Genomic DNA, 57671 nt, shown 5'->3' on the forward strand with positions numbered 1-57671 from the left:
GGCGATGGCTGTTCCGGTGGATGGCTTCGGCGATGAGTTCCTTGCCCGTACCGCTATCGCCTTCAATGAGCACCGAGGCGTCTGTGGCACTGATTTGGCCGATGTTGCGGAGCACCTGCAACAGGCCGGGGTCTTCGCCCACTAGCATGGAGAAATCGTACTGCTCATCCAGCTGCTTGCGGGTTAATTTTCCGGAAGGAACCTCGGCTATGGGCTGTGCCAGTTCCAACGCGGTTTTGATGGATTGCAGCAGATGCTCGTTGTTCCAGGGTTTGGTGATAAAATCGGCCGCGCCGCCTTTTAAGCCTTCCACTGCCAGGTTAATGGAACCCCAGCCCGTGATGAGAATAACCGGAAGGGCCGGGTACAGTTGCTTCAGTTTGCCTAGTAGTTGCAGGCCGTCTTCTCCGGTGGTTTCCATGGAGAAGTTCATGTCCATGAGGGCCAATTGGGGCATCTGCTTGGCGGCAAGTTGCAAGGCTTCCACGGGGCCGACCGCTTGGGCCGTGGCGTACCCGGCTTGTTTGAGCAACAAACTTAAAGAAGCCCGTACGGCTACGTCATCGTCAATAATCAGGATCATGGGTTTGGGAGCGGATAGGTGAAGGTAGCGTTTTTAAGCCGTTTTTGAAAAAACAGCCACTAAACGATATGGACAGAGAGATTGGGAGGAAACTGCGCGCGACAAGATATTGGCGTTTCGGAACCGTTTTTCAGAAAACGGCCCCGAAACGCCGAAACGCAAATTACTCCTCGTGCAGGGCCACCGCCGGATGTATTTTAGCCGCTTGCCAGCTGGGGTACACTGCGCAGACAATGACCAGCAGGAAGATAAGGAGGGCAGCTGCGCCGATGCCTTGCCAGTAAATCTCTGCCGAAAGCTGAAACACGTGCAGCAGCGGGAACTGCGCCGCCAGCAGAAGCCCCAGCAGCAGCCCGAAGGTGGCCATCACCAGCACCTCGCCCACAAACTGGTTCCGGATTTGTCTGGTGGTAGCACCCAGCGCCCGGCGCAGGCCAATCTCTGAGTAGCGGCGGTTGATATTGTACCAGAGCACCCCAAATAATCCCAGGGCCACGTTGAAAATCAAAAAACCGCACACCACGGCCATGGCCATCATGGGCACCCACGTCAACTTGGCTTTGCTTTGGCGCATTTTCTCCAAGGTGGTCACCTCAATAGTCCAGTCTTTGGCGATGCGCGAGAGGTCTTTCACCATCTTCTCCTCAAAAACCACGTCGGCGCCCGGTTTCACCTTGATGAGCAAGCTGGCATACAGCTGATCGGGCTTGGCTTTCTCCAGATTGATGCGCCGGAAAAGCGCGGGTTCCTCCACGGCAAACTCGCTGTCGGCGCGGTAATGGGGCATCACGCCCACCACGGTATAACTGGTAGAATCATCCCCCTTGATTTGTTTGCCCAGCGCTTCTTCCTCGCCAAAAAGCTGGTCTTTCAACACCTGGTTGATGACTACGGAGGCATGGAGCGCAGCGGCATCCTGCGGCCCGAACCACCGCCCCTGGTCTACCGACAACTGGAAGACGTCTTTGTAGGCATCCTGCACCTCGTAATTGTTGGTTTCCACAGATTCTTTGTTCCCGTAAGAAACATCTATGCTCCAGCTGCTAAACGCAAAGGGCACGTTGTTGTGGGCCAGAGAAGCCGCCTCCACCTCAGGGAAAGATTTAAGGCGTTGTATCATCTGCTCCTGTATGGCCTTGGCCTGCCCCACTGAATCTGCATTGGGCCGGAAGGATAGCTGCCATACGTTCTGGTGGTTAAGGCCCAGCGGTTTCTTATAGTTATGGTAGTTGTAGAGCACAAAGCTGATGACCGCAAACAGCACCATGAACGAAAAGAACATTTCAGTGATGAGCAGGAAGTTGCTTTTCTTCCGGTTCCAGATCAGTTTAAATAAATGGCGTATCATTTGGAGCCTCCTCTCAATGCCTCAACGGCGTGTAAACGTGACATTTTAAAAGCGGGGTACACCCCAGAAATCAACCCGAACACCAGGCACAGGAACAGCCCCCAGGCAAACACCCGCAGATTCAACCCCAGTTGCGCGTAGATGATAATGCCGCTGTCATTGATCAGCGCCAGCACCCCCGCCGAGAGTAGAAAGCCCAGCAAGCCCCCTAAGAGCGTCAGGAAAACGTTCTCCACCACAAACTGCCCGATGATGGTATTGGACGAGGCCCCAAACGCCTTGCGCACGCCAATTTCAGAAGCCCGTTCCATGATGCGGCTAATGTTGATGTTCACCAAGTTGATGGTAGGCAAAAGCATGAACAGAAAGGCCGCCAGCGCTAACATGGTGTACAGAAAACCTACTTTGTCTTCTTTGCCGCTGCCTAAGAAGTTACGGGCGAAACTTTCCAGGATGGTATCTGGGTAGGAGTGCACCTGCTTCTTTTCTTTGGGGTTCAGTTGGCTCACCTGCTGGATGATGCGGGCGTATTCTTCCTTTATCTTAGGAATGTCTGCCGCTTGCCGGGCTTTGATGGTGGCAAAATAACCGCCTCGCAGCCCGGTGTCTTTAAAATCCTGGCTTTTGAGGGTGATGGGTACCCAGACATCGGCGTACGATTGTATTCTCAGTACCGGCACGTCTTCCACCACGCCTATGACCCGGTATTTCACCTGGTCTACCTCAATGGTCTGCCCCAGGGCCGGGCCCGTCCCGAAGTAGTTCTTGCGGGTAGTTTGGTTGATCACGGCCACCCGGCTGGCGTTCTTCACCTCCAGCGCCCCAAAAGGGTTCCCCTCCAGAAAATGGAAGTCTAGAATCTCCCAGAACTGCTGGTCTGTGTGCTTAATGTCCAGCGCCAGCTTTTTGTTATGGATGTAGCTGTTCACCGGATTGAACACTGAATTGATGGAGACTTTCTCGGGCGTTTGCATGCGCCGCACATACCGGTCCAGGAAATAATAGCTGGGCGGGCCGCTGCTGGAGTAGCCTTCGCCCTGTTCTTCGCGAAGATTGTTCACAAACAGCAACCGGTCGGTTCCCCGCTCCGGCATCTGCGGCCCGAACACGTGATCAAAAAGCGAAGTCACCACCATGAGCACCATCAAGGTGAAACTGATGCCGAAGAGGCTGATAAAGGTGAAGAACTTGCGGCGTTGCAGCACCGCCCAGGCTATTTTGAAGTAATTTTTTAACATGGCCGTACCGGTTAAATCTGTGCTTCCAATACCAATGAATCTGCCACCTGCTGGCCGTCAAAGAACCGGATGAGCCGGTTGGTCTTGTGGGCCATGTGCTCATCATGCGTCACCATCACAATAGTGGTGCCTTCCTCGCGGTTCAGGCGCAGCAGAATCTCCATGATTTCCTCGCCCATCACGCTGTCCAGGTTCCCGGTAGGCTCATCCGCTAAGATAATCTCCGGGGCACCGGCCAAGGCCCGGGCAATGGCCACCCGCTGCCGCTGTCCACCCGATAACTGACTCGGAAAATGCCGCGTGCGGGTACTCAGACCCACTTTCTCCAGCGCCGCCAGAGCCCGCTTGCGCCGCTCCCCGCCCGATATGTTGCGGTACAGCAAAGGCAGCTCCACGTTGTCCACTACAGACAAATCATGAATCAAATGGTAACTCTGGAACACAAACCCAATCTTCTCATTGCGCAGTTTGGCCAGTTGCTTGTCTGAATGCGTTTTCACCGGCTGCCCGTCTATGGACACCACCCCGGAAGTAGGTTCATCCAGCAGGCCCATGATGTTGAGCAGCGTAGATTTCCCGCAGCCCGAGGGGCCCATGATGGACACAAACTCGCCGCGCTCTACGTGCAGATTCACGCGGTTGAGGGCTACCGTTTCAATGGTCTTGGTGCGGTAGACTTTTTCAATGTCTTGTAACTGTATCATAGTTATAATGTGCTGATGTTTTAAGATGCTGATTTCTTTTTCCGTTTAGCGCCCGTTTTTCCAAAAACAAGCCTAAACTAGGTTTGATCTAAGGTACTCCTTCGTCCCCCTTTGAAGGGGGACGGAATGCGTGCTCTCCGATATTTAGGTTTTAAGCCTGTTTCCCTCAAAACAGCCCCGAAACGCATTTCTCATTTCTCCGCCAGCAGCGGCACGCCGCGTTCAAAGTCATATAAAGTAAGGGCCCGGAGGCGGTAATAGGCTATCCAGAAATCCTGCAGGGCGGCAATATAGGCGCGGCGGGCCTGGTCTTTTTCCTGGAGCGCGATGTTCAGGTCGGTGATGCTGATGCGGCCTACCAGGAAGGTAGCCTTGGTGATGTCATAGCGTTCTTGGGCAATGGAATCGGCGGAGGCGGTAATCTGGAGGCGCGTTTTGAGGAGGTCTATCTGGTTTACCTGCGTGAACACGCTCTGCTCAAAGGCGGTCTGCTCCTGCTCCACGGTGTACTGCGTCAATTGCAGCTGCGCCTGGGCTGTTTTCACGCTCGCCTTCTGCCGGCCCCAATCCACGATAGGCACGTTGAAGCCTAACATGACTTGCTGCTGGTTTTCGGGTTGGGCGTAGCTTTCAGAGAAGTTGCTGGCGCTTTTCGTGAGCCCGAAGGTGGCGTACAAATCGGCGTTGAAGCCGCCTTTGCCACGGGCTTGGGCTACTTCCTGCTGGGCCTGCAGCACTTTTCGCTCGTACAGGAAACGTTCTTTTCGGTTCATACGGGCCTGCTCCAGGGCGGCTTGTTCGTTCACTTCCAAAGCCGGAACATGGTTGGGCGCCAGCACCGCTACTTTTTCGCCCTGCGGCAAGCCCACATAAGCGGCGAACTGCAGGACTACGGTTTTCAGCTCCGTAGAAGCTTGCGCCTGGGCTAGTTGCGCGTTCATCAGGCTGAGTTGCAGTTGCAGGAGTTCGTTTTTGGATAATCGGCCCAGCCGAAACTTTTCTTCGGCCACCTTGAACAGGGCCTGGTTGTTTTCCACGTTTTTGGAGGCAATCTCATAATTCACCTGTTGCAGCAGCACGTCAAAGAACCGTTGCGTAGCGGTGGTCGCCAGCGTTTCGCGGTCTTCCAGGTACTGCCGCTCCGATTCCTGAAAGCGCAAGGGCTCTACTTTCTTGTTCCAGGCCAGGGCATTGTAGCCGAAGATGGGTTGCTTGAACCCGATGACGGCCGGGAAAGAATTGTAGCGCCGAACGCCTTGGTTGAAATCATCGAACCGCTGGCTTTGCGAGGAGATGAACACCTGTCCGCCCGTAAGCCCCACCGCCTGGCTTACCGACAAAGCCAAATCAGAATTACTGATAGACACGGCCCTGAAATCGGTGGTGCCATCGGGCTGAATCACGGGTACAATGCTGCGGGAGAAATCTGGCAAAGTGCCGCTGAGCGTAAGGTGCGGCCGGTAATCTGCTTTGAACGTGCGGTACTCCCAATAGCGGCTGGTTTTGTTCGTGCTGGCCTGCTTGGCGGCTATAGAGGAAGAAAGCGCGAGGTCAATGGTTTCCTGCAGCGTTAGTTGGCGGGCAAATTGGGAGTTGGAGGAGTTGGTTTGGGCCTGCGCCAGAGGTGCGCTGAACAAACTCACCCACACTATATATAATAGAGTCTTTTTCATGGTCAGCGCGGGTTAGTCTTCAGACAAGTGAATTTCCTTCAGTTGCGCGTACTCCTTGGTGTTGGAGAGGATAATCTGCTCGCCCGCGGCGATGTCGCCCTGCAGTTCCACGAAGTCGAGGTTGGAGGCTCCAGTTTTCAAGGTTCGGCGGATAGCCTTGTCACCCTGCACCACAAACACCGCCTGCTCTGGGGCTCCGGTAAAGAAAGGGCCGTTTTTCACACGCCGCACGTTGGGCTTGAAATCAGTGAGCACGAACACTTCTACCCGCAGGTTGGAGCGCAAGGCTTGGTGATTTTTCTCCTGCAGGCGCACATAGAAGGTGATGATGCCGTTCTCCACTTTGGGCTGCACGTTGGCTACTTCGCCGCGCAAATCAACGTCATTCACCCGCACCGTAACGGGGCCACCTACTTTCACTTGCTCGGCGTAGGTGTCTGCGATGGTGGCTTTGATTTTGAAGCTGCTCAGGTCGGCTACGCGAGCCAGCGGGTCACCGGCGTTCACGGTGGCGCCCACTTCTTCGTTCACCCACGTGACTACGCCTTTGCGCACGGCTTTGACATCGGCCTGGGCCAGTTGCCGCTCTAGTTGCCCGATGTCGCGGCGTTGCATTTCCAGCTCAAAGCCTACCTCTCTTCGGCCAATCTGGGCGGCGGCTTGTTCATCTTTGATTTGGCGTTGCAGTTGGGCCAGTTCCAGGGTGGCTACTTTCAAGTCCAGTTCGGCTTTTTTCACGTTTTCCTGGGTGCCGCCGCCAATGGAGAGCAGGTATTGTTCGTCGGCGAGCGCCGCCTGCAGGCTTTTCACGCGCACTTCCTGCACGGCATAGCGGGAGCGGAGTTGGTTCACGTTCTTTTGGAGGTCGTTTTCCAGCTTGGCCGTTTTGTTTTGCTTCAACTGCTGCTCATCGCGGAGTTTCTCAAATGCCGTCTGGGAAGTCTGCTTGTCCAGCAACAACAGCGGCTCACCGGCGGCCACATGGTCGCCGGGGGTGTGCAGCACGCGCTCAATCTGCGCCTGGATGGGGCTGGCGATGACCTCTTCGTTTTCTGGCACCACGGTTCCCGTCGCCGTCAGCGAAGCTTCTACCGCTCCCACTTCCACCGTCGCGAACCGCAGCTCAGATTTGGACACCCGGGTCTCCAGCACCGACCGGAACGCCAGCACGCTCAGCAGCACCGCTACGGCAACCATGCCACCTTGTATCCAGCGGCGGCGCTCGGCTTTCTGTACTACGGCTTGGGATAATTCTCTGTCCATTTTCTTACACGTTTGACAGCAGAGGTTATCCAAGCGACGTGCCAATATGTAATAAATTGATTTACAAGTGTTTACACACAAGAATCACAATCAAAACTGTCCAGTTGTGGACACCTATTCCAGTTGTGGTCAGATTTCATCGGCTTTGATTCAATAGGTTTGGAAAAGGTGTTTTGGGCCTGATTTTGCAGAAACTGCCTTGAAAGGAACCCGGTACTGCTATCTTTGCCTCGGTCTTTGGCAGCTACATTTTGCGGAGGCACAGCAGTATGGCGCGAAACAAGGCACAGTATGAAGGGTACTTCGGGATTGGGATTATGGAACCGAAGACCGAGGAAAACGTGGGCACGCTCTGGCGGTCGGCTTCTATCCTGGGGGCCAGTTTCCTGTTCACCATAGGCCGGCGGTATAAAAAACAGGCCTCAGACACGGGCCGAAGTTGGAAGGAGATTCCGCTGTTCCACTACACAGACTTTGCCGATTTCTACCGGCATTTGCCTTACAGTTGCCAGCTGGTAGGCGTTGAGTTAGACGCGAAATCCGTCTCCGTAGAGCAGTTCCAGCACCCGGAGCGGTGCATTTACCTGTTGGGTTCTGAAGACCACGGCCTTTCCAATGCGGTGCGGGCGCGGTGTCACCACCTGGTGCAATTGCCCGGCACCAACTCTATGAACGTAGCCTCAGCGGGTTCCATCATGCTGTATGACCGCCACCTCAAAATCTATCAGCAGCAGGGGAATCCTCTGTCCATTTAACTGCAGCTTTTATCCTAGCTAGGATATTCAGCCGGTAGTCTCTATCTTGGGGAAGGCAGACCAGCTCTGTTTTATGTCTTACGCTTTGAATCTTCTTCCCTAGTTTGTTCCAGTTCCTGAACCCGGCGTGGTGGTGGGCCGCCGCCAGCGTGGCAGTGCCCATTGCCATTCACTTGTGGAATAAAAGGCCGCCCCGTACGGTTCTGGTAGGCAGCATCCGGTGGCTCCAACCTTCAGAGAGCCGGAAACTGAGCAGGCTGCGCCTTACCCAACCTTGGCTTTTGCTCCTGCGCTGCCTGCTTCTGGTTTTGCTTGCCGTGGTGTTAGCCAGTCCTTTTTGGAAGCACCAAGTTCCCGCCGTTCCGGGGAAACACGCCTACCTGCACCCCGAGCTGCTGCACTCCCGCTACCTCCCAGACATTGCCGCCACCGTAGATTCTTTAGCCCTGAAAGGCTGGCAAGTCCACCGTTTACAGCCTGGTTTCCCAAAACTGCCTCTAAACGTAGAAACCTCTATCCAAAACTTTCAAGCCGATAGGCTGCCTGCTGACACCACCAACGCCTGGGCCATGCTGCGCGTGCTTAACCGCAGCCTACCCGCCAACGCCCAAGCCTGGCTTTTCACCACCAATCTGCTCCGGCACCACCGCGGTGAACTTCCTACCATGCGCCCCGGCATCACCTGGGTTCCCGTAAGCGTACCCCAAACCAATACCTGGCTACAGGAAGCTTATTACACTACCTCGGGACAACTGCTGCTGCGTTTCGGGCAGAGCGATGGTCAAAACGTCACGTTTTCGGAAAGAAGAGTCCCCAAACCCGTCGCCGGACAAACCATTTCAGTGCCTGATGCACCCGCCGTCCGGTTTACTTCCCACGCCGCTGCGGATTCCCTGACCTTGCTAGACGGTGCCCGAAATTCTCTTCCGCTGGACAAACAGCCGCTGCGAGTGCTGGTACGTTTCTCAAAATTACGGCAAGCCGATGTCCGGTACCTGCGGGCTGCTTTGCAAACGGCTCTGGACTACAAAGGCATCGCGTATAAACTGATCTCTTCCGCTGAAACCCAGCCGCTCCCGGCCTCGGCCCCGAGTTGGGTTTTCTGGCTAACCGATGAACTGCTCGCTCCCTTTTTGGCCCGTTTTCCGGAAAAGAGGCTGAAAACCCTGCAAGATGCCCCCACCGGTGACCGTATCCAGAAAACAGAAAGCTGGCTGCAAATTCCCGGCATTTCACAGCCCGTGCCGCTGCACCAAAGGACTTCCGCCCCAGAGAAAGTCACCGCAGACATTCTCTGGCAAGACGGCGTCGGGAACCCCATGCTCACCCAGGAGCAGGACTCCCTTCAAACCCATTACCGTTTCTACAGCCGCTTTCACCCCACCTGGAACGACTTGTCCAACAATGGACACTTCCCAGAACTGCTCCTGCGTCTGCTCTTCCCGGAAGAAACCTTCTGGCGCACGCGTTTTGACACCCGTACGCTGTTGCAAGAGATGGAACAGCCTCGGGCGTTTACCGGCTCCATTTCAGAAAACAGCCCTAAAACAGAGGAGATGCTGGATTTGAAGCCGTGGCTGGTGGCATTGTTGGCGTTTTTGCTGGGATTGGAACGGTGGTTGGCGGGAAGAAGAGCAAGGATTAATGCTTGAAACCCAAAGAATGAAAATATCATGTCATCCTGAAAGGATCTTGTGAGCGAACGGCAATGACTTTTATTGCGAGGCTTTTCTAGCTCGCCCACAAGGTCTTTCAAAAATGACAAATGAGAGAATGACATTACGTTTCAACTAGACTTATTCTGTACATTTAACTCTATTCATTAACCAATTCAACTAAAACTTTTGCCCCACCTCACCTCCCATATCACCCCATCTACTACCGTCTTGTCACAGGTACAGGCGCAGTACCTTCGCCGGAAGGCGGGAATATTAGCGCTACAGGAACTAGGCATGGTAGTACCCTTGCTGGTCTGGATGTACCGCGACTGGGGCGGAATTGGGGGCGGAACTGCGGCTGTCCTTTTAATTTTGCTTACCCTTGGGTTACAGGCCATGCGGTGGCGGGAACTCCAAAAGAGAACCGACCTGCCTAAAATAGCGCGGCACCTGAACCGGAAGTACCCGCAACTGGAAGAAAGCGCGGAGTTACTACTACAGCCCGAGGAACAATTAGGCTTGTTGCCGCAACTGCAACGACAACGGACAGCCTCGGCATTAGAACAGATTTCGCCAAAGGAGGCTTCTTCAGTCAGTTTCAAGAGGGGCTGGATAATGTTGTTTGCCGGAATAACTTTAGCTGCAGGCCTCTGGTTTCTGCCCGATTTCACCCAAACCCAAGCAAAAACCGCTACCACCAGGCCCGGTACCTCGGCCAACGTGAACGAACCGGTGGCGCAACCTAAAGCCATTCTACCGGCCATTGAGCAAATGCACCTGCGCATTTCGCCGCCAAGCTACACGCGCAAAGCCCCTTACGCGGTGACTACGCCCTCCTTCAAAGTAGAGGCGGGCGCGCAGGTCACCTGGACGGTGCAGACAAACCAAGCCGTGGCTTCTTTGCAGCTGTTGCTGAGTAATCAGAAACCCATTCCGTTGCGGCAAGTGCCGAGGCAGAAGAACACCTACACGGCTTCCCTCACCGTAACGCAAGCTACCCTGTATCATTTGCGCCTGAACGGGCAGGCCTCTGACTTTTATTCCATTGAGGTCATCCCAGACGAGGCGCCGGCCATTACGGTACAGAAACCGAAACAGTACACTGAGATTCTGTTTGGGGAGCCGCAGCGGGTAACGGTGCAAGCCAGCCTTCGGGATGATTACGGACTTCAATCTGCGGAACTGATTGCCACGGTAGCCAAAGGTGAAGGGGAGGCCGTGAAGTTCCGGGAGCAGCGCATTCCGCTGAACCTTTCCTTTAGCGGGCAGCCCCGGCAAGTACAGCTGAACCAGACGTTGAACTTGCAACAATTGGGCATGACCTACAGCGATGAACTGTATTTTTACCTTCAGGCCCAGGACAATCATCGGGGCTACACCCGCACCGAGGCGTTTCTGGTAGAGATTGAAGACACTACGGTGGTGGAAACCATGGATGATATGTCGCTAGGCGTGAACCCCAACCCCGAGTATTTCCGGAGCCAGCGCCAGATTATCATTGACACCGAGAAACTGATTCAGGAGCAGAAAGGCCTCACCCAAACGGTTTTTCAGGAGCGATCTAACAACATCGGGGTAGACCAGAAATTATTGCGCCTGCGCTACGGCAAGTTCCTGGGCGAAGAGTTTGAATCCACCATCGGCGCCGCCGCCCTACCCCCAGAGTTAACCGAAGGCCACACCGTAGATGACGGTCATGACCATTCCCCCAAAAAAGGAGCCTCTGAGCACGAGGCGAAGATGGGCGAACTGCTAGACCCGTACCTGCACAAACACGACCAGGAAGAGGCCGCCACGTTTTTTGAACCCGCCATCAAAGCCCAGCTCAAAGGCGCGTTGGCCCAGATGTGGGAAGCCGAACTTCGGCTACGCACTGGGCGGCCTAAAGAAGCCCTGCCGTTTGAGTACAAAGCCCTGCGCATGCTCAAAGATGTGCAGCAGAAATCACGGGTGTACGTAAAGAAAAGCGGCTTTGAGCCTCCGCCCCTAAAAGAACCCGAGAAACGCCTTACCGGCGATCTAAGCAAAGTGCAGACCTATCAGGCTCAGCGCAAAGAAAAACCTATAGAAACCGCCACGGCCGCCCGGCAAGCTTTGCAGCGCGTGGCGCAGCTAAGACAAGGTACTAAACCCAGTTCTATGGACGCGGCGTTGCTGGAGCGCGCCGGGCAGGAGTTGGGGAAAGCGGCCGTGCGGGAACCCGGTACTTACCTGCGGGCCCTGCAAGATGTACGGCAACTCACCCAAGACATCAGGGCCCAACGAGATCTTTGCGTTGATTGCCTCACGCGGGTAGAAGCCGCCCTGCACCGTTTTCTGCCTGTTTCTGCAAAAACGGTGCAAAAACCGGTTTCCGCTGGGGCACCTAAGAAACTGGCGCAGGACTACTTTAACCGGCTGAACTAACCATGCATCTTCCGTTTCCGCTTCTTCTAGGTGTAGCCGTTTTGCTGGGTGCGTGGTTCTCCTGGCTGGCCGTGCGCCGTCCAGACCGTAAACGGCTCCTTTGGCGAATTCTGGCTTCCTGGGTTGCCGTGGCGTGTCTGGTGTTGCTTCTGGCGCCGCCCAAAGTCACCCGCTCCTACAATGCCTCAGAAGTCATTCTCCTCACCGAAGGCTACAATCCAGACACCCTTCAAGTACTCGTAAACCGCCTCCGGCCGAAGCCTCAGGTGTATGCTTTTGGAACGGAAGCCAATAAAGCTGAAACGATCACCGATTTAGCCACTTTCCAACAAGAGCATCCCGCGGTAAAGACAGTGCACGTGCTGGGCTATGGCCTTCCGGCCGAGGAACTATCTGCATTGAGTTTAATGCGCTTAGTGCCGCATTTCTCAGAATTACCGGCAGGCGTACTAGAAGCTTCCTGGCCGCGGGAAATCACCCTGGGCGAAGAAGTGCACGTGCAGGGCAGGTTTCATGGGTCAGCAGCGCAAAATATAATGATCTATTTGCAGGCGGCGGGATTGCCCCGAGACTCCGTGGAAATTAAGCAAGGGGCAGACCAAGCCTTTTTTCTGAAATTCACCCCTAAAACGGCGGGGCAGTTTGTGTATGCGGCACGCTGGAAAGATGAAGAGGACTCTGTTCACCAGGAAGATCTTCCGGTGACGGTAAAGGCTCCGCGCCCGCTGAAGGTGTTGCTGCTATCCTCGGCACCGTCTTTTGAGGGCAAATTCCTGAAGAACGCTCTGGCAGCACAAGGGCACCGCGTGGCCGTCCGGAACCAGGTGAGCAAAGGCATGTACGCCACCGAATGGGTGAACCAACCTGCTCTCCACCTGAACCGGCTCACGCCCGCGTTGCTCCAGAAGTTTGATGTGGTGCTGCTTGATGACGTCGCCTTGCAGAGCCTGGGAGCCGCAGAGAAACAAGCTTTGCAACGGGCCGTGCGCCAGCAGGGGCTGGGGATTTTGACCTCTATTTCGCAAAAGGCCCCTAAACCCATCAACTTCTTCACCGAAGGCGTTTTCAGAACGGTTTCAGAAAAACAGGCCAGAAACGCAGCCGTACAATGGCCCAAGCAAACAGGTGCCAATGCGGTGCTTTCACTACCTAATTCAGTTATACAACCCCAGGAAGGCCAGCAACCCTTGATTTGGGAACAGAACCCAACGCAGGCCCAGGTGCTGCGGTACCGGAAAGGAATGGGACAAGTGGGCGTCAGTCTGGTGCCTGAAACCTTTCCGCTGGCCTTGGAAGGAAAAGAAACCCTGTACCGGCAGTACTGGGCCACAGTCCTGACCGCCCTGGCAAAGCCCGAAGAAGAAGCGCTGGCGGTTGCGCCCCATCAGCATCAAGTGTTTCTCCAGGTTCTTCAACCCGTCACTTTCTCGGCTACTTCTTCCGGTGCCGGCCAGAAAACACTGACGGATGCTTCGGGAGCGGCCATGGGAGCGTATTCTCACGTTTCTTCGCTCTTGCCTTCGCACCAGCTGTTCACTTTCTGGCCGAAAACCAAAGGGTGGTACGCCTTGCAGGAAAACGCCGGGGCGAAAGCTGGTTTTTACGTGCATTCAGAAACCGCCTGGCGTACGCAAAGGCTGCACCAGCGGCAACAAGCCTTGCAGAAAGCAGCTTTGGTCTCGGCTGCGCCGATGCGTGCTGCCCGGTTCACGAAGGAAGAACCTATGCCTTTGTGGATTTTGGGGTTGGGCCTGTTGTTTTCGCTGGGATTTTTATGGCTAGAGGAGAAGATTTGATTTTATACCATCCTAGTCACCATCTCCTGTCCGTAGCCTCTGCTTGGGATTAGCTTGTTTCGAGTTATTGGCAGGTGCATGCAGTTTGCTGTTCCCCTGGCTTTTCTGCTTTTCTCGTGGGTGCAAGTACTGTATTGTTTCATAGTTTCCGCTAAGCGCTCACGGCCGCGGGGCCCCGTCTTCCCCTCTCGCACTGCCCTTTCGGCCTGGGAAGTCCTTTGCTCTTAGTTTTGCCTATCTATGGCCAAAAGCGAGGCGCGCTCAGGAAAGACTGGAATTGAGAAAGTAGCAAAAGTGGTGATCATAGAACCCGTAGAGACCAGGCACCGCCTTGTCTCTCACGCATATTCCTTTCTTCTTACAAAGGCGTATTCCCCTCCTCAGAGGGGTAGGGGTGGATTTTGGCTTTCCACCATCTTTTTCTTAGACACACCAATCGTTCAACCGTTTAAGCCCTTACCAGAGTAAAAAATCTGGCAAGAAGCCTTAGAAGGTTTTCACCTGGCTCAAACGTGCTTCCCAAACAGAAAAGGGGGCAGCCGTTTTCGGGTTGATTATCAGAAATCAGCTTAAAAACGACCGTATTACTTTGTAAATGGCTTTAGCAGTTACTTGATAATCTTGAACTCGGTGCGGCGGTTGAGTTGGTGTTCTTCTTCAGGGCAGGGCACGCCGTCTTTGCAGCGGTTCAGCAATTTGGTTTCGCCGTAGCCTTTGTCTACCACGCGTTTAGCGTCAATGCCCTGCGAGAGAATGTACTTCACGGCGCTGGCGGCCCGCAACTGGGACAGCATGAGGTTGTACTTGTGGCTTTCACGGCTGTCGGTGTGGGAACTCAGCTCAATCTTAATGGTGGGGTTGTCCCGCAGCATGCCCACTACTTTATCCAGTTCGGCAATGGCCTCCGGCCGAAGGTTGTGCTTGTCCAGGTCATAATAGAGGTTCTCCAGCACAATGGGTTGGTTGGGTGTGTCGCGGTCCAGCACCATCTCAATCTGCACGGTGTCGGTGATGATGCGGCAGTCGGGCATCACGTGGAACGTGCGGGTGAGGTAGCCTTTCTTGCTGCCTCTAATGGTGTAGGTCTGGTTCGCGTTCACCGCGAATAGGAACCGCCCGTCTTTATCGGTTTCCAACTGAAAGGAACTGGTGGCCTCACCGTTCACCATCACCTCCAGTTTCACATCGCCCACGGGCACTTGCCGGGCACGCCCGTTCCGGTTGGGGATGCGGGCGTAGGTCACGCCCGCCAGCTTACACGGAATATCAGTGGGCTTGAACCGGTAGATGTTGTCTGAGCCTTTATCGCCTTCGCGGTTGGAAGACAGGTAGCCGCTTTTGCCGTCTTTTTCGTAAATCAGCCCGAAATCATCGCGCGGCGAGTTGAACGGATAGTACAGGTTCTCCACGTTGCGCCAGGTGGCCCGGCTGCCTTCGGCCGAAAAGATGTCTAGCCCGCCCATGCCCATGTGCCCGTCTGAAGAGAAATACAGGGTGCCGTCGGCGTGTACCACCGGAAAAACCTCTTTGCCGCTGGTATTGACGGTAGGCCCCGCATTGACCGGCGTAGACCAACTGCCGTCTTTCTGGCGCTCGCTGAAGTAAATATCAGACTGGCCGTGGCCGCCCGGCATGTCTGACACGAAGTACAACACCTGCCCATCGGGCGAAAGGGCCGGATGCCCCATCGAATATTTCTCTCCTTGGTTAAACGGAAACGCTTTTACGTCCTGCCATTTTCCTTTGGCAAAGGTGGCGCTGTAAATTTCCAGCCGGTTAATGAATTCGTCTTTTTTGGAGTAACGCTGCCAGTTGTTTTCGGTGACCAGTTCATCGGGTAACACCCGGTTTTTGACCTGCTTGGTGCGGGTAAAAAACACCTCGGTGAAATCTGGCGAGAACGTGGCAATGGCGTTATGGAACTGCGTGTTGATGGATTTCTCCAGCGGTTTTATTTCGCCCCAGGCGTTAGGGCCTTTACGTTGCGCGTGGTACAGTTGCAGGTAGGGCGCACCCGTCCAGCCGTAGACTTTCTGCTCGGCTCCGTTCTGGCTGCGCCCTCTGTCAGAGGAAAACACCAGCCCGTCTTGGTAAAAAACGGGGCTGAAATCGGCGAAGGAGGAGTTGAGCAGGCTGTCGGCCACCACGTCTATTCCCAACGGCCGGGCAATCCAACTTAAAGCCAGGTCACAGGCGTTGGCCAGGGTAAGGGCTTCCTGCCGCCGACTGGGTTCTTTTTCAGCAAAAAGCAGGTAATGTTTTTTTGCGATGGTGTACTCACCATTCTGGCGGCAGGCATTGGCGTAATACAAAAGATTGACCGCCGCCGTGCCCGGAAAACCCAGCGCCTGCTTATACCAGAACTCCGCGGCACTGGGCTGGTTGATGAGTCGGTAGCAATGGGCAATACGCTCGGTGATGTGCAGCGTGGGCTGTTCTTTTTCCAGCTGCTTTTGGTATTCCTCCAGCGCCAGGGCGTAATCAAAATTAGTGTAGTGCTTATCTGCTTTGGATTGGGTCGCCTGCGCCTGAGCAACGGCAGGCGTTACCCAGAGGCTGATACAAAGCAGTGATACGAGGTAAAAAATCTTCACAATTCCAGTTCTTGCACCAGTTGGTAAATAGAGTAGGCTGCTTTGGGCTTGTTTTCAGGAAAACGGGCTTAAAACAGGTTGATACGTAATATCAAAAGTACCGCGGCGTGAGCATACGGCCATACTTCTTCTGCAGGAAATTATAGCCCAAAGAAATCTCATGGCTAGAGTAGCTGCGCAGTTGGTTCAACGAGAAATCATAGGAATACCCAATCCGCATGAGCGGCGAAGGATGCAGTTCCAGCAAAACCGCCAGTGCGTTGCCTAGACGGGTAGCCGTGGCGAATTCACGGTTATTAAAGATATTCAGCGTGGTCCGGAAGGAGGTGCCCAGCCAGATTTGCTCATGAAACAGCAAAAACGTGTTCAAATCCAGCGCGGCCGGACCTTTGAAATCTTCTTTGAGCAAAATGCTGGGCCTGAACTTGACCGTTCGGCTTAAATCAAAGACCCCGCCCGAAGTCAGGAATAAGTGCGGCTTAGGGTCGGTGGGCAACCCATCCTGGAAGAAGACCACATTCCCCACAGAAAGGCCGGTGTAAAACCGGTTGCTGTACAGGTAAGCACCCACGCGCGCGCTAGGCTTCACGGCCCGTTCAATCCCCATAGGGATGGCCACATCGTCCCGTTCAGCGGGGTCTAGCTTGGTACCGTCTAAGGTTTGCTGGGTTGCGCCCAAGGAAATGCCCACCGCCAACTTGGTGCGGGGGCTCAAGGTAATCCGCACCGCGGAATTGAAAGAAACCTCGGTAAACCGCTGGGCACCCAGCCGGTCATTGGTGATGAGAAACCCGGCGGCTAGTTTGCGGTTCAGGTTTCCGTCAAAGCTGAGCGTCTGGCTCACGGGCGCCCCCTCCAGACCCGTCCACTGACTTCGGTGCGACCCGCTGACGCTGGAAAAGCCTTTACTTCCGGCATACGCCGGATTCAGCAACAGGCCGTTGAACATGTACTGCGTGAACTGCGGGTCTTGCTGCCCAAACCCCACCAGCGGAAAGCCCAGCAAAGTTACCAGCACCAAAACAGCTTTCATCGCGTTTTTCATTCTCCTCATTTCCGTTTAGCGCATGATGGTTACGTAGCCCTTCTTGGTTTCTTCCTGGCCTTCGCAGAGACGCACCCGCAGCACATAATAGTAAGTGCCTTCGGCCAGGCCGCCGCCGTTCCAGTTGTTGCGGTATTTTTTCATGCGGTACACCTCGCTGCCCCACCGGTTCATGATCACGACCTCGTTTTCTGGGTATTCCAGCAGATTCGCGACTACCCACACATCGTTCTTTCCGTCATTGTTAGGGGAGAAGACATTGGGCACATGCAGTTGCGGGGCCAGGAACTTAGGCACCATCTCCAGCATAGCCGAGGTGGTGGCACAAGTTCCGTTGTTGACCTCTACCATTAGTTTGGCAGAACCCGGCAGCGCGTTTTCTGGGGCCTGCACGGTTACTTTATCAGCGCCCTGCCCAGAGGTGATGGCCCAACCCGGCGTATCAGAAATGATGCTCCATTTGTAAGAGACCCCGGCCATGGCCGGTACAGAGAACTGGTTGCCCACGCACGCGGAGCTCTCATCTTTTATCACCGGAGCTACTCCTAAGCCGGGCGCTACCGTCACCGATAAGTTGGCCTCGGCACTGTTTCCGCAGCCGTTCACGGTTTTCACGCTTACCAGACCGGCACCCGCCTGCGTGGAGACCACAAGGCGGTCAGTCCCTTGTCCGCTGATGATTTTCCAACCGGTAGGCACGCTCCACTCATAGGTTGCGGCACTTCCGGTTTGGGTGACGGTGTACACCCGCTGCTCCCCGGAAGCACAGAAAGCGATAGGGCCATCAATCACGCCGGGCTTCAAGGCTCCCCCCACGCTGGGGACAACCGTCAGGCTTTTCTCCAGACTTGCGCCGCAGCCATTGAAGGCTTTTACTGAGACCACGCCACTAGCCGCCGACGGCACCACGGTAATAGTATTGGTATTCTGACCAGCTATCAGTGACCAACCTGCGGGCACCGACCACATGTATTGGGTTGCGCCGGGGCTGTTGATGCTGTAGGTGACGCTGCCCGCATTGACACACACCAGGGTACTCCCCGTAATCTCGCCCGTAATCACCGGTACTCCCGTGGTGGGTACCACCGCCACTGCGCGGCTTTCACTTTGTCCGCAACCATTCTTCGCCACCACGCTTACCTGGCCGTTTTGACTTCCGGCGGTGACGGTAAGTTTGGTAGTGCCTTGGCCAGCTTCAATGAGCCAACCCGCCGGAACCGTCCATTCATACTCCGAAGCTCCGTTTACCGCCTGAATTTCAAAAACCAGCCCTTTTTCGCCCGCACAGGGCGTAAGCGCCGCCGCTATTACCTGCATTGGGTTCGGCCGGAGAGGCGGCACGGTTTGTACCTGCACCTGGAGCGAACTGACGCTTGAGGTAATGCCGCAGCCGTTCACACCCCGCACACTTATCACGCCATTAGAGGTTCCTGGCACCACTGTAATGGAGTGGGTTCCCTGACCTAACTCAATGTTCCAACCCGCAGGCACCACCCAGGCATAGGTGTTCACATAAACATCATTGGGTACTTGATACGTCAGGCGCGAGGCAGTGCAAGTGGCCGACTGTCCGGTGATTGGCCCTAGGGCAAACGGCGCACTGCTGGCTACACTTACCGCCAAATTAGCTGTGGCACTGCCGCCGCAGGCATCTGAAATAGCCACAGAGATAGTACCCGCGCCGGTTCCTGCTTTTACCTGAATGGCCGTGGTGTTCTCCCCGCTTACAAGCTGCCATCCGACCGGAACCTTCCAAGTGTACTGGGTAGCCCCGGCAACCGCTTCCACCGAATAGGTGATGGGTTCATCGTTTACGCAAGCAGCTTTAGCGCCCGTGATGATAAGGGGGGTGGCAGAGAGCGGCGGAGAAACAGATATGCTGGTAGAGTCTGCGCTGGTTCCGCAATAATTGGAAGCAACTACTTTCAGATATCCGCCGGTAGCACCGGGTCTTACGCTGATAGAACCCGTACCCTGCCCGGAAAGAATTTCCCAACCAGCCGGAGCTGACCAGGTATAGCTGTTGATTCCTTCGGCTTCCGTCACGGTGTACGTGCGCGGCGCGGCCGAGGCACAGAATGCGCTCTCTCCTGTAATGGCCCCAATAGCAGGCGGAACAGAAGTAGACACCTTTACCGCAAGAACTGAGGCAGCACTGGTTCCGCACGCATTGCCAGCGGTTACCTGTACTTGTCCGGCCGAAGGCCCCACGCGCACGACCAACGAAGTGGTGCCCTGGCCCCGCAGGATGGCCCAACCAGTGGGAACTGACCAATTGTACGTAGCAGCCCCGTTCACTTGACCCACGCTATAGGTTACTTCGCCCGAAGTGGCGCAAAGGTTGGCTGATCCTGAAATAAGGCCTGGCGTGGCGGGGAGAGTGGGTGAAGCCGTTACCGCTAATGAACGGGTGACACTCTGCCCGCAGCCATTTCTGGCCAATACCTGAATAACACCGTTACCCGTTCCGGCTTTCACCGTGATTTCCCGCATTCCTTGCCCGCTGACAATTTCCCAACCCTCTGGCACTTGCCAGAGGAAAGATGCCGCTGCATTGGTAGAGGTGATGCTGTACGTAAGTTGGTTTGCGCTGGAGCAGCCCGCTACTTCGCCCTGGATGGTGGCAGCTAACACCGGCACACCGGCCGCTGGAGTTACTTCCAGGTGGGTAGCTGCGCTTTGTCCGCAATTGTTGCTGGCGGTTACCGTTACTTGCCCGGCGGTAGTTCCTGCTTTTACCACAATAGAGGCACCACCTTGCCCCGAAATCAGATTCCAACCATCGGGCAGCGCCCAGGTATACGTGAGCCCCGCCACGGCATTAGGCACAGAATACGTTTGCTGGCCGTCACTGCAAGGAACCGTTTCACCGGTAATAGAAGCGGGAGCGACTGGCACCGTAGTGGCGGGCGTTACTGCCAGCGTTCTCACCGGGCTGTTTCCGCAGCCGTTGCTTCCCATCACAGAAATGCTGCCGGGGGTGGCACCGGCTTTCACCTTGATGGTGTGCGAGCCCTGCCCCGAAACAATAATCCAGCCTTGCGGAACGGCCCAGGTATAGCCGGTCACGTTGGCATCCGTCGCCACCGAGTACACGTGTTCGCTGCCACTGTTACAAGGAGCGCTGTTCCCCGAGATAGCACTGGGAAGTTCGGGAACCCCGGCACTAACGCTTACATGCAGGGCAACCGGTGCACTGTCTCCGCAGCCGTTGGAAGCGATTACTTTTACCTCGCCGCTGGAACCTACTTTCACGTTAATTCGCCGAGAGCCTTGCCCCGATAGAATCCGCCAACCGGAAGGGACACTCCAGGTATAGGTGCCCGCGTTTTCAATCTCTTCCACTGCATACGTGTGCTCTGCATTGGATAAACACACGGCCACATCGCCGGAGACACTCCCTACTTTTGGGGCCTCGGAAGAAATGGAAACGGGCAAGAAGGTCACCGGGCTGGTGCCGCAGCCATTTTGCGCTTTCACGGTTACCTGTCCTTTGGTGGCTCCGGCTCTTACTACTACCCGGGCGGTGCCTTGTCCGCTTACAATGTCCCAATCTGCCGGAACAGTCCAGGTATAGCTAGTGGCATTCAGGACGGCGGCTACCTGGTAAACGATGTTGTCGGTATGCGCGCAGACGTGGGCTGGGCCAGAGATGGGCTCAGGCTTTGGAGGAGCGGCGGGGGAGATGGTGACTTGCACGTTGCTGCTGGCGCTTTTGCCGCAGGCGTTTTCAGCGGTTACTTTTATTTCTCCGCTGGTAGCGCCCGGGAGAACGGCTACCGAAGAGGTGCCCTGGCCCCGCACCACCGTCCAGTCACCGGGAATTTCCCAGGCATAGGAGATGGCACTGGCAATGGGGTCAATGGCATAGGTGATTTCTTTCTGCCCGATACAAACTTCCAAAGGGCCCGTGATGGCGGAAGGCGTGGGAGGAGCAAAAGAAACCGTGCTCACCTCCAGCACCGATTCTGGCCCATCGCCGCAGGCGTTCACGGCCCTTACTGAGATGGTACCTTGGGCTTCGGCCCCGCCGGTTGAAACGGTAATCTCATTGGAATCCTGCCCCGAGGTAATGACCCAGCCGCTGGGAAGGCTCCAACTGTACTTCCGGGTTCCCGGGAGGCGCTCTATCTGGTAAACGTTTCCGGGGGTATTAACGCAAACAGACGTTTTGCCGGTAATTTCTCCGGGTTTAGACGGCGTAGCGCAGATGGATAGTTCAGACGTGTTGTTTTTGATGTTAGGGTCAGTGCCATCGCCGGTCACCGTGACCACGGTGGTGGAGAACTCAGTCTTAAGAATGCTCGCCTGCACCACCATGGTGGCCGTGGTACCACTGGGAAGCTTTTTGATAATCCATTCTCTTCTGACGGGGTCAAACGCTGAGCCCATGGAGGTATTGGCCCCCAGGAACTGAATACCGGAAGGCGTTTCAAAGTTGAGGACTACGTTGGTTTCTTCGCTGGGGCCCCAGTTTTGAAGCGTGATGGTATACGTCACCAACAGCCCCACCCGGTACGGGCCTTCACTTACCACGTGTTTTACCTCCAGGTCAGAGATATGCTCAGAACCCAGTTCGGTGACCGTGGTGCCAGACAGCGCCACACTTCCCGCCTTCGTGAGCAGTTTTCCCTCTACGGTGGCGGCTTTGCCAGCTGAGATATTGCCGGAGGCTACTATGGTTCCCTTGAAATTGCTCTGGGCGCCTACCGCTACGTCCCCGGCTACTTGCCAGAATACATTTTTCGCCCTGGCTCCCTGCCGAAGCTCTACGTTTACCGATGGGGCTACCCTTAGACTTCCTTCCACCTGAAACACAAAGATCCCGTTCGGGAATTTGCTGCCTAGTAATTCTAATGATTTCTGAAGATGGACATCGCCCTTTACCCGGTACACGCCCGGCAACAATTTACCACCCGTCAAAGCCGCCCCAGACAACGTAGCAGTGGGTTGCTGGCGCTTCAGTTCAGCAGCTACTCTGTCAATCTCATTTAAAACCTCTTTTGATGCTATCCCAAACGGAAGCACCTGTCTCTTCACCTTGCTGTTGCCCTTGCTTTCATAGCCCGCGCCACCAGCCACCGACACCTGTTGCAATGCCTTGAAGGCAGGAGCTATCTGTGCAAAAACACCAGCTTGAGACAAAAGAAAGAACAAGAGTAGTAGTAATCGTATTTTCATGCACTCTCCCCCAAGTTTTACTTAAGCACTTTTTGGAGTATTAGTCCAATTACCACTAATAGATATGATTTATAAGTAAAGATGTACATATAGCAGTACTTATTTGACTTAATTTTATTTTATAAGCTGATTTTATAAGATATTCTCTTGAAGACCTGAAAGCACAAACCCTCTTTGCTTCATCTCACTAAATAGCTATAATGCAACTTCTACATAATTAGACAAATTTATAAAATAAAAAGTAATATCATATTTTTTAAACACATTCTGCTTCTTTATATTAAGAACAATATATATTCAGAACCGGCTTGTAACTAAGGAGTTTACCTACTGGGGAGGCAAGTCACACTTTAGGCCGTGGCGGCATCACCCAAAGCAGAAACCTACCACGTAAAAGAGGGGAAGAAAGCACCGGCGGAGTTCTCTGGCAGGGCATGCATCTATGGCAAGGGCATTTCAGGCGAGTTTTACCAAAAAGAGCCTAAAAACGAAACCCACGGTCTGTTCTCGTAGATAAGAACAGACCGTGGGTTTGCTTCACTAAACAGCATGAAAAGCGAGACTTTTCGCCACCAAGCTACCCTTCCAAAAAATTGATGGTTTTAAACAACTCCACTTGCTCGCCTCTCAGACGCCGGTGAGATACCTCCGCGTCCCGCCGTTAAAAAAAGGCCTAGAAGCGGCCAGAGGCCGCAGGTAGCCCACACTCGCCGGAGGCGAGCGAGTGGAACCATTCCTTTTACAAGACTACCTTTAATTTCTATTTTTGGGCTCTTTTCAGGAAAACAGCCCAAAAACGCTGCGGTCTTTGGAGAAACGCTCTCTCTTTGGAGTAGTCCACTAACAAAAAAACTCTCTTCTGGGCTCATCCTACCCATAAGTCTAAAACAAAGGAGCACGATATTTGATTGTCCCCCTTTGAAGGGGATAGAGAGATGATTACTCCTGCTGGTAATGGCGGTTCCTGTCCTTTACACCGGCTGTTTAGCATTGAACGAAAGCTTCTTGCCTCTTCTTCCGCCTTTCTCATCCCCCTACCATGCCTACAAAATCCGGTGGGGTAGGATGAGCTTCAAAGGGGGAGCAGGAGAGTTCTGCTCTCAACCCTCTTCTTTCTTGCACTAACGTGAACTGGGCAATGGAAAGAGGCTTTAGGGCTAGCAACTATTATAACCCGTTTACTCTGCCCTTTCTAAGAAATCGCTGTGCCCATACATACTGAAGAATTTGTTTTCGGCCTCTACGGTGCCAATTAAGATGATTTCTGCCTCGGGCGGCAGCACCATGAAAGGGTCTGGGTTGATCATGAGGTCTTCGCCCTGTCTTACGGCAATGATGGTGCAGCCGGTCTCCTGCCGGATGGAGGATTGCGCGATGGAGCGGCCCGCCAGCTGCTGGGGAACCTGCACTTTGAGCAAGTCCAACCCTTCGGCCACCATTAAAATATCGCTCCGCTTGAGCAGGTTGAAGATGATGTTGCCGCCCATAGACGCATAAGACATCACAAAATCGGCCCCGGCCCGGTGCATGGTGGGCAGGTTGCGCTGCAAGGTGGAACGGGTGATGATCTGGATATCGGGGCGCAGGCGGCGGCAGTAGATGGTGAGGTACACGTTCATGTCGTCGTCATGGGTGGTGATGATGACGCACGGCGATTCGTCAATGCCCGCGGCTTTCAGGACTTCCAGTTCAGCGGCATCGCCCAGCAGGTAGTTGGGGTTGGCCTTGATGCGGGCCGGGTCTTTCTCCACAATCCGGTAATCCAAGTTACGCGCGGCCAGCGACTGCCCCGTGGCGCGGCCCACCCGTCCGCCGCCCAGGATGATCACAGGGCCCTTCAGGTGCCTTTCGGTTTGGTACACCTGGTTGTACTTCTCTATCTGCCTTTTTGACCCGGCCAACACCAGCACCGTGGTCTCGGTAATCAAGGTTTCGGGTTGGGCGGCCCCAAACCGGCCCCGTTCCCAAACGCCTACCACGCTCACGCCCACCCGTTCGCGCAGCTTCGTTTCTTTCAGCGTCAGGCCCACCAAGGGCGATCCCGCCACAGAGGCTTCGGCAATCTGCAACTCTTTGAACTCCCCAATCACCTGGGCGCAGGCGTCTCCTCCGCTGGCGCGCCGTGCCAGGAAAACCCCCATCATCTCGCCCAGTTGTAGCACATGGTTGCTGCCCGCCAACCCCAGAATATCTACCGAGGCCGCAAAGTTGCAGGTAGAGATGATGGGCACCTCACCGCTAATCTCGCGCACGGTGAAAGCAATGTTGGTATTGATGACATCGGTGGCCGTGGCCGCCACCAGGGCCGCCTGCTGCACGTTCACCCGGATGTACGTCTCTGGGTCATCCAGATCTCCCAACATGACTTTGATGCCCAGGCCGTGCAGCCGCAGCCCTTCGGCCAAATCTGGCACCAGCACCACGTACGGGTACCCGAACTGATTTAATTTAATGATCAGGGATTCGGTGACCGGCCCGTACTGGGTGAGCACCACGTGCCCGCTGGTACCCGCCGGAAGGGCGCGCGGCACCTGGGCATCTTCCTGGGCTTTCATCCAGGGGGCGTAGAAGAAATTGATGAAGGTAAACGGAAACAGGATGAGCAGAAACACCATGCCCGACAGCAGCACCACAATGGAGAAAAACCGCCCCGAATCACTGTGAAAGGTAATGTCCCCGAAGCCCAGGGTAGACATGACCGTGAGCGTCCAGTACAAACCCGTGATCCAGGAAAAGATGCGTCCCTCCCGCAGCATGAGCAGGTGGAAGATGACGGTGAAGACCACAATCAAGGCCAGCAAGACCAGCATGAATTTCCCCAGCAGGATGAGGTTGCGCCGGTCTGGCTTGTTCTTGAGGAAGAGCAGCAGTTGGGTAGGTAAGAATTTCATAGCCTATACGTACTACGGGAAAAACAGGAAAGAGAAACAGCAAAGCTACAAAAGCAGGGCGGCGCACCTGAACTTCAGGCGCTGTTTTCTGCCTGATTTCCTAAAAACAGGGGTAAAACGGAAGGCCCAGCGTGCCCGAGCCAACGCCTTTTCCGCTAACTCTCTCAGTAGTGTATAGCTAGCCTTCGTTTTGCCTGTATTTTCTGGAAAATAGCCTTAAATTGGTCACGCATCTCTTTCTCTTCTTTGGTTCATGAAACACCTGTTCAAGATGACCGCTTTCTACCTGTTCCTCTTCCTTCTTTTCTCCTGCTCCAGCAGCGAAAAAATTGCTTCGTCTAAGGAAGTAGGCCAATGGAAAACCCAGGCCGCCCGGGTCACCATCATAAGAGATGATTTTGGCGTGCCGCACGTGTACGGAAAAACAGATGCCGATGCGGTTTTCGGGCTGTTGTACGCGCAGTGCGAGGATGATTTCAACCGGGTAGAGCGGAATTACCTCTGGGCGACGGGCCGCTTGGCCGAGGTGGAGGGCAAGGAAATGCTGTACAGCGACCTCCGGGCGAAACTCTACATGACGCAGGAAGAAGCCATCCAGAATTATGAGAAAAGCCCCGAGTGGCTGAAAAAACTTTGCCAGGCCTTCGCGGATGGCGTCAACTACTACCTGTACACGCACCCCGAGGTAAAGCCCAAACTGCTCACCCGCTTTGAACCCTGGATGCCCATGTACTTCACCGAAGGTTCCATCGGCGGCGACATAGAAAGCATTCCGCTGAACAAGATTCAGGCGTTCTATGAGGACAACAAGGCGCAGGAACTTACCGGTTACCACCACCAACCATCGGCGCAGCCCAACATCTTGGCGGAACCCAAAGGCTCCAACGGCTTCACCATCTCGGGCAAACACACCGCCTCGGGCAACGCCATGCTGCTGATTAACCCGCACACGTCGTTTTTCTTTAGAGGCGAAGTACACGCCGTGAGTGAGGAAGGCCTGAATGCGTACGGCGCGGTGACCTGGGGACAATTCTTCATTTACCAGGGCTTCAACGAGAAAACCGGCTGGATGCACACCTCGGCGTACGCCGATGTGGTGGATGAATTTGAGGAAACCATCAGCAAGCAAAACGGCAAACTGGTCTATAAATATGGCGACGGGCAACGCCCGGTCACTACTTCTGAAGTTACCCTGGCTTATAAAGAAGGAAACGAAACCAAGCAAAAGACCTTCACCACCTACAGAACGCACCACGGCCCCATCACGCACCAGAACGGAAACAAATGGGTAGCCACGGCCATGATGTGGAAACCGGTAGAGGCACTCACGCAGTCGTACACCCGCACCAAGAAACGCAACCTGAAGGAATTCAACGAGATGATGCAGCTGCGCACCAACTCCTCCAACGGAACCATCTACGCCGATGCGGAGGGCAACATCGCCTACTATCACGGCAACTTCTTCCCCATCCGCGACACCGCCTTTGACTACTCCAAACCCGTAGACGGCAGCAATCCTAAAACCGATTGGCAGGGCCTGCATTCCTTGGAAGAAACCATCCGGGTCATCAACCCGCCCAACGGCTGGATTCAGAACTGCAACTCCACCCCTTTTACCAGCGCCGGGGAGTACAGCCCCAAAAAAGAAGACTATCCCGTGTACATGGCTCCCTCCGCCGAGAATTTCCGGGGCATCCATGCCGTCCGCCTGCTCAAGAACGCGAACAACCTGACCCTGGACAAACTCATCGGCTTGGCCTATGACCCGTACCTGCCGGGTTTCGAGGTACTCATTCCCGGCTTGGTGAAGGCGTACGACCAGCAGAAACCGAATGACCCCAAGCTGAAGGCCGCCATGGACGTGCTGCGCCGCTGGGATTACGCGGTGGCCAAAGAATCGGTGGCGATGTCTTTGGCGCACTTCTACGCCACCATTTCCACCAGAAACGGCAGCGCGCCCAAAAGCCTGAACCTGATAGAGCGCTTCGAATATTACGCGAACAAGTCGCCGGAGAAAGAACGGCTAGACCTTTTCCGCCAGACCATCGCGCAACTGGAAAAAGACTTCGGCACGTGGAACACGCCTTGGGGCGAAATCAACCGCTTCCAACGCCTCACCGGCGATATCCAACAGCCGTTCAATGATGCCAAACCAAGCCTGCCCATCGGGATGGCCTCCGGGAACTGGGGCGCACTGGCCTCGTACGGGGCGAACTCCTATAACACCAAGCGCCTGTACGGCACCTCGGGCAACAGCTTTGTGGCCGTCGTGGAATTCGGGCCGAAGGTGAAGGCAAAGACGATGCTGGCGGGTGGACAGAGCGGCGACCCTACCTCCCCGCATTTCAGTGACCAAGCCCAGCGCTACGCCGATGTGCAGTTCAAAGACGCCGCCTACTACCGCGAAGACGTGGAGAAACGCGCCAAAGCCACCTACCATCCCGGCGAGAAAAGACCCTAAGCAGCTATACCGAAACTCGTTTTAAGCCTGTTTCCCGGAGAACAGGCTTAAAACGAGTTTTTGAAAAACTTGTACCTATCAGCCCTACTCCAAACCAACCGCACCAGACACAACACATGCACAAAACCACCCAACTCCTGTTACGAGGCCTTTTGCCCGTCACTTTTGCCCTCGGCACCTTATCCGCCTTGGCGCAATCCGCAGAAAAGCCGAAGCCCATCTCCGTAGACAAGCGCTATGAAAACGAGGTAAAAGCTCTGGCTAAAAACGCCTCGGTGAAGGCTGCTTTCCAGACCATCCTGGAGTTGGAGCCGCAAACGCTTCAAGACCTGATTACGCTCACCGAGATTCCGGCCCCGCCGTTCAAAGAAGAAGTACGCGGCAGGAAGTACGCCGAAATGCTGCGCGCCGCAGGGGCTGATTCGGTCTGGACGGATGAGGTAGGCAACGTGCTGGCCCGCCGCAAAGGCAGAACCGGCACCAAAACAGTCGTCATGGAAGCGCACCTGGACACGGTTTTCCCTGAGGGCACCAATGTGAAAGTAACCCAACGAGGAGACACGCTCCTCGCTCCCGGCATTGGTGACGATACTAGGGGCTTAGCCATGGTACTGTCCGTTTTGAAGACGTTAGAGCAAAACGGCCTGGAAACGGAAGCTGATGTGCTGTTCATCGGCACGGTGGGCGAAGAAGGTCAGGGCGACCTGCGCGGCGTGAAGCACCTGTTTTCAGAAAAAGGCCCTAAAATCGATTCGTACATCGCCGTGGATGGCACGGGCATAGGAAGCGTAACCAACCGAGGCTTGGGCTCGCACCGCTACCGCATCACCTTCAAAGGCCCCGGCGGACACTCCTCCGGCGCGTTCGGGCTGGTGAATCCGCATAACGCGTTGGGCCGGGCCATCCACTACTTCGCCGTGGAGGCCGACAAATTCACCAAACAAGGCATCCGGACGACCTACAACGTGGGCGTGATTGGCGGCGGCACCTCAGTGAACTCCATTCCGTTTGAGTCCTGGATGGAAGTAGACATGCGCTCCGAGAGTCCCGAGCGGGTAGAAGGTATCGACAAACTCCTGCAGGCCGCCGTGCAGCGGGCCTTGCAGGAAGAAAACCAGATGAAGCGGATCGGGGCGAACTTAACTGTAGATGTGAAACTGATTGGCGACCGTCCGGCCGGTGGCGTGGCCCCCAGCGTGGCTTTGGTGCAGCGCAGCGTAGCCGCCACCCGGTTCCTGGGCACCGAACCTGCGTTACGCGTTGGCTCTACCAATTCCAATATTGCGTTCTCTAAAAACGTACCGGCAGTGACCATCGGCAGCGGCGGAAAAGGCGGCGGCGCCCACGCCCTGGACGAGTATTGGATTAACGACAAAGCCTATCTGGGCACCCAACGGGCCTTGCTCCTGCTCTTGTCAGAAGCCGGGATGGCCAAAGGGAAGAAGTCTGCCGTTCAGTAATCATGCGGCAGCTTTCCGTGAGCCGAGAGGTGACCGATAAAGCTGCTCTGCGAAAGAAACTGCGTTTTGGGCCTGTTTTCCCGAAATCAGCTCATAAACGCTTCCCCTTATTTTTGTCATCCTGAAAGGAACTTATGGGCGAACTAGGTAGGCTTTGAATAAACGCTATTACCGTTCGCTCACAAGTTCCTTTCAGGATGACAAAAGAAGGGAATTGAATAGTACTTTACGTTCTCCTATCACCTTCCTCTTACATCTAAAATCTGTTCCTATGATAACAAAGTTTTACCGTTCCCTCACCCTCCTGCTGCTCTTGTCGGTGGCGGTTTGCCACGCGCAGACGGTTCCGTCGCCCAAAGAGCATTTCGGCTTCAACATAGGAGACGATTACCAATTGGCAAACTTCACGCAGACCGAAGCCTATTTCAAGAAACTGGCCGCCTCTGACCGCACCAAGTTGGTGGACATCGGGCTCACCGAGGAAGGCCGTCATCAGTTCATGCTCATTGTTTCTTCGCCGGAGAACATCCGGAATCTGAGCCGTTTTAAGGAAATCTCGCAGAAACTGGCCCGGGCCGAAAACCTCACGGAGGCACAAGCCCGCACCTTAGCGGCAGAGGGTAAAGCCGTGGTGTGGATTGACGGCGGGCTGCACGCCACCGAAACCGTGGGCATTCACCAACTGATAGAAACCGCCTGGAATCTGGTGAGCCGCCAGGATGCCGAAACCAAGCGCCTGCTGGACAAGACCATTGTGCTCCTGACGCACGCCAACCCCGACGGGCAGGAACTGGTGAGCAACTGGTACATGCGCGCGCGCAAAGAAAAAGACCGCTCCCTAAGCAATCTGCCCCGCCTGTACCAGAAATACGTGGGCCATGACAACAACCGTGATTTCTTCATGAACAACATGAAAGAGTCGCAGAACATCAGCCGCCAGCTGTTTGTAGAGTGGATTCCGCAGATTATGTACAACCACCACCAGCGCGGCCCGGCCGGGTCGGTGCTGGCAGGGCCGCCGTACCGTGACCCGTTCAACTACGCGTACGACCCGCTGCTGGTGACCAGCATTGATGCCGTGGGCGCCGCCATGAACAACCGCCTGAACGCCGAGGACAAGCCCGGCTACACCCAGCGGGCAGGCTCCCAGTTTTCCACCTGGTGGAACGGCGGTTTGCGCACCACGCCGTACTTCCACAACATGGTAGGCCTGCTCACCGAAATCATCGGGCATCCTACGCCGGAAGAGATACCGTTGGTGCCGCAACGTCTGTTGCCCAATGGTGCCACGCCTAACCCAGTCACGCCGCAGAAGTGGCATTTCAAGCAGTCCATTGATTATTCTGTATCGCTCAACTATGCCGTGCTTGATTATGCAGCCCGTCACCGCGATGAATTGCTGTATAACATCTACCGCATGGGCAAGAACTCCATGGAGCGCGGCAGTAAAGACTATTGGGCTCTTTCTCCCAAGCACGTAGAAGCCATTACCGCCGCTCACGCGAAAGAGCAGAAATCAACTGAGGGTGACAACTCCACTAGTGAGGCCGCTTCCGGTGGCGGAGGCAACGTTCCGGTAAAGCACTTTGAGACGGTGTTCAAAGACCCGGCCTTACGCGACCCAAGGGGCTACATCATCTCGGCGGCCCAGCCTGATTTTCCTACCGCCGTCACCTTTGTGAACGCACTTATCAAGTCTGGAATTCTGGTGCACAAGGCGACCGAAGAATTTAAAGTAGCGGGCAAAAGCTACCCCGCCGGATCTTACGTGGTGAAGACCGATCAGGCGTTTCGGCCGCACGTCCTGGACATGTTTGAACCGCAGGAGCACCCCAACGATTTTCAGTACCCGGGCGGGCCTCCCATCAGGCCATATGACGCCGCCGGGTGGACGTTGGCGTTCCAGATGGGCGTGCAGTTTGACCGAGTTTTAGACAGCTTCAAAGGCCCCTTCCAACCTATACCGTACGGCGAACTGCAAGTTCCCAAAGGCAACCTGCAAGCCTCGGCGACTGATGCTGGTTATGTATTGGATGCCCGCGCCAACCATTCGTTCATTGCCGTCAATGACTTGCTCCAGGCCGGTGCCGAGGTGTACCGAATGCCTGCTTCCGGTGCTGACCAAGGCAATTTCTTCGTTCCAGCCACCGACAAATCCAGAGCCCTCGTGCAAAAAGCCGCCGCTGATTATGGGCTTACCATCAAAGGAGTTGGGCAACGTCCGGCTGGTGCCACCAGCAAGGTTTCTCCCCTGCGCATCGCCCTTTGGGATACCTACGGAGGTTCCATGCCCTCGGGCTGGACGCGCTGGATTATGGAGCAATACCATTTTCCCAGCCAACTGGTGTATGCCAAGGACATTGACGCCGGTGACCTGAACAAGAAATATGACGTGATTCTGTTTGTGACCCGGGCCATTCCACCCGTTTCGGCGCAAGGCAACAATGAAAGAGGCGGCGACGGCCGAGGCCCCAAGCCGGAAGACATTCCTGCGGAGTACCGCTCTCAGCTGGGTTCCATCACCGCAGACAAGTCTATCCCGGCCCTCCGGAAGTTCATGGAAGCGGGCGGCACCGTGGTCACCATCGGCACCAGCACCAACCTGGCCTATCACCTGAAGCTCCCCGTGAGCAACGCCTTGGTGGAGATGAATGCCTCCGGACAGGCCAGACCGCTTGCGTCCACCAAATATTACATCCCCGGCAGCATCCTGCGCGTGAAATACGCCACTTCCCAGCCCGCCACTTGGGGTATGCCCACCGAAGGCGATGTGTATTTTGACAACAGCCCCGTGTTCAAACTCGCCCCAGATGCCGTCGCCAATGGCGTCATAAAACCACTGGCCTGGTTCTCCACTGATAAACCGCTCCGCAGCGGCTGGGCCTGGGGACAGGCGTATTTGAAAGATGGTGTAGCGGCTTTCTCCGCCCCCGTGGGCGCAGGTACTTTCTACGCCTTTGGCCCGGAGATTACGTTCCGGGGTCAGGCGCACGGCACTTTCAAACTGCTGTTTAATCAGTTGTATTCCACAGGTACGGGTGCGGCACAAAGCATGCGGTAGAAAGAGATTATTATCAGCGTTCGTCCTGTTGTTATCGCTTGCTTACTGGATGAACGCAGATAATGACTTTATAGAATACTTTTAAAAGTTGACAAATGAAGCTGTTTAGGGGTTCCTGCCTGTTTTCATAAAAGCAGGCAGAAAACGATGGCACAAGCAGATGCTTTTAGAGCATGTTTAAAATTTGTCTTTCGTGCTGCAAATGGCCATAGAAAGAACCCTACGTTCGCGCTTCTATCGCCTTCGTAGCGCTGCCACGAGGTTCTGAAACCACCTCCGCAGAACCTTACTCTTGCCATTCTCGCTGATGAATCCAAAATTTAACATGCCCTTACCAGTAGACAGACCTCTTGTTCTTGAACTGTTTTCCGAAAAAGAGCCTAAAAACGAAGTAGCAGCGGACGCTTGCAAAGAAATTGCTTTAAATACCGGTTTATGAAAAACCCTAAACAGGTTCTACTATTCGCATAACCCTGTGAATGGCTTTGAAATAATAAATTCTGTGCTTAGATAACTTTTTTGAATTCGGGGCTTTGTAGGTTCAACACATAGCTCCCTCTTGCATTCCCTTTATTGTCATTGAACCTTTGCTGGTATTCATGGAGCGGAGCGTCTGCAATCAACTTGGAAATATCAGCAAAGGAGATTTGCCATACTCCTGTCATAGGACTGACATTGATCCGTGACGCACCTTGTTCAAACCTCAAGGCTTGCCAGTCAACCCAAAAATATATTTCAATGTTAGCGTAATGTGCCTTATAGCGTAAAAAGTCTTTTTCATTAAATACTACCGCCCACTGCGGGTCTAGAGCGTAGCGGGATTTGGCCTGAAAGAAAGGAGTATTCTGGACTTTCACGTCTCCTAGCTGCTGATCTTGCAGACGAAGTAGATCTGGCGCATATTTATTATGAGACTTTTCAGGGTTTATCGCTACGTGCAACTGTGTTCCGAAGAGTTGCACAAACGCCTCCTCTTTCTTTACTCCAAATTGGCACCAAACCCCTTTGTCCTGTAAGTCATGATGGGTAATTGCCTTGTTGTTAATGTCGTATAATGTATAGGCCATCTTTATAAAATATTTGGTTTATTCAATATAGGTACTTACAGGAATAAAGTTGTCTTCCCCAGGGTTTAAGATTACTTTCGCATCCGAAACTATGGACACTACCAATCTGATTCCAGTAGCCGAAGCGGCACAAGTTTTAAATTGCTCAGAGCAATTCGTGAGACAATTACTAAGAGAAGGAATCATTCAGGGACAAAGACTTAAAAGCACTTGGCTCATTGACAAGAACACATTTGAGCCAGAAAGAATTGAGTTAAGAAAAAATAAAACAAACCCGAGCGATAGAAAGTCCCAGATTAAATTGGATTCAACGAGCAGCCACAAGAAGCTTAAGGCGTTAAGTTTCTTCTCTGGTGCTGGCGGGTTAGACATAGGTCTTGACAAGGTTGGGATCAAAGTCTTGCTAGCCTGCGAAATAGACAAGGCTAGCAGAAGAACCCTCATCACAAACAATCCTGAAATTGGCCTTATAGGATAATTATTTAAAAGAATCAAAAAAATTTAAAGGAGGACTATTTGAATTCATTGCGGCTATTCTTTTGGAGAATAGTAGAGCTTTAACATTAGAGGGTAGAAAAGACTTTCTAGTTTCTGAACTACTTGTGTAATAATTATCTTTAATAAATCTACCTTCCCTTTGTATTTAAAGACTAAACAGGCAGATAAATAATCCTATATTATTTTAAAAGGCTTTAATAACATCAACTATCATTGCAGGCACCTTTTGCAATAATGCCTGACCTTAAAGCAATTGTTTGTCCGAGATTTGTCCGGACTTAAAAGAAAAACGCGAAGATTGCTGAAATTCAGCAATCTTCGCGTTTTTAGGTAGCGGGAACAGGACTCGAACCTGTGACCTTTGGGTTATGAGCCCAACGAGCTACCAACTGCTCCATCCCGCACTGTTTGTAATACAAATGTAGGGGCTTTTTCTATTCGCTCCAAATACTTTGTGAAAGTTTTTCTAAAAACGGCCCGTAATCCCGAAGTGAATCTTGCCGCGTTGCAGGCTAAACCCCTCCTGAGAAGTCCTTCCTACGGAGTAAACTAGCTGAAACACACCGGCTCCCGTGGAGAAACTGATACCGCCACCTACGCCGCTGGCCCACTGAATATTTTTTTCACGTTGAAGGTCACGGCGCAGATATCCTTGGTCGTACAGGAGGAAAACGTACGAATCTTGGCCGGTATACTGCCGATACTCCAGCGTACTGAGGACGTACGACGAGGCATAAAAGGCGTAATCGTCAAAGCCCCGGAGCGTAGCCAGTCCGCCTAAGCGGAACAGTTCATTCAGGTACAGCCGTTGATTCACCAAGGCCTCGGCGCGCAGGCGCGTGAGCACCACCCCGTTTTTGGTGACCGGCCAGTACCGCTCCACCCGCCCGGAGAGGGAAAGCTGGGAGGTTTTCAGCTGCAGGGTGTCATAGTAGCTGGCTTCCACCCGGGCGTTGCGCTGCACCCGCTTGTTTCCTACTGCACCCTGAAAAAAGGCTTGGGTGCCTCGGCGTGGAAAGTACAGGTCATCTAAGTTGCCCCAAGCATACGACAACCCGTACGAGGTGAAGTTGGCGTCAATAGCCGAGGAGTCGGAGGTGCGCTGCCGCAGGGCTTCCGGCGAGAGTAGTTGGGAGCTGACCACCTCGGCAAAGAACGTAACACGGCTGGTGGTAGACAGCGGATAGGCAATCTCCAGGCGGGGACGCAGGTTCAGAAAAGACGTGTCTTGCTTGTAGAGATGGAACAGCCCGGCCACCTCAAAAGGCGAGTTGAAAAAGTGCGGGTGGCGGTATTCCACATCCAGAAGTTGCGAGTTACGTTCTACTTTGCGCCAATGCAGGCCAATCTGCTTGCCGCTGCCCCGCAGGTTACGCACCTGCAGGTTCACTTCGCCGGTAATCAAAAGTTTGGCTGCCGAGGAGTTAGGGTCAGGTAGAAACCCGATGATACCGTCAAACTGATTGGCTTTTTTCTCGTCCAGGAAGAAATACACGCGGGCCTGGTTTTTCGCGAACAAGACCTGCGGATCGCCGGTGATGCGCACAAACGGCAACTGCCGGAGCGCCCGCATGGCAGCTTCTATGCGTTGCAGAGAATATGGCTGGCCCGGGGCAAGCTGGGTGTAGCGGTACAGGGTGCGCAACTGCATGCGGCTGCTGCCGATGATTTGCACCGAGTCAATGAGCATCAAAGGCCCACGCGCCACCCGCAACACGCCGCTGATGGAATCGTTGTAGAGGCGCAGGGAATCTATTTGGACGGCGGCATAGGGAAAACCGCTGTTCTCTGCTTCGCGCAGGAGTGCTTGTTGCAATTGGGCAAACTCCGCCGGACGGAAAGGCTGACCGCTGTACAGTTTCTCCCGGAAGCCCACTTTCTCCAGCAGCCCTTCGCCTACGTTGCCGTTTCGGAGCGAGGCCCAGCTATACGGCCGACCCACGTACACGTGCACCCACAGAGAATCTTTGCGTTGTTGCAGGCTGTCAATAGAAGCGGTGAGGTAGCCTTCTTCCTGCACGCGGGAAAGCCAGCCGCGGAGTTCCTGCTGCAAACCCAGCGAATCGCGGGAGGTGAGTTTGGGTTGGAGACGCTGCCAGATTCTGACGGCATCGGGGTCGGGCGAGAGGACTTTTACCACCCGTTTGTCCTGCGCCTGTCCCACGCCGCCGCAAAGCAGCAAACCCAGGAGGAGCCCCAGAAATGCGTATCTTTGCCAGCGACTCTTTTGGCACGGACGGGAACTAGACCTCCTCTTCATTGTTTCTAAAGGTACGGCTTCTGCCACAAAGGTACGGCCGGTTCTATTTACACGTAACGCTTTCCATAGCCCCAGCATATTTTGGCCGGAATTTATCTTCATATCCCTTTCTGCAAACAAGCCTGCCACTACTGCGATTTCCATTTCAGTACGTCTATGGGCCTGAAGGAGCAGGTGCTGCACGCCATGCACCGGGAACTGGCGCTGCAGCAGAACTACCTGAACGGCGAAACCATTGATACCATTTACTTCGGGGGTGGCACGCCGTCCATCTTATCTGTGGCCGAGCTGAACGGTCTTTTAGAGGCGATTTACGCAAAACACCCCGTAAACCCTTCTGCCGAAATCACGCTGGAAGCGAACCCCGATGACCTCACGCTGGAGAAACTGCGGGCCCTGCGGCAAACGCCGATTAACCGTCTGAGCATTGGTGTGCAGTCGTTCCATAACCCGCATTTGCAGTTAATGAACCGTCCGCATACCGCGGCGGAGGCGGCAGATTGCATCAAACAGGCGCAGGAGGTGGGCTTCGACAACATTTCCCTGGATTTGATTTACGGGATTCCGGCCGAGGATGCGGCGCTGTGGGAGCAGGATTTGGCGAAAGCCTTTGCCTTGCGGGTGCAGCACCTTTCCTGCTATGCCTTGACCATTGAACCCAACACGGTGCTGGGGCATCGGCTTAAGAAAGGGAAATTCACGCCTGCCGAGGAAGAGCGCGTGGCGCAGCAATTTGAGTTATTGATGCTGGAGGCCAAAGCCCACGGGTTCCTGCACTATGAAATCTCCAACTTCTGCCAGCCAGGCTTTGAGAGCAAGCACAACAGCAGCTACTGGAAACAGGTGCCGTACCTGGGCATCGGGCCGAGCGCGCACTCGTTCAATGGGGTGAGCCGTCAGTTCAACGTTGCCCATAACCCCAAGTACGTGCAGGCACTGGAAGCTGGGCAACTGCCTTGCACGGTAGAAGAACTCTCCGTGGAAGACCGCGTGAACGAATACGTGATGACTACCCTGCGCACCAGTTGGGGCTGTGACACGGCGTATATCCAAGCCAAATGGGGAGTAGATTTAGGGACACTCCACGCGACGTATCTGCAGAAAATAGAGGCGCAAGGCTTGCTGCGGAAAGAACAAGGCGTTCTGGTTTTAACCGAAGCGGGAAAACTGCTCGCTGATGAGATTGCGCTGGACTTGTTTTTACTGCCCGAGGAAGCGTAAATTATCCACTCTGTTTCTGGCTTATTTTATGTAAATTAGGCCAGAAATCAAGTTTTATTCTAAGCGTTACAGGCTTAGGTTAAACCCTTGTAGGTTATCACCGTTGAACTAAACTTACTTGTTTGGCGAAACCTAAATGAGTGTCACCTTTACTTCCTTAAGCCATTCCCTTCCATGAAAAAGTCTACCCTTTCCTTCAAATTGATGACCCTGCTCCTATGCGGTTTTCTAACAGTATCTTGTGGTGATGACGATGAAGAACAATTACCTTCTTTGGAAAATCAGCTAGAGTATTTTGACACTATCTATGATCTCACCTTAGGCGCAAGCCTTGATGCGGGCGCTACTGGATTCTCAACAACTAACACCCACCATGTTCAGGCTTTCTTGCTTACAGACGTCAATCAGAACACAGGGGCAGAGAAGGTGAACCTTGTTTTTTATACGTACTCACTAGGTGCATCAAGCTTTAAAACCGGAAGGTTTGAGTACGCCAATTTCGCCGGCTTGACACTTGCCCAGCGAACTGCCACTTACGGGAACAAGAGCTTTTTCCTTAATTCATACCTTGTGGTTGACCTAAACAATGATAAACAACTGGATAACACCGAAGTGGTAAGGATCGCAAGTGGTTCTGTCAACATATCTGGAACGGCACCCAACTACACCTTAGATTGTCATGTAGTACTAGAAAATGGGCAAACCCTGAGAGCCCAGTACTCAGGAGAATTCATTGACATCACCAATGATGTTGTTGATGAAGATGCCAAAGCAAATATGAGAAAAGCTCCTAGCGGTATTTCTTCTGCATTAAGAGCACCAAAATCTTTAAGAGTGGAATAAGCAATTGCCCCAGAACCTACGCTGGCAGGCATTTTTCCTACCTTTGCTTACATCCTCTGTTTTAGCGCTACTTTTGTGAAAAAGGCCCTAAAACAGAGGATACTTTTTTTAAAACCTTTCCCCGCCTAAGAGGTACTTGTCACAGTTACTGACAATTCATGAAGAAGTTTATGTACATTTTGCTCTCGCTCCTAGCCCTTGTAACCATTGGCGGTATGCTGTTTATGGCGTTCGCCCCGCAATTTGGCGCAGCAGCCCACGGGCAAAGCCTGGAACGCATCCAGAACTCAAAGCAGTACCGCGACGGGAAGTTCCAGAACCTATCGCCCACGCCCATGATGGACGATTCTCCCTTTCTGGACAAGGTGAAAATCTTTGCTAAGTTCCTAGGCGGAACAGAGGGGGCTACGCCTTTAGAGGAACTGCCCATGGTGACTTTGCGGAAAGAAGACTTCGCGGCAACTCCCGCGGCTGGAGTCAGGGTTACCTGGTTTGGGCATTCGGCGGTGCTGCTGGAAATAAACGGGAAACGCGTTTTCGCAGATCCTATGCTGGGGCAGCGGGCCTCGCCAGTCTCCTTTATCGGGAGCAAACGGTTTAATGAGAAACTGCCCATTGCCATAGAAGACCTTCCGCCGCTAGATGTGGTGCTGCTGTCGCACGACCACTATGACCACCTGGATCATGGCTCCATTCTGAAACTGAAGGCCAAAACCAAACACTTCTTCGTGCCGCTAGGCGTGGCCGCGCATTTAGTAAAGTGGGGCGTGGAGGCAAGCAAGATCACGGAACTGGACTGGTGGGAAACCGCTGAGTACGAAGGGCTGTTTCTGGCTGCCACGCCCGCGCGCCATTTCTCGGGCCGGGGCCTGAGAGACCGGGACAAAACGCTGTGGTGCTCCTGGGTACTGAAGAGCGGCGGGCACTCCATTTACTTCGGTGGTGACTCTGGCTATGACACGCACTTCAAGCAGATAGGCGAAAAATATGGCCCCTTTGACCTCACCATGCTGGAATGCGGCCAGTACAACGAGGCTTGGAAGTACATCCACATGATGCCCGAACAAACCGCCCAGGCACACCTTGACCTGAAAGGAAAAGTCTTGATGTCTACCCACTGGGGAGCCTTTTCCCTGGCCTTGCACCACTGGAAAGACCCTATTCAGCGGCTTTCTGAAGCGGTGCGGCAGCACAACATCCAACTAGCCACGCCGCTTATTGGCCAGCGCTGGAGCCTGCAGGCCGAACTTCCCCAAAAGCAGTGGTGGAAAGACGTTGAGTAGAAAGCCCGGTAGTCCTAAAAAGCAATGATTTCTCTCGCTCACTTCCAGCGCGTGTGGGTTACCTGCGGCCTTTGGCCGCTAGGCAGAACATTACTTATGGCCCTCCCTTCAATAGCACAAAGGCTTTCGATTCCTGTTTCGGGCCTGTTTCTGGAAAAACAGGCCCGAAACAGGGCAATTCTCTAATACGCCAGAGGCCGCGGGTTGCCCACACGCGCCAGAGGCGAGCGAGTACTTTTTTTTCGTTTACCATTACTTTTAGCGGACTACCGAAAGCCCGCACAGACAACACCCAGAGGTAATCGGCGTAACTTATGGTTAGGAATTTCATTGTAAGGGAAGCGTTCGTTTCAGGGTTGTTTTATGGAAAACAGGCCTGAAACGCATCTTAGGAAAAATTAACTTTTCTAACTATGGAAACACTAACCAACCCCCATCGCTTTGCGCCTGCTCCGGGCGGGCAGGGAAGGCAATCTTCCTTCCTTGGTGCTGTTTTCGCCAGCTTGATGGTCTTGTTTCTGGCCGGCATTCTGTACTTCACCCACGTAACCGACTTCTCCTCTCCCCAATCGGCACCCGCCGAGAGGCTTGAGAATCCGCCTACGGTGCAGGACACAGGAGTTGATGCTCCTGTGACAGGCCCTTCTATTGGAACCACCGCCAACCTGGCCAGCTATTCTATGTTTGCCCCGCTTCTAGGGCAACAGGCAGATGCTGCCCCCATGGTTTTCAGGTAGGGCATAGTGGCGTTAAGGCCGCTCTTACCTACCCATCGTTTCTGTTTACCCAGCAGGCTGAAGGGTGGAAAGGCAGGTTTTCTTCCAGAATGCGCTTTGAAACAAACAGGGTTCTCAGCATCTTTGCCAGTACCCGTTTCCACCCTTCAACTCTTCTGTTTTCATGCCAACAAGCGTTCTTTCCCGCTTCTCTTCTTTTCTTCTGGTACTGCTTTTAGCGGGCTGCGCCACCCAGAAAAGCATCTCCGTTGCACCGCAAGATAAACAAGTGACCTATATGGGCCGGGTGGGAAAACCATCGCCGGAGGCAGCGGAATTGTATTGGTCGGGCACGTCGGTGAAGCTGAATTTTGAGGGTACTTCGGTCAAAGCGCGCCTAAAAGACAGCAGCGGCAAAAGCTACTATAACGTCATTCTGGACGGCGACAGCATCTCCATTCTTCAGCCAGATAAAGAGGCCAAGCTATACACGCTCGCGGCTCAGCTACAGCCGGGCAAGCACACGGTAGAACTGTTCAAGCGCACTGAGTGGGACAAGGGCACGACTACGTTTTACGGCTTTGAATTGGAAAACGGCGGCAAAACATTACCTGCGGCTGCGCCGAAAACCAGGATGATAGAATTCTACGGCAACTCCATCACGGCCGGGTACGCGGCAGAGGATTACTCGGGGAAAGATTCCTGGGAAGGCACCAACACCAACAATTACGTGAGCTACGCCGCGCTTACGGCCCGGTTCTTTGACGCCGACTATACCTGTGTCTGCAAAAGCGGCATCGGGGTAACGGTGAGTTGGGAGCCGCTCATCATGCCAGAGATCTATGACCGGCTGAACCCCTCAGACGCGGCCAGCAAATGGGACTTCTCCCAAAAACAGCCCGATGTGGTGGTAGTCAACCTCTTCCAGAACGACTCCCGGATTGTGAACCAACCCAACAACGCCCAGTTCAAGCGCCGCTTCGGGAGCACCAAACCCAGCGAGGAATTCCTGATTTCGGCGTACCAGAACTTCGTGAAAAGCATTAGGAGCAACTACCCCAATGCCCACATCATTGCCATGCTGGGCAACATGGACATTACCCGCGCGGGCTCCCCGTGGCCGGGTTACGTAGAGAAAGCCGTGGCGGGGCTGCAAGACCAGAAAGTCTATACCTTGTTCGCGCCTTATAAAAACACACCGGGCCACCCGCGGGTAGAAGAGCAGCAGGCCATGGCCAACCAGCTCATCACATTCATTCAGGAGAAACTTAACTGGTAGATTTGCCAGAAGCACCCATCGGCTTACCTTTTACTTTATGCAAGAAACCCTGCACCAGAACAAGACCTTTGACCAGCTTAATTATACCGGCAAAGGCGTGGCCGGACGGGAGTTTGAGGAATGCACTTTCCGTAACTGTGATTTCTCCGGCACCAACCTCTCCAACAACAGCTTCGCTGATTGCCGCTTTGAGGACTGCAACCTCAGCATGGTGCAACTGAGCCACTCCAAACTGCATGATGCCACCTTTGTCAACTGCAAGCTGGTAGGCGTGGATTTCAGCCAGTGCCATGATTTCCTGTTTGCCGTACGGTTCAAAGGCTGCTCCCTGGATTACACTTACTTTGGCAAAAAGAACCTAAAAAAGACCGTCTTTGACAGCTGCAGCATCAAGGAAGCCAACTTCACCGACTCTGACTTAACCCAGGCCGCTTTCCTGGACTGCGACCTGGCCAGAACCGTTTTCCAGCGCAGCAACCTGGAGAAAGCAGATTTCAGAACAGCTTACAACTACACCTTAGACCCAGAGCTTAACCGCATCAAGAAAGCGAAGTTCTCCGTTCAGGGTGCGCTGGGCCTGCTGGCGAAGTATGACATTGAGGTGAAATAGCAGTCGTACCCTCTATTCCACAGGAAAATTCCCTTAGAGCTTGTTTACCGCTAAGTAAATACGTATTGATGGCGTGTAACTACTAGAAAAAACCAGAAAAGCGAAATGAAGTAGGAAAGGCGTTTCCCTTTTGCCGTTTTTGCCCTATTTTAGTTGAAATAGGTTAAAAACGAAGGCCTGAGGTCTCCTGCTCATGAATTTACAAGACCATTATACGCACCTATGGGAACAAGCGGCCGCAGAATTCGCACAAGGCCGGTACGAGCTGGATCTGTTCATTGACTCTCCCGCTGACACCCGCAGAGGCGTGACCCTGCTGGCCCGCCCAGACTCTTCGGTGAAAAAGGAAATCCACGGCTTGCTGAAGGAACTCGCCAGGCTGGAACCAGCGCAGTATTACTATCCGGCGCCAGACATCCATTTAACCGTGCTCTCCATCATCTCCTGTTATCCGGGCTTCACGGCAGATCTTATTGAGCCGCAAGCCTACACAGACCTGCTGGAAGAAGCGCTACGGGACATTCCCTCCCTTGAGATCGCCTATGCCGGCTTAACGGCTTCGCCCTCCTGCGTACTGGTGCAAGGCTTCCCGAAGAACGATGCCCTGGAACACCTGCGGGAAAATGTACGGAAGGCTTTCCGGGCTTCTAAATTGCAGCAATCCCTTGACCAGCGGTACACCATCTCCACCGCCCACAGCACGGTAGTCCGGTTCAGGAGGCCACTTGCGCGCCCACAAGCGTTCCTGCAGCAGCTGAAGGAATGCCGGAAACGCGTGTTTGGCGTCTCTGAAATCAACACCCTGGAACTGGTGTGCCATGACTGGTACCAACGCAAAGGCACCACCCAAACCCTGGCCACTTTTGACCTGAAGTAAGCGACTCTCCCTTTTTTCAATTATTTTCGGGAAAACAGGCCTAAAACGCTCCCCATGCTTTCCTCTGCCGCCATTACCTTCCGTCACCGCACCTACCACTTCAACCCGCTGCAACCGCTGGACATTTCTCTGCCGCTAATGCCCGGAAATGAGAACGTGAACTGCTTCTGGGCCGAGCCCGTGCAGGTGGAAACCATTACCGTAGGTGACTTTGTAGGAAGCGTAGCCCAGGGCGGCTCCACCAATTACCAGCGCGTCCACCTCACGCCCCACGGCAACGGCACCCACACCGAGTGCTACGGCCATATCTCGCCAGCCCCCAACGCCACCCTGGACAATTGTCTGCACCGTTTCCTGTTTGTCGCACAGTTGGTTTCGGCCACGCCCCAGCCCCAGGACAACGGCGATTTAGTAATCCTGTTGGAAGATGTGTTGGCCCAGCTAGATGTGAATGACCTGCCGGAAGCCCTGGTTTTGCGCACACTCCCCAATCTGGAAAGTAAACGCACCGCGCAGTATTCAGGCACCAATCCTACGTACCTGGAACCCGCTTTGGCAGAGTTTCTGGCCCGCCACGGCGTAGAGCACCTGCTCCTGGATCTGCCTTCCGTTGACCGGGAGGAAGACGGAGGGGCTTTGCTGGCGCACCATGCGTTCTGGCAATATCCTTATGACACCCGCACTCAGGCCACTATCACCGAGCTGATCTTTGTGCCAGATGCGGTGGAGGATGGATGGTATTTGTTGCAGCAGCAAGTGACCAGTCTGGTATTGGATGCAAGCCCGAGCAAGCCGGTGTTGTATGCGTTGACAGAGGCTCCGGCTCAGGTTTCTTTTGTGGAGGCACCGCATTGATAAAGGTTACCTCCTTTGATGTGCATGTAGTTTGTAGGTGCACGCTGCTTGCTGTTGCTGGCGTGGTGACGGGTTGAGGCGAAGCCCTTATGCTGGATTGTTCCATTGCTGCCCTCCGTGCGCCCATGGCCGCGAGGCCCCGTCTTCCCCTCTCGCACTGCCCTTTCGGCCTGTGAGGTTCTCTTCTTTTAGCAGCTGTTTATCCAGGGCCAAAAGCGAGGCGCGCTCGGGAAAGACTGGAACTGGGGAAAGTAATGGAAGAGTAGTAGTTGGTGGTTAGTATACCCAATCCCGCTCTTCCGGAGCTCCACTCCGGAAGCAACCTGCCGGGGAGTTCCACTCCCCTTCTTTGGCAACACCTGCCCGTGGCTCCCGGCGGAGTGGAACTCCGCAGCAGGCAGGTTCGGGAGTAGAACTCCCGAACAGCAAGGGACAGCAAGGGTAGTGATTAGGGTCTAGCTGTATTGCCCCTCTTCTCCTGTAAAGGCGTATTCCCCTCCTTGGAGGGGTAGGGGTGGGTTCTGGCTCCTACGCAATGTCACCTACTCCAACGACCTCGTAGCGTCTTCAGACCTGCGAGCTTCTGGGCCAATGCCGTTTTTAGCCTGTTTTCTTTAAACCACCGCCAAAACTCCCCTCCTAATTTAGGAGGGATGCCCAGAGGGCGGGGTGGTTCTAAAAACAAAAAGGCTGCCTTGCGGGCAGCCTTTTTGTTTTTCATTGGCGGAAGCCGAGGGAATGCTTAGGCAGTAACTTCTTCAGAAGGAGTAGTAGCCACCGGAGCGGCGTCTACGTTTACTGGGAGAACAGATACGAAAGAACGGTTCTTCACGCCTTTTTTGAAAGACACGATACCATCTGTCAACGCAAACAGCGTGTGGTCTTTCCCTATCCCCACGTTGGCGCCTGGGTGGTGCGAAGTACCGCGCTGACGCACGATGATGTTACCAGCGTTGATGGTTTGACCACCAAAAATTTTCACGCCTAAGCGCTTGGAATGTGATTCGCGGCCGTTGTTAGAACTACCGACACCTTTTTTGTGAGCCATTTCTAGTCTATTTTAATCCTGGGAAGAACCCCCAGGAATAGGTTCTACAATAATTTTCCTTTACCTCAAAAATTAGCCAATCGTGTCAATCAACACTTTGGTGTACTGTTGGCGGTGACCGTTTTTCTTCTTGTAGCCTTTTCTTCTTTTTTTCTTGAAGATAATCACTTTGTCACCTTTGGCGTGTCCCTGGATGGTTCCAGTTACTTTTACCCCATCCACAAATGGAGCACCAACCGTTAAAGTTCCGTTATCATCAGTTAAAAGAACATTGGCGAACTCTACGGCGTCACCCTCATTGCCGGAAAGCTTGTTAGTGTAGAAGAACTTACCGCTCTCTACTTTCGTCTGGATACCAGCGATTTCTACAATTGCGTACATCAGCTTACGATATTTTTAAAAAAATTGAACCGCAAAGGTACGGGCAGTCAAGCTAATATCCAAACAAGCCGTGGTTATTTTAAAGCTGTTTTTACAGGTAGTGAATTGGTTTAAAGCACGTTGCGAGTTATCCCCCAACATGTGGACAACTAACGTGGATAACCACAATGTGCAATGACAATCAGGGAGTTACGCGTGGATAAAGACACAGAAAAAGAAGGCCACCCAGAAAAGGAGCAAAAGAGAGGCCATGTCTACCAGGTGAAGGGGCGTGCTTTCTGGCAGAAACGTAGATGAAAGTACCTAATGGATCAGGCAAAGTCAAGAGAGACCGCAGATTTGTTTTTACATAACCCTGCACGCCGCCAGAACAAGCATTTCGCCAGCTGCCCGCGTAGCCATCAGCCCTATTTCTTCCGGCGCGGGCCAGGGCTTGGGGCGGCAGCGGGCATGCTTCTACCAAAGCGCCAGCATTTCAAATCTGCCCTTCGCCTGCCGGGCTAGCACTTCCTTTCACCCGGGCTGAACCAGCTTTTACCCGGCGCGGCAGAGAACACAGAAACAGATTTGCCCCTTCTCTGCCCAGGGCTTCCGCTTGCTTTCTGTTGCTCTTAAAGACGGCTGTTTTGCATTGGAATCCTTCCCCATAGGCGCTCCAGCCACATTCAGGAGGCGGGGTGCCCTACGTTTCGCCTGCCTGTTGCTATCCTTTAAGAAACCACCTTTTCAGCTATAGAATAAGTTATATATTTAAGGTTTCTAATTTTTATAAATTCGTAATTAATTGCAAATCAACAGCTTACAATGTGGATAACCGCTGTATAAGAAATGGATAAATTCGCCTTTCTGAATCGGGCTACCAACGTATTTGTCCCTATATTTGAAATCTCAAGCCGAAGCAGCCACGTTCCTGATGCAGGAGTCCAGCAGCTGCCAAGCCCAAGGGATGAGCGCTTTTTGCGCTGCCCACTTAAATAAAGTAAGAGCAAGAAACTGTTTAGTCTATGGAGCCTTTATTGCAAGAAAACCCGAACCGCTTTGTCCTGTTCCCCATCCAAAACGATGCCGTGTGGCAGATGTATAAGAAAGCAGAGGCTAGCTTTTGGACGGCCGAAGAGATTGACCTGTCCCCGGACTTGAAGGACTGGGAAAAGCTGAACGATGGCGAGCGCCACTTCATCAGCCACGTGCTGGCCTTCTTTGCCGCCTCAGACGGAATCGTGAATGAGAACCTGGCCATTAACTTCATGCAGGAGGTGCAGTTGCCCGAGGCGCGTTGTTTCTACGGGTTCCAGATCATGATGGAGAACATCCACTCAGAGACCTACTCACTGCTCATTGACACCTATATAAAAGATCCGCAGGAGAAAGATCGCCTGTTCAACGCGCTGGAGACGGTGCCCTGCGTAAAGGAGAAAGGCGAATGGGCCTTGAAGTGGATCAACTCTGAGAACTTCACCGAGCGCCTGATTGCGTTTGCGGCCGTAGAGGGCATTTTCTTCTCGGGTTCGTTCTGCTCTATCTTCTGGATGAAGAAACGCGGTTTGATGCCCGGCCTGACTTTCTCCAACGAATTGATCTCCCGTGACGAAGGACTGCACTGCGATTTCGCCTGCCTCCTGTACTCTATGCTGGAAAACAAGTTGCCCGAGGAGCGCGTACAAACCATCATCCGCGACGCGGTGGCCATTGAGCAGGAATTTGTGACCGATGCGCTGCCCGTAGACCTCATAGGGATGAATGCAAAACTGATGAGCCAATACATCGAGTTTGTGGCCGACCGCCTGCTGGTTTCTTTAGGCTGCGGCAAAATCTACCATTCCACCAACCCATTTGACTTCATGGAGTTGATCTCCCTGCAAGGCAAAACCAACTTCTTTGAGAAACGCGTAGCCGAGTACCAGAAATCTGGCGTCATGAGCGACCGTGATTCTAACGTGTTCTCCCTGGACGAAGACTTTTAGTCAATTCCCGCCTTTCAGCCCAGCGTTCGTTTTTGGGGTGATTTGGCGAAAACAGGTCAAAAACGCCCAATAGCCGGTTGGGTTTATGAAGACAGAGTAGAAGTAAAAGTTCATTTCTCTCGACTTCTCTTATCTTATTTTGTCATCCTGAAAGGAACTTGTGGGCAAGCGGTAGTAGCGTTTACTTCAATGCCTTTTAATTCGCTAACAAGATGCGCTTTTCGGGAGTTCTTACTCCCGAAACCGGCTGCTGCGGAGTTCTACTCCGCCGGGAACTGAGAGCAAAAGAAGGGGAGTGGAACTCCCCAGCAGCTTGCTTCCGGAGTAGAACTCCAGAAGAGCAGATTTAAAGGGTATGAAAAAAGAACCTCGGAAATGTGAACTCAGCACGAGTACATCATCCCCCTACCCCCTTCAAAGGGGGACGAGAAAGTAGCAGAAGTGCAACCCTTTTTTGGGCCCGTTTTCCAGAAAACAAGGCAGAAACGCACAACAACGGGTTGGGCAAACCCAAAGAATACCATTAATAAAAATACCCTCTGGCGCGTAGGCGCAGGGCAGAGAAATATCTGGATGGTACACCATCCGTCACCAATTTAGTGTAAGCGTATGTTAGTTGTAAAGAGAGACGGCCGCAGGGAATCGGTCAAGTTTGATAAAATCACGGCCCGCATAGAGAAACTGTGCTACGGCCTGAACATGTCATTTGTGAGCCCCATTGAGGTGGCCAAAAAGGTGATTGACGGGATCTACGATGGCGTGACCACCGTAGAGCTGGACAACCTGGCGGCGGAAACGGCGGCTTCTATGACTACCAAGCACCCCGACTACGCCATTCTGGCGGCGCGCATTGCTATCTCCAGCTTGCACAAGGTGACGCAGAAGTCGTTCTTCAACACCATGCGCCAGCTCTACACCTATGAAGACCCAAAAACGGGGGAGAACGCGTCACTCATTGCGAAGGATGTCTTTGACATCATCAAGAAAAACGCGGCCCTGCTGGACTCCAGCATCATCTATGACCGGGACTACAACTATGACTACTTCGGGTACAAAACCCTGGAGCGTTCGTATCTGCTGCGCCTGCACGGCAAAGTAGTAGAGCGTCCGCAGCACATGCTCATGCGCGTGGCGGTGGGCATTCACAAGAACGACATCGACTCCGCCATTGAGACCTACAACCTCATGTCTGAGAAGTGGTTCACGCACGCTACGCCTACTTTGTTCAACGCCGGTACGCCTAAGCCGCAGCTGTCTTCGTGCTTCCTGCTGACCATGAAAGAAGACAGCATTCCGGGTATCTATGACACCCTGAAGAACTGTGCCTTGATCTCGCAGAGCGCGGGTGGTATTGGTCTGGCGGCGCACAACATCCGGGCAACCGGCTCTTACATCAAGGGCACCAACGGTACGTCTAACGGCTTGGTGCCCATGCTGAAGGTGTTCAATGACACGGCCCGTTACGTAGACCAGGGCGGCGGAAAACGCAAAGGCGCGTTCGCGATTTACCTGGAGCCGTGGCACGCCGATATCTTCGAATTCCTGGATCTGCGCAAGAACCACGGCAAAGAGGAGATGCGTACCCGCGACTTGTTCCTGGCTCTCTGGACGCCGGACTTGTTCATGAAGCGCGTAGAAGCCAACGGCGACTGGAGCCTGATGTGCCCGAACGAATGCCCGGGCTTGTCTGACACCTGGGGCAAGGACTTTGAGCGTCTGTATGAGAAATACGAGCGCGAAGGCAAAGCCCGCAAAACCATCAAAGCACAGGAACTGTGGTTCGCCATTCTGGAAGCCCAAACTGAGACCGGTACGCCGTACATGCTGTTCAAAGACCACGCCAACGGCAAGTCTAACCAGCAGAACCTGGGTACCATCAAGAGCTCTAACCTGTGTACCGAGATCATTGAGTACACCGACGCCGACGAGATTGCGGTGTGTAACCTGGCGTCTCTGGCGTTGCCGCGCTACATCAAAGAAGAGAACGGGGTTAAGAAATTTGACCACGACAAACTCTACGAGGTAACGTACACGGTAACCAAGAACCTGAACAAGGTGATTGACATCAACTATTACCCCGTTCCCGAAGCCAAGAAATCGAACATGCGTCACCGCCCCATTGGCTTGGGTGTGCAGGGCTTAGCAGACGCGTTCCTGTTGCTGCGCATGCCGTTTGAGAGCGAAGAGGCTGCCCGCCTGAACAAGGAGATTTTTGAGACCATTTACTTTGCGGCCATGACGGCCTCCAAGGATTTGTCCAAGAAGCTGGGCCCTTACGAGACGTTTGAAGGTTCGCCCATCAGCCGGGGTATCTTCCAGTTTGATATGTGGGGCGTTACGCCAGACAGCGGCCGTTGGGATTGGGAAGCGTTGCGCCAGGAAGTGGTAGAGCACGGGGTACGTAACTCTTTGTTGGTAGCGCCTATGCCAACCGCTTCTACCTCGCAGATTCTGGGCAACAACGAAGGCTTTGAGCCTTACACGTCTAATATCTACGTGCGCCGCGTATTGAGCGGGGAGTTCATGGTGGTGAACAAGCACCTCTTGAATGACCTGATTGCCCTGAACCTGTGGAACGACCAAATGAAGAATGCTATCATCACCGCGAACGGATCGGTGCAGGGTATCTCCAACATTCCGCAGCACATCAAAGACCTGTACAAGACGGTGTGGGAAATAAGCCAGCGTACGGTGATTGACATGTCTGCCGATCGCGGGGCCTACATCTGCCAGAGCCAGAGCCTGAACCTGCACGTGTCTAACGTGAACTTCGGGAAGCTGACCTCCATGCACTTCCACAGCTGGAAGCGCGGCCTCAAAACCGGTATGTACTACCTGCGCACCAAAGCCGCCGCCGACGCCATCAAGTTCACGGTAGAGAAACAAGCCGCCGAAACCCTGGCCCCCATGTACACCGCCGTCGAGCAAAACCAAAGCGACATGGCCTGTAGCCTGGACAACCCAGACGCTTGTGAAGCATGTGGGAGTTAAGAACTACGTTTTGATCTGATTTAGGAAAAGGGGGCTGGAAACGGCCTCCTTTTTTGTTTACCCCGTAATAGATAGCACCTGCTTAAACTATAAAGCAAAGCCATGGAAGAGCAACCTATCTATTATCCGGAAGATGCTGCTAAAATCGTCCAGGAAAATATTTCAGCCGAACTTCAGCATAAATTATCCTTTGACGACATTTTGTTTATCCTGGAAGTTGAATTTGAATTTCTAGAGCAGTCTGGAGTTACCACCAATCCGGATTCTATAGTTCCGTTACCCATTGAGATTGAGGATGACGCAATGGAGTATTATATTATCAATCAATGTGCAAGTCAGAATATTTATTTAACTTTTGAGGAGGTAAAAGAGATATTGAAGGCGGAAGAAGTCTACTTACGATTACTTGGCCTAATAGATGAGGAGGGAATGGCACCTTTTTATAATTGATATAGATATGAGCAAATTAAAAGAATCAACCACCCAAGACAGGGCACTTGTATTCCTCAAAAAACATTATACTCAAATTTTTTCAAAAGCAGGAGATGAAATCTATTGTGAAAAGGAGAAGCGAACTCGAAAAGAAAGTGGAGGCAAAAGGGCTGATGGTCTTTTGTGCTTTGAAAAGGAAGGCAAACCTTATACTATTTCTTTGGAAGCAAAATCACACAAAACACTCAATGCGTTGATTTCCTCTACCAATGATGAAAAGTTTCTACTTCAGAGTGTACTTGTTTCAAGTGTTTTAACGCTCCTAACAGTCTTAGGCTTTAGCTACTATACATTAATTGCTTGGTATTATATCGCATTTATTGCTATAGCAGTATTTATAATGGGCGTCTTTTTCACTGCTTTCATCTTTGATTTCTTAGACTTAGATAGCCATAGAGCTATAAATGTAGTTAATCAACTTAAACAGTATCCTGCAAATGAGCAGTGGATAGCTTTTTCAAAACACACTGATAATCTTTTGCTAAATAGTCCTTTTAAGAGGAAGAGAAATCATATTGAGGTGTTAGAGAAGTTATGCAGAAAAAATGGTTTCGGCCTTCTATTAGTAACCAGAAATGGTTGCGATATAAAGGTTTGCCCAACACCAAAGAAGGGGCAGTTCTTGTATCACTATTGTCGAGAGCAGGAAATTTTAAAAGCTATCAAGAAACAAGAGTAGTAGTTGCTGTTTTAGGTCTGCTTTTACAAAAAAAGCTTAAAACAAATAATCAGCCGTATAACTACAAAGCTTTAGCGAACTCCAGTAAATTTAAAAAATCACTTTAGACTTTCTGCCAATGTTGGTGTTATCACCAACATTCCAAACTGCAGTTCCCCACCTCTAACGACACTCTCGTTTTTGGTCTGTAATTATAAAAACAGCACTAAAACACACATCCATTAAACTGCCTTATCTGGCTGAAACCAAATCTGCTTGTTGGTGAGAACACCAACAAGGGTTAGCGTTGTTGTCTTTATATATTAGTCCGTTTATAGGCTGGAATCAGAAAAACAGATTCAAAACAGAACGGATCTGCAACTTGAATATCAAAGTGAAACATCAAACAGAAGCACTATAATAAGAAGCTATTAGGCCACGACTGAACAGTAATGCGTATCAGCATTTGATGAGGTCTCTACTCATGTTTACCAAAGGAGAGTTATGATTATGGAAGAGAATGATGCCTTTTCAGCAACGCAGAAAGAGTTGAGAGATGAGTTAACGAAACTGGAAAAAGGCGAGGCGGAGTTGATAGATATTGATCAATTAGATCAGGAACTTGAGAATACCTTTAATGTCGGAAAAAAGCGCAAGATTCAGGAACTAGAACGTACAACTACTGTTTTGAGCCTACTTTCACCAAAACAGGCCTAAAACAAGGAAGCATCCGTATAAGTACGGTATTTCTTAATCTCACCTTTCATGCACAAGTACCTTTTTGCGCTGCTGATGCTCGTTGGTAGCCTTTTGTTTACCTGCCAGTACTCTACCGAAACCAACGTTCCTACCACTAACGCAGACGCCGCTTCCGGCTCAACCAGGCAGGAAGTCACCTTAAGTTCTCAGCGCGTGCAGCGGAAATCTGAGTTTTGCCAGGCTGACACCTGCGCCAAAGTAGACCTCCAATATCTCAGGGCAGAAGGAAAACCCGCTCCGCTCCGCGACTCCCTGAACCAGTACATCCGGAGGTACCTGCTTCGGCAACAACTCACCAACAACCCAGATGCCGACCTCACCCAACCCGGCAACGCCGCCGAACTGGTCACTGACGAGTTCCTGCGGCAATATGCAACCAGCAGAGAGGAATTCCCAGACGCGTCTACCAACACAGGATGGCAACTCAGCATTTCTTCTGAGGTGCTGTACCAAACCCCGGCCCTGGTTTCGCTTAAGATGCAGGCGGTGGGCTACAGCGGCGGCGCGCACGGGTATGCCGTCACTTCGCTGCAAAGCTTTGACAGCACCGGCCACGCGCTTCGGCTCGCAGATATGGCCACAGACACCGTGGCGTTAAAGAAACTGGTGGAACAGGAGTTCAGGAAAGTGCGGGAACTGGCTACCGCGTCTTTTGAGCAACAGGGTTTCTACACGCAAGCAGGAAAGCTTCCTTTTCCGCAGAACGCGGCCCTTACCGCCCAAGGGCTGAGGCTGTATTACAACGCCTATGAGGTGAACGCCTACGCGTTTGGGCCCACAGAATTGCTGCTGCCGTACCCCCAACTACAACGCCTGCTCAGGCCAACCTATCTACCAACCCCTTGACTCATAAGGGAAAGCCGTTCTTGTAATACTGGTACGCTCACCAACCGTCCACTCTGCCGTTCTCTCCGTACCTTTAGGCCCCTCCTGTTTTTGGCCTCATATCATAAAAACAGACCGAAAGCGGGTGTTCTTTTCTGGCAGCAGTGCCTACTTCTTTGCAGGCTGCCTTGCATCAAACTGCAAAAGGAAACCCGTGTAGGCTTCCTTTTCAATCTATGTTTTTACTTGTTTGAAAGTGGCTTATTGGTCAAGAGGCTGTAAAACCCAGCGCATGGCCTCCTCGCGGCTTTCAAATTCCATCAAGACCATGTCTCCCAGGTCACCCCCGCGTTTCACAAGCTGTTCTATGGCCATTTGGTTGAAAATATCCTCTGACACCACGGTAGCGTTCCGCAAGATGGTACTGTCTCTGAGCGCCGGAAAGGCGAACTCGCGAAACCACACCTGGTCTACCTGCCTGATGGCTTTCATCTTACGGTTATTGGCGAGCCAGCGCAGGGGCTTGTGTTCCTGTATCAGCCGCACGCACATGGTAATGGCTTCTCTAAACTCTTCGCTGTTCAGGAACCCGGTCGCCTCGGCAATCCCCAATTGGTACTGATCGTCATACGTCAGGGTGAAAACGTGATTCTTAAAGTAGGTGGTCACCATGTTTAGTAAAGTTGCGCCAAATCAGACGGTGTTTTGTACGAGAATTGAGAAAATAAAGGAAAAACGGACGGGAAGAAACCTTGGTGAGCCTTTTTCTGCGGCGGCATTACCGGTTTATACCAGCCTTACTTCTAGGGTGGAGATCAGGCTGGGTAGTTTCCCAGAATATTTTTCTATGTCTTTCAGGCTGTCATGGGCTTCCTCAATCTTGCCGGAACGCAGGTGTATCAGATGCATGGCGGTGGTCAGCAGTTCGGGGTACAGTTTAGACATGGGGCAGGTGGCTGTACCGTACCGCGCCGATTGCCCTGAACCACGACGGTACAGGGTAACGTCGCTACGGAATACCCGGCCATGTAGCCTCGTTACCCTGTAACGAGGTACTTGTGCTAAGGGAATGCGACCTGCCTTTCCTTAGCCTGACGGCTAGGGTGAGCACACCAACAGGGGCGGCTGGGTTGTCTATTCCTGTGCTTTACTAGAGCAGGTTCTTTGCATTATATGTTACCCTCAAAGAATTTTGTGGGCGAACCGGATAACGCTTGATTAAAGCTAAGTACGCGGACAAAACAGGCCCTCTACAGACAAGTAATTAACTGGACAGAAACAACCATCTCCTCTCCTTGCCATCCTGAAAGGGATCTCGGTCTTGAACGGCTATGGCGCTTATTGACAGCTACTCTAGTTTCCCACAAAATGATCCTGCTAGAAGGGAAAAATAGACAGTTTAATTTGTCCTGCTACTTAACCAACACAAGGGCTTGGCACGTGGCTTACTTGTCTTCTTGCATCACCACGCTAATGCTGCCGCTGCGTTCTAAACAAGCCGTTGACACTTTGCTTATATCTTCGGGACTTCCCTTTGTGCGTAGCGTCTCTAAGATATCGTTTTCCGTTATGTTGTGCGCCCGCATGATATCCTTCAGGAATTTCCCGTCTCTTACCAAGGTCACGGTTTTGCCTTTGATCATGTCGCTTATATTGCCTCCGGTTCTGAAAGCTAGCACCGCCATAAGCCTGTGCAGCAAGATGAGCACCAGCCCGGCGGCAAGGGTAGGCCAGAAGGGAGAGTTGCCCGTAATTGCCCGGCTCATAATAGAACCATACATTACCCCCAGCACAATGTCAAAGGCGCTGTGCCTCCCAAAAATGCGTTTGTTGGCAATACGCACATATGCCAAAGAAATAAAGAAGACCATTACCGCCCTAGCCGACATTTGCCACCAGTTCAGTTTCTCTTCACCAATACCCAGAACAAATTCAAGAGTTTCCATCGCCTAAACAAACGGAACCCAGGGAAGAGGGTTTCTATTCTAGCGCTAAGCAGGCAAAATCTTTCCGGCTATACCTATGCGTTCCCGTTTAGGGGCCAGAATCTGGAAAACAGCCCGAAAACAGGAGCCTAGGAGATTGTTTTCTCTATTTCTCAGGACTAGATTGTGAGAGGCCGTCTTCGCTCCTGCCTAAGTCAGGATGGGGGTGAAGGCGGGTCTGGAACTGCAAATTTGTCTGGCGCCGGCCAGGGTGGCCCTGGGCGGCGGGCGCTTTCTACTACCGTGCGGTCTGTTTCAGCACGGCTGTATTTGCGGGAGAAGAAAGCGCTAAAGTGGCTCTTTACTTTTGGCGGTCACCGGTACCAAAGGCTCCATTAACCAAAGCAAAGCCTCGGTTTCCTCCTTGAAATCATGGAGAGCTAAATGCTCTATGTTGCCAGCGCGCTGGTACAACTGCTCTACGGCCATCTTGTTGAATAAATCTTCAGACACCAGGGTGGCCATGCGGCGCAAAGAGCTGCGCAGCAGACGGGGCATGATATTCTCCAGAAACCATTGCTGGTTTACTTGCCGAATGGCTTTCATTTTACGGTTATCGGCGAACCAGCGGGTGATGCCTTTCTCTTCAACCAGCTCAATGCACTTCAAAGACGCCTCCTGAAACTGCTGAGTGCCCAGGAAACCATTCCACACCGCATAGGCCGTTAAGCGCTCCTCGTCAAAACTTAAGGTAAGGCCACCAGATTGAAAGTAAACTTTTCTCATACAGAATAAAATAACGCAGCCTTACGTCCTTGAGAGACTTCTCCCTTTACGGTTGGCCTTTTCTGCCTCTCAAGTGCTGCCTAATCCGCCATTATGTAGAAACCACATCGTACTTATACATAGCGGAACATACACCTGCATATACGCAGACAAACGGGAGAGGAAGGCCTCTTTACGCCTAAAAACCTGTTGTTTTTACGGTAAGCGCCAGGTAGAAGTAGCCTTAGAAAATAGCCAATGACCTGTCATATTTCCGCCGTTTGCAGACTGTCAAAATAACATTATCACCCTATTTTATATTGACATTATGTCTTGACATGGATGTACAAGTGCCTTTACGGGCATTGGTACGCCCTTTGCAATAGGCCTTTCAGAAAATAAGACAGGAAGAGGAGAAGCAACATGAAGCTGATTAAAGATAAAAAGTTCTTACAGAACATAGCGCAATATATAGACGTCACCAACACCATTGGCGGTGGGGTTGTCCAGCCGCAGGTGAACATGGTGAAACGCAAAAAAGGGGCGGTTTTACAGGTGTTGTTGCCGGGCGTGTCTCCTGAGCAATGCCAGGTACTGCTGGACAAAAACCAACTCACCATTATGGCTCTGCACCAGAGCGAGCAGCATCCGGCCATGCAGGTTCCGCTGTTTCACCAGAGTTTCCTGCTGCCGCCCTACGTAGATTTCAGTGATCTCACAGTGGTGCATGAAGGCAGTGCGTTGCGGGTACATATTCCATACCTGCCCCAAGGCCCAAGGTTCTTAGAGATTGAGCAACGTTAAGATAAAAGAGAAGCCCAGGAGAACTTGTTTCTGAGCTTCTTTTCTGAAACCAGGCTTAAAACGGCCCTCGTGTTTTTCTGAAACCAGGCTTAAAACGGCCCTCGTGTTTTAAGAGCTTGTTTAACTTTTGGATTGGTAAGCGAAAACGGCAAGAGCACGGTTCTCCGGAAGCGGTTTTTGAGCCTCGTAGCAGCGCTACGAAGGCGATAAAAGCGCGAACGCAGGTTCTCTTGCTAGTATCTGGTTTGCAGCATGAAAGACAAAGCTTAAGCATGCTCTAAGGCGATTCTTAGCGGAGGCAGAAACCAAGTCTGCCTATGTTTCACTAATTAAAGAAGGTACAATTATGAACACTCAACGTTTAGGAAGCGGCTTTGAGGACATGATGCCGCAAACGTTCAGCAGCATGCTGGACAGATTCTTTAATGATTCTGTGAACAGCCGTGAGCGGTTGAACAGGTTCAGCCCTCTGGTAGACACCTGTGAAACCGAAAACGGCTTTGAGTTGGAGATGGCCCTCCCCGGCATGAAGAAAGAAGACATCCATCTTGATTTTCAGCAGGGACGTCTGACCATCTCTGGGGAGCGGCAATTCAAGAATGAGCAGAAAGACAAACGCTACCACCTCATTGAAAGCCAATACGGTTCTTTCAGCCGCTCTTTCCAGTTCCCAGACACCGTGAAGCCCGATAGCATTGAGGCTGTGTTTGAGAATGGCGTCTTGCACGTTCGGGTTCCTAAAGACGAGCAGAAAACGGCTCGCCGCCGCATTGAGATACGGGAAGGAAACTCCCAGACCATGCGGTTAGATGAAAACACGAAAACCCTGGAGCAGGAAGTAAAAATCAACCCTTCCTCCTCTAAGAAGAAACAGCCTACTTTAGCGCATGAGAACGGCACGCACTAAGCAAGCGGCCTGAAAACCCTTCAACAGAAAGGCACCACAGTTGTGGTGCCTTTCTGTGTTTATCTACTTTTGAAAGCTTTTTATGACCGGTGGCCGGGCACTTTTACCCTTGTCTACCGCTGCTCAAGGCTGAGTTTCCAGTCCCGGAGTTATCAGGAATACTGCCTGGGTTAATAGAACTATGGGTAGTCTGGCCTGGGGTGGCAGGCTGGTTAGGCCCACCGCCAGAAATACGGGTTGTGGTTCCTTCTGGGGCAGCGCCTGCTTTGTTGGCCCGTACGTAGTACACGGTGACAAACAATGCTATAATCAATAAAATACATAAGGCAATGAACATGGTCTCTTGAAGTTAAGTGAAACATACGGCTTCTCTCTTTTACTCAGTTTTCTGCCTGCTGTTGCGCTTTCTGGCGTATATTCCTCTCTACCAACCGCTTTTATCTTTTTTTCTCTAGCTTTATCATAGAGAAGCCACTTTTTCGTTTATTTATTGCTATGACAAAAAAATTATATTTACTGGTTTTCT

Annotated in this window: 45 protein-coding genes and 1 tRNA gene (2 of these 46 running past the window's edge); 26 read left to right on the forward strand and 20 right to left on the reverse strand. The window is 52.9% G+C overall.

The genetic code is table 11. The features are described 5' to 3' along the window. The 6 genes from HHO50_RS14165 to HHO50_RS14190 all read right to left on the reverse strand — a co-directional run. On the reverse strand, positions 1-583 hold the start of the coding sequence (locus HHO50_RS14165; protein ID WP_181306718.1) for a sigma-54 dependent transcriptional regulator. It extends 800 nt beyond the left edge of the window; only the first 583 of its 1383 coding nucleotides appear in the window; the start codon lies at positions 581-583; its stop codon lies off the left edge, out of view. A 163-nt stretch (positions 584-746) separates the two neighbouring features. After that, entirely contained in the window at positions 747-1931 is a 1185-nt protein-coding gene (locus HHO50_RS14170; RefSeq protein WP_181306719.1) for an ABC transporter permease, read from the reverse strand. After that, positions 1928-3169, reverse strand: coding sequence for an ABC transporter permease (locus HHO50_RS14175; protein WP_181306720.1), 1242 nt, complete (start codon positions 3167-3169; stop codon positions 1928-1930). The genes HHO50_RS14170 and HHO50_RS14175 overlap by 4 nt, the downstream gene beginning before the upstream one ends. Before the next feature lie 11 nt (positions 3170-3180). Next, positions 3181-3873 (reverse strand): ABC transporter ATP-binding protein, encoded by a 693-nt coding sequence (locus tag HHO50_RS14180; RefSeq protein ID WP_181306721.1) that lies wholly within the window; start codon positions 3871-3873, stop codon positions 3181-3183. A gap of 191 nt (positions 3874-4064) precedes the next feature. Beyond that, on the reverse strand, positions 4065-5546 hold the full coding sequence (locus HHO50_RS14185; protein ID WP_181306722.1) for a TolC family protein: 1482 nt from the start codon (positions 5544-5546) through the stop codon (positions 4065-4067). A gap of 12 nt (positions 5547-5558) precedes the next feature. Beyond that, a complete protein-coding gene (locus HHO50_RS14190; RefSeq protein ID WP_255478745.1) occupies positions 5559-6809 on the reverse strand; it encodes an efflux RND transporter periplasmic adaptor subunit in 1251 nt (416 codons plus the stop codon). Between the two features lie 269 nt (positions 6810-7078). Here HHO50_RS14190 and HHO50_RS14195 point away from each other — a divergent pair, with 269 nt between their 5' ends. The 4 genes from HHO50_RS14195 (at position 7079) to HHO50_RS14210 (ending at position 13424) form a co-directional block, all read left to right on the forward strand. Next, the gene (locus tag HHO50_RS14195; RefSeq protein WP_181306723.1) at positions 7079-7564 is read left to right on the forward strand and encodes an RNA methyltransferase; all 486 of its coding nucleotides are present in this window, start codon (positions 7079-7081) and stop codon (positions 7562-7564) included. Between the two features lie 104 nt (positions 7565-7668). Continuing rightward, positions 7669-9216 (forward strand): BatA domain-containing protein, encoded by a 1548-nt coding sequence (locus tag HHO50_RS14200; protein ID WP_181306724.1) that lies wholly within the window; start codon positions 7669-7671, stop codon positions 9214-9216. Between the two features lie 192 nt (positions 9217-9408). Next, on the forward strand, positions 9409-11628 hold the full coding sequence (locus HHO50_RS14205; RefSeq protein WP_181306725.1) for a DUF4175 family protein: 2220 nt from the start codon (positions 9409-9411) through the stop codon (positions 11626-11628). Positions 11629-11630: 2 nt separating this feature from the next. Then, complete coding sequence (locus HHO50_RS14210; RefSeq protein ID WP_181306726.1) at positions 11631-13424, forward strand: hypothetical protein; 1794 nt, start codon at positions 11631-11633, stop codon at positions 13422-13424. A 608-nt stretch (positions 13425-14032) separates the two neighbouring features. Here HHO50_RS14210 and HHO50_RS21565 read toward each other — a convergent pair. The 3 genes from HHO50_RS21565 to HHO50_RS14225 form a co-directional block, all read right to left on the reverse strand. Beyond that, positions 14033-16018, reverse strand: coding sequence for an OmpA family protein (locus HHO50_RS21565; protein WP_181306727.1), 1986 nt, complete (start codon positions 16016-16018; stop codon positions 14033-14035). 91 nt (positions 16019-16109) lie between these two features. Further along, positions 16110-17063: a type IX secretion system membrane protein PorP/SprF gene (locus HHO50_RS14220; RefSeq protein WP_181306728.1), complete on the reverse strand. Its 954-nt coding sequence runs from the start codon at positions 17061-17063 to the stop codon at positions 16110-16112. Positions 17064-17078: 15 nt separating this feature from the next. After that, a complete protein-coding gene (locus tag HHO50_RS14225) occupies positions 17079-22244 on the reverse strand; it encodes an ice-binding family protein (protein ID WP_181306729.1) in 5166 nt (1721 codons plus the stop codon). Between the two features lie 357 nt (positions 22245-22601). On the opposite strand from HHO50_RS14225, the gene HHO50_RS14230 reads away from it, so the two are divergent. After that, complete coding sequence (locus HHO50_RS14230) at positions 22602-22757, forward strand: hypothetical protein (RefSeq protein ID WP_181306730.1); 156 nt, start codon at positions 22602-22604, stop codon at positions 22755-22757. Positions 22758-23422: 665 nt separating this feature from the next. Here HHO50_RS14230 and HHO50_RS14235 read toward each other — a convergent pair. Further along, entirely contained in the window at positions 23423-25135 is a 1713-nt protein-coding gene (locus HHO50_RS14235) for a TrkA family potassium uptake protein (RefSeq protein ID WP_181306731.1), read from the reverse strand. Between the two features lie 253 nt (positions 25136-25388). Here HHO50_RS14235 and HHO50_RS14240 point away from each other — a divergent pair, with 253 nt between their 5' ends. The 3 genes from HHO50_RS14240 (at position 25389) to HHO50_RS14250 (ending at position 32117) form a co-directional block, all read left to right on the forward strand. Next, positions 25389-27596 carry an acylase gene (locus HHO50_RS14240; RefSeq protein ID WP_181306732.1) on the forward strand — a complete coding sequence of 736 codons (2208 nt, stop codon included), beginning with the start codon at positions 25389-25391 and terminating at the stop codon, positions 27594-27596. A gap of 116 nt (positions 27597-27712) precedes the next feature. Continuing rightward, the gene (locus HHO50_RS14245; RefSeq protein ID WP_181306733.1) at positions 27713-29056 is read left to right on the forward strand and encodes a M20/M25/M40 family metallo-hydrolase; all 1344 of its coding nucleotides are present in this window, start codon (positions 27713-27715) and stop codon (positions 29054-29056) included. A gap of 271 nt (positions 29057-29327) precedes the next feature. Beyond that, on the forward strand, positions 29328-32117 hold the full coding sequence (locus HHO50_RS14250; RefSeq protein ID WP_181306734.1) for a M14 metallopeptidase family protein: 2790 nt from the start codon (positions 29328-29330) through the stop codon (positions 32115-32117). Between the two features lie 506 nt (positions 32118-32623). On the opposite strand, the gene HHO50_RS14255 is transcribed toward HHO50_RS14250, so the two are convergent. Beyond that, entirely contained in the window at positions 32624-33184 is a 561-nt protein-coding gene (locus HHO50_RS14255; RefSeq protein WP_181306735.1) for a hypothetical protein, read from the reverse strand. A 91-nt stretch (positions 33185-33275) separates the two neighbouring features. Here HHO50_RS14255 and HHO50_RS14260 point away from each other — a divergent pair, with 91 nt between their 5' ends. Continuing rightward, entirely contained in the window at positions 33276-33662 is a 387-nt protein-coding gene (locus HHO50_RS14260; protein ID WP_181306736.1) for a helix-turn-helix domain-containing protein, read from the forward strand. A 351-nt stretch (positions 33663-34013) separates the two neighbouring features. Here HHO50_RS14260 and HHO50_RS14265 read toward each other — a convergent pair. Together HHO50_RS14265 and HHO50_RS14270 are read right to left on the reverse strand one after the other, a co-directional pair. Then, positions 34014-34086: transfer RNA gene (locus HHO50_RS14265), tRNA-Met, on the reverse strand. A 62-nt stretch (positions 34087-34148) separates the two neighbouring features. Continuing rightward, positions 34149-35942 (reverse strand): outer membrane protein assembly factor, encoded by a 1794-nt coding sequence (locus HHO50_RS14270; RefSeq protein WP_181306737.1) that lies wholly within the window; start codon positions 35940-35942, stop codon positions 34149-34151. Positions 35943-36023: 81 nt separating this feature from the next. Here HHO50_RS14270 and hemW point away from each other — a divergent pair, with 81 nt between their 5' ends. The 8 genes from hemW (at position 36024) to HHO50_RS14310 (ending at position 43626) form a co-directional block, all read left to right on the forward strand. Beyond that, entirely contained in the window at positions 36024-37163 is a 1140-nt protein-coding gene (gene hemW / locus HHO50_RS14275; protein ID WP_181306738.1) for a radical SAM family heme chaperone HemW, read from the forward strand. Between the two features lie 174 nt (positions 37164-37337). Next, positions 37338-38006, forward strand: a complete 669-nt coding sequence (locus tag HHO50_RS14280) for a hypothetical protein (protein WP_181306739.1) — start codon at positions 37338-37340, stop codon at positions 38004-38006. A gap of 158 nt (positions 38007-38164) precedes the next feature. After that, on the forward strand, positions 38165-39289 hold the full coding sequence (locus HHO50_RS14285) for an MBL fold metallo-hydrolase (RefSeq protein ID WP_181306740.1): 1125 nt from the start codon (positions 38165-38167) through the stop codon (positions 39287-39289). A 413-nt stretch (positions 39290-39702) separates the two neighbouring features. After that, positions 39703-40026, forward strand: a complete 324-nt coding sequence (locus HHO50_RS14290; RefSeq protein WP_181306741.1) for a hypothetical protein — start codon at positions 39703-39705, stop codon at positions 40024-40026. 163 nt (positions 40027-40189) lie between these two features. After that, positions 40190-41284 carry an SGNH/GDSL hydrolase family protein gene (locus tag HHO50_RS14295; protein ID WP_181306742.1) on the forward strand — a complete coding sequence of 365 codons (1095 nt, stop codon included), beginning with the start codon at positions 40190-40192 and terminating at the stop codon, positions 41282-41284. A 37-nt stretch (positions 41285-41321) separates the two neighbouring features. Further along, positions 41322-41894: a pentapeptide repeat-containing protein gene (locus HHO50_RS14300; protein WP_181306743.1), complete on the forward strand. Its 573-nt coding sequence runs from the start codon at positions 41322-41324 to the stop codon at positions 41892-41894. 193 nt (positions 41895-42087) lie between these two features. Then, positions 42088-42771, forward strand: coding sequence for a 2'-5' RNA ligase family protein (locus HHO50_RS14305; RefSeq protein WP_181306744.1), 684 nt, complete (start codon positions 42088-42090; stop codon positions 42769-42771). Between the two features lie 54 nt (positions 42772-42825). Continuing rightward, positions 42826-43626 (forward strand): cyclase family protein, encoded by an 801-nt coding sequence (locus tag HHO50_RS14310; RefSeq protein WP_181306745.1) that lies wholly within the window; start codon positions 42826-42828, stop codon positions 43624-43626. Between the two features lie 742 nt (positions 43627-44368). On the opposite strand, the gene rpmA is transcribed toward HHO50_RS14310, so the two are convergent. Beyond that, positions 44369-44674: a 50S ribosomal protein L27 gene (gene rpmA / locus HHO50_RS14315; protein WP_181306746.1), complete on the reverse strand. Its 306-nt coding sequence runs from the start codon at positions 44672-44674 to the stop codon at positions 44369-44371. 72 nt (positions 44675-44746) lie between these two features. After that, positions 44747-45055: a 50S ribosomal protein L21 gene (gene rplU, locus HHO50_RS14320; RefSeq protein WP_181306747.1), complete on the reverse strand. Its 309-nt coding sequence runs from the start codon at positions 45053-45055 to the stop codon at positions 44747-44749. A gap of 1004 nt (positions 45056-46059) precedes the next feature. Here rplU and HHO50_RS14325 point away from each other — a divergent pair. The 6 genes from HHO50_RS14325 (at position 46060) to HHO50_RS14350 (ending at position 52765) form a co-directional block, all read left to right on the forward strand. Further along, positions 46060-47019, forward strand: a complete 960-nt coding sequence (locus HHO50_RS14325) for a ribonucleoside-diphosphate reductase small subunit (RefSeq protein WP_181306748.1) — start codon at positions 46060-46062, stop codon at positions 47017-47019. 609 nt (positions 47020-47628) lie between these two features. After that, entirely contained in the window at positions 47629-50010 is a 2382-nt protein-coding gene (locus HHO50_RS14330) for a ribonucleoside-diphosphate reductase subunit alpha (protein ID WP_181306749.1), read from the forward strand. 102 nt (positions 50011-50112) lie between these two features. Beyond that, positions 50113-50460 (forward strand): hypothetical protein, encoded by a 348-nt coding sequence (locus HHO50_RS14335; protein ID WP_181306750.1) that lies wholly within the window; start codon positions 50113-50115, stop codon positions 50458-50460. Positions 50461-50467: 7 nt separating this feature from the next. After that, positions 50468-51181 (forward strand): hypothetical protein, encoded by a 714-nt coding sequence (locus HHO50_RS14340; protein WP_181306751.1) that lies wholly within the window; start codon positions 50468-50470, stop codon positions 51179-51181. A gap of 489 nt (positions 51182-51670) precedes the next feature. Next, a complete protein-coding gene (locus HHO50_RS14345; protein WP_181306752.1) occupies positions 51671-51877 on the forward strand; it encodes a hypothetical protein in 207 nt (68 codons plus the stop codon). Between the two features lie 48 nt (positions 51878-51925). Then, the gene (locus HHO50_RS14350; protein ID WP_181306753.1) at positions 51926-52765 is read left to right on the forward strand and encodes a DUF3298 and DUF4163 domain-containing protein; all 840 of its coding nucleotides are present in this window, start codon (positions 51926-51928) and stop codon (positions 52763-52765) included. 240 nt (positions 52766-53005) lie between these two features. On the opposite strand, the gene HHO50_RS14355 is transcribed toward HHO50_RS14350, so the two are convergent. The 4 genes from HHO50_RS14355 to HHO50_RS14370 form a co-directional block, all read right to left on the reverse strand. Next, on the reverse strand, positions 53006-53416 hold the full coding sequence (locus tag HHO50_RS14355) for an STAS/SEC14 domain-containing protein (RefSeq protein WP_181306754.1): 411 nt from the start codon (positions 53414-53416) through the stop codon (positions 53006-53008). A 114-nt stretch (positions 53417-53530) separates the two neighbouring features. Next, positions 53531-53689 carry a hypothetical protein gene (locus HHO50_RS14360; protein ID WP_181306755.1) on the reverse strand — a complete coding sequence of 53 codons (159 nt, stop codon included), beginning with the start codon at positions 53687-53689 and terminating at the stop codon, positions 53531-53533. 500 nt (positions 53690-54189) lie between these two features. After that, positions 54190-54690: a DUF421 domain-containing protein gene (locus tag HHO50_RS14365; RefSeq protein ID WP_255478746.1), complete on the reverse strand. Its 501-nt coding sequence runs from the start codon at positions 54688-54690 to the stop codon at positions 54190-54192. 327 nt (positions 54691-55017) lie between these two features. Further along, positions 55018-55455, reverse strand: coding sequence for a hypothetical protein (locus tag HHO50_RS14370; RefSeq protein ID WP_181306756.1), 438 nt, complete (start codon positions 55453-55455; stop codon positions 55018-55020). A 402-nt stretch (positions 55456-55857) separates the two neighbouring features. Here HHO50_RS14370 and HHO50_RS14375 point away from each other — a divergent pair, with 402 nt between their 5' ends. Together HHO50_RS14375 and HHO50_RS14380 are read left to right on the forward strand one after the other, a co-directional pair. Beyond that, a complete protein-coding gene (locus HHO50_RS14375) occupies positions 55858-56238 on the forward strand; it encodes an Hsp20/alpha crystallin family protein (protein WP_181306757.1) in 381 nt (126 codons plus the stop codon). Between the two features lie 346 nt (positions 56239-56584). Further along, the gene (locus tag HHO50_RS14380) at positions 56585-57145 is read left to right on the forward strand and encodes an Hsp20/alpha crystallin family protein (RefSeq protein WP_181306758.1); all 561 of its coding nucleotides are present in this window, start codon (positions 56585-56587) and stop codon (positions 57143-57145) included. A gap of 103 nt (positions 57146-57248) precedes the next feature. Here HHO50_RS14380 and HHO50_RS14385 read toward each other — a convergent pair whose 3' ends face one another. After that, positions 57249-57482: a hypothetical protein gene (locus HHO50_RS14385; RefSeq protein WP_181306759.1), complete on the reverse strand. Its 234-nt coding sequence runs from the start codon at positions 57480-57482 to the stop codon at positions 57249-57251. A 158-nt stretch (positions 57483-57640) separates the two neighbouring features. On the opposite strand from HHO50_RS14385, the gene HHO50_RS14390 reads away from it, so the two are divergent. Further along, positions 57641-57671, forward strand: the beginning of a protein-coding gene (locus HHO50_RS14390) for a hypothetical protein (protein ID WP_181306760.1). Its footprint extends 728 nt past the window's final position; 31 of the gene's 759 nt are visible here — the first part of the coding sequence; the start codon lies at positions 57641-57643; the stop codon falls past the right edge of the window.

This window comes from Rufibacter sp. XAAS-G3-1 (genome assembly GCF_013623775.1).
Classification (GTDB): Bacteria; Bacteroidota; Bacteroidia; order Cytophagales; family Hymenobacteraceae; genus Nibribacter.

Bases quoted from the DNA above. Each gene is read 5' to 3' on its own strand.
- HHO50_RS14170 (WP_181306719.1), bottom strand. From the start codon at position 1,931: ATGATACGCCATTTATTTAAACTGATCTGGAACCGGAAGAAAAGCAAC.
- HHO50_RS14175 (WP_181306720.1), bottom strand. From the start codon at position 3,169: ATGTTAAAAAATTACTTCAAAATAGCCTGGGCGGTGCTGCAACGCCGC.
- HHO50_RS14180 (WP_181306721.1), bottom strand. From the start codon at position 3,873: ATGATACAGTTACAAGACATTGAAAAAGTCTACCGCACCAAGACCATT.
- HHO50_RS14185 (WP_181306722.1), bottom strand. From the start codon at position 5,546: ATGAAAAAGACTCTATTATATATAGTGTGGGTGAGTTTGTTCAGCGCA.
- HHO50_RS14190 (WP_255478745.1), bottom strand. From the start codon at position 6,809: ATGGACAGAGAATTATCCCAAGCCGTAGTACAGAAAGCCGAGCGCCGC.
- HHO50_RS14195 (WP_181306723.1), top strand. From the start codon at position 7,079: ATGGCGCGAAACAAGGCACAGTATGAAGGGTACTTCGGGATTGGGATT.
- HHO50_RS14210 (WP_181306726.1), top strand. From the start codon at position 11,631: ATGCATCTTCCGTTTCCGCTTCTTCTAGGTGTAGCCGTTTTGCTGGGT.
- HHO50_RS14220 (WP_181306728.1), bottom strand. From the start codon at position 17,063: ATGAAAAACGCGATGAAAGCTGTTTTGGTGCTGGTAACTTTGCTGGGC.
- HHO50_RS14225 (WP_181306729.1), bottom strand. From the start codon at position 22,244: ATGAAAATACGATTACTACTACTCTTGTTCTTTCTTTTGTCTCAAGCT.
- HHO50_RS14235 (WP_181306731.1), bottom strand. From the start codon at position 25,135: ATGAAATTCTTACCTACCCAACTGCTGCTCTTCCTCAAGAACAAGCCA.
- HHO50_RS14240 (WP_181306732.1), top strand. From the start codon at position 25,389: ATGAAACACCTGTTCAAGATGACCGCTTTCTACCTGTTCCTCTTCCTT.
- HHO50_RS14245 (WP_181306733.1), top strand. From the start codon at position 27,713: ATGCACAAAACCACCCAACTCCTGTTACGAGGCCTTTTGCCCGTCACT.
- HHO50_RS14250 (WP_181306734.1), top strand. From the start codon at position 29,328: ATGATAACAAAGTTTTACCGTTCCCTCACCCTCCTGCTGCTCTTGTCG.
- HHO50_RS14255 (WP_181306735.1), bottom strand. From the start codon at position 33,184: ATGGCCTATACATTATACGACATTAACAACAAGGCAATTACCCATCAT.
- HHO50_RS14260 (WP_181306736.1), top strand. From the start codon at position 33,276: ATGGACACTACCAATCTGATTCCAGTAGCCGAAGCGGCACAAGTTTTA.
- HHO50_RS14270 (WP_181306737.1), bottom strand. From the start codon at position 35,942: ATGAAGAGGAGGTCTAGTTCCCGTCCGTGCCAAAAGAGTCGCTGGCAA.
- HHO50_RS14280 (WP_181306739.1), top strand. From the start codon at position 37,338: ATGAAAAAGTCTACCCTTTCCTTCAAATTGATGACCCTGCTCCTATGC.
- HHO50_RS14285 (WP_181306740.1), top strand. From the start codon at position 38,165: ATGAAGAAGTTTATGTACATTTTGCTCTCGCTCCTAGCCCTTGTAACC.
- HHO50_RS14290 (WP_181306741.1), top strand. From the start codon at position 39,703: ATGGAAACACTAACCAACCCCCATCGCTTTGCGCCTGCTCCGGGCGGG.
- HHO50_RS14295 (WP_181306742.1), top strand. From the start codon at position 40,190: ATGCCAACAAGCGTTCTTTCCCGCTTCTCTTCTTTTCTTCTGGTACTG.
- HHO50_RS14300 (WP_181306743.1), top strand. From the start codon at position 41,322: ATGCAAGAAACCCTGCACCAGAACAAGACCTTTGACCAGCTTAATTAT.
- HHO50_RS14305 (WP_181306744.1), top strand. From the start codon at position 42,088: ATGAATTTACAAGACCATTATACGCACCTATGGGAACAAGCGGCCGCA.
- HHO50_RS14310 (WP_181306745.1), top strand. From the start codon at position 42,826: ATGCTTTCCTCTGCCGCCATTACCTTCCGTCACCGCACCTACCACTTC.
- rpmA (WP_181306746.1), bottom strand. From the start codon at position 44,674: ATGGCTCACAAAAAAGGTGTCGGTAGTTCTAACAACGGCCGCGAATCA.
- rplU (WP_181306747.1), bottom strand. From the start codon at position 45,055: ATGTACGCAATTGTAGAAATCGCTGGTATCCAGACGAAAGTAGAGAGC.
- HHO50_RS14325 (WP_181306748.1), top strand. From the start codon at position 46,060: ATGGAGCCTTTATTGCAAGAAAACCCGAACCGCTTTGTCCTGTTCCCC.
- HHO50_RS14330 (WP_181306749.1), top strand. From the start codon at position 47,629: ATGTTAGTTGTAAAGAGAGACGGCCGCAGGGAATCGGTCAAGTTTGAT.
- HHO50_RS14335 (WP_181306750.1), top strand. From the start codon at position 50,113: ATGGAAGAGCAACCTATCTATTATCCGGAAGATGCTGCTAAAATCGTC.
- HHO50_RS14340 (WP_181306751.1), top strand. From the start codon at position 50,468: ATGAGCAAATTAAAAGAATCAACCACCCAAGACAGGGCACTTGTATTC.
- HHO50_RS14345 (WP_181306752.1), top strand. From the start codon at position 51,671: ATGGAAGAGAATGATGCCTTTTCAGCAACGCAGAAAGAGTTGAGAGAT.
- HHO50_RS14350 (WP_181306753.1), top strand. From the start codon at position 51,926: ATGCACAAGTACCTTTTTGCGCTGCTGATGCTCGTTGGTAGCCTTTTG.
- HHO50_RS14355 (WP_181306754.1), bottom strand. From the start codon at position 53,416: ATGGTGACCACCTACTTTAAGAATCACGTTTTCACCCTGACGTATGAC.
- HHO50_RS14360 (WP_181306755.1), bottom strand. From the start codon at position 53,689: ATGTCTAAACTGTACCCCGAACTGCTGACCACCGCCATGCATCTGATA.
- HHO50_RS14365 (WP_255478746.1), bottom strand. From the start codon at position 54,690: ATGGAAACTCTTGAATTTGTTCTGGGTATTGGTGAAGAGAAACTGAAC.
- HHO50_RS14370 (WP_181306756.1), bottom strand. From the start codon at position 55,455: ATGAGAAAAGTTTACTTTCAATCTGGTGGCCTTACCTTAAGTTTTGAC.
- HHO50_RS14375 (WP_181306757.1), top strand. From the start codon at position 55,858: ATGAAGCTGATTAAAGATAAAAAGTTCTTACAGAACATAGCGCAATAT.
- HHO50_RS14380 (WP_181306758.1), top strand. From the start codon at position 56,585: ATGAACACTCAACGTTTAGGAAGCGGCTTTGAGGACATGATGCCGCAA.
- HHO50_RS14385 (WP_181306759.1), bottom strand. From the start codon at position 57,482: ATGTTCATTGCCTTATGTATTTTATTGATTATAGCATTGTTTGTCACC.